General features: G+C 74.1%; 49 protein-coding genes and 1 tRNA gene (2 of these 50 only partly in view). 18 read left to right on the forward strand and 32 right to left on the reverse strand.

The features are described from left to right. The 5 genes from H6X67_RS05155 to H6X67_RS05175 form a co-directional block, all read right to left on the reverse strand. Window positions 1–650, reverse strand: partial view of a proteasome accessory factor PafA2 family protein gene (locus tag H6X67_RS05155; RefSeq protein WP_249435471.1) — the 5' portion only. The gene continues 1,054 nt to the left of window position 1, outside the view; only the first 650 of its 1,704 coding nucleotides appear in the window; it begins with the start codon at window positions 648–650; its stop codon lies off the left edge, out of view. A gap of 80 nt (window positions 651–730) precedes the next feature. Next, complete coding sequence (gene arc, locus H6X67_RS05160; RefSeq protein ID WP_249435465.1) at window positions 731–2,527, reverse strand: proteasome ATPase; 1,797 nt, start codon at window positions 2,525–2,527, stop codon at window positions 731–733. After that, window positions 2,520–3,554 carry a tRNA (adenine-N1)-methyltransferase gene (locus H6X67_RS05165; RefSeq protein ID WP_249369009.1) on the reverse strand — a complete coding sequence of 345 codons (1,035 nt, stop codon included), beginning with the start codon at window positions 3,552–3,554 and terminating at the stop codon, window positions 2,520–2,522. Before H6X67_RS05165 ends, arc begins: the two co-directional genes overlap by 8 nt. A 355-nt stretch (window positions 3,555–3,909) precedes the next feature. Beyond that, window positions 3,910–4,230 carry a DUF6290 family protein gene (locus H6X67_RS05170; protein WP_249368997.1) on the reverse strand — a complete coding sequence of 107 codons (321 nt, stop codon included), beginning with the start codon at window positions 4,228–4,230 and terminating at the stop codon, window positions 3,910–3,912. A 31-nt stretch (window positions 4,231–4,261) separates the two neighbouring features. Next, window positions 4,262–5,380 carry a site-2 protease family protein gene (locus tag H6X67_RS05175; protein ID WP_249368998.1) on the reverse strand — a complete coding sequence of 373 codons (1,119 nt, stop codon included), beginning with the start codon at window positions 5,378–5,380 and terminating at the stop codon, window positions 4,262–4,264. 167 nt (window positions 5,381–5,547) lie between these two features. On the opposite strand from H6X67_RS05175, the gene H6X67_RS05180 reads away from it, so the two are divergent. Continuing rightward, entirely contained in the window at window positions 5,548–6,453 is a 906-nt protein-coding gene (locus tag H6X67_RS05180) for a RecB family exonuclease (protein ID WP_249368999.1), read from the forward strand. 38 nt (window positions 6,454–6,491) lie between these two features. Beyond that, window positions 6,492–7,451 (forward strand): aldo/keto reductase, encoded by a 960-nt coding sequence (locus H6X67_RS05185; RefSeq protein WP_249369000.1) that lies wholly within the window; start codon window positions 6,492–6,494, stop codon window positions 7,449–7,451. 117 nt (window positions 7,452–7,568) lie between these two features. Here H6X67_RS05185 and H6X67_RS05190 read toward each other — a convergent pair whose 3' ends face one another. The 6 genes from H6X67_RS05190 to H6X67_RS05215 all read right to left on the reverse strand — a co-directional run bounded on the left by H6X67_RS05190 (window position 7,569) and on the right by H6X67_RS05215 (window position 12,941). After that, window positions 7,569–7,838 (reverse strand): DNA primase, encoded by a 270-nt coding sequence (locus tag H6X67_RS05190; protein ID WP_249369001.1) that lies wholly within the window; start codon window positions 7,836–7,838, stop codon window positions 7,569–7,571. A gap of 122 nt (window positions 7,839–7,960) precedes the next feature. Then, a complete protein-coding gene (locus H6X67_RS05195; protein WP_249369002.1) occupies window positions 7,961–9,058 on the reverse strand; it encodes an NAD(P)/FAD-dependent oxidoreductase in 1,098 nt (365 codons plus the stop codon). A 147-nt stretch (window positions 9,059–9,205) separates the two neighbouring features. Then, a complete protein-coding gene (locus H6X67_RS05200) occupies window positions 9,206–10,378 on the reverse strand; it encodes a GNAT family N-acetyltransferase (RefSeq protein WP_249369003.1) in 1,173 nt (390 codons plus the stop codon). Window positions 10,379–10,423: 45 nt separating this feature from the next. Then, window positions 10,424–11,701, reverse strand: coding sequence for an MFS transporter (locus tag H6X67_RS05205; RefSeq protein WP_249369004.1), 1,278 nt, complete (start codon window positions 11,699–11,701; stop codon window positions 10,424–10,426). A 133-nt stretch (window positions 11,702–11,834) separates the two neighbouring features. Next, a tRNA-Leu gene (locus H6X67_RS05210) sits at window positions 11,835–11,922 on the reverse strand. A gap of 149 nt (window positions 11,923–12,071) precedes the next feature. Continuing rightward, the gene (locus tag H6X67_RS05215) at window positions 12,072–12,941 is read right to left on the reverse strand and encodes a D-hexose-6-phosphate mutarotase (protein ID WP_249369005.1); all 870 of its coding nucleotides are present in this window, start codon (window positions 12,939–12,941) and stop codon (window positions 12,072–12,074) included. Between the two features lie 116 nt (window positions 12,942–13,057). On the opposite strand from H6X67_RS05215, the gene H6X67_RS05220 reads away from it, so the two are divergent. Then, complete coding sequence (locus tag H6X67_RS05220) at window positions 13,058–13,783, forward strand: HAD hydrolase-like protein (RefSeq protein ID WP_249369006.1); 726 nt, start codon at window positions 13,058–13,060, stop codon at window positions 13,781–13,783. Continuing rightward, entirely contained in the window at window positions 13,780–15,201 is a 1,422-nt protein-coding gene (locus H6X67_RS05225) for an AI-2E family transporter (RefSeq protein ID WP_249369007.1), read from the forward strand. Before H6X67_RS05220 ends, H6X67_RS05225 begins: the two co-directional genes overlap by 4 nt. A 163-nt stretch (window positions 15,202–15,364) precedes the next feature. On the opposite strand, the gene H6X67_RS05230 is transcribed toward H6X67_RS05225, so the two are convergent. Next, entirely contained in the window at window positions 15,365–18,811 is a 3,447-nt protein-coding gene (locus H6X67_RS05230; protein WP_249435466.1) for an error-prone DNA polymerase, read from the reverse strand. A 185-nt stretch (window positions 18,812–18,996) separates the two neighbouring features. Here H6X67_RS05230 and H6X67_RS05235 point away from each other — a divergent pair, with 185 nt between their 5' ends. Beyond that, window positions 18,997–19,614, forward strand: coding sequence for a hypothetical protein (locus H6X67_RS05235; RefSeq protein WP_249369450.1), 618 nt, complete (start codon window positions 18,997–18,999; stop codon window positions 19,612–19,614). An 8-nt stretch (window positions 19,615–19,622) separates the two neighbouring features. Next, window positions 19,623–20,669 carry a helix-turn-helix domain-containing protein gene (locus tag H6X67_RS05240; RefSeq protein WP_249369452.1) on the forward strand — a complete coding sequence of 349 codons (1,047 nt, stop codon included), beginning with the start codon at window positions 19,623–19,625 and terminating at the stop codon, window positions 20,667–20,669. A 160-nt stretch (window positions 20,670–20,829) separates the two neighbouring features. On the opposite strand, the gene H6X67_RS05245 is transcribed toward H6X67_RS05240, so the two are convergent. The 3 genes from H6X67_RS05245 to H6X67_RS05255 all read right to left on the reverse strand — a co-directional run bounded on the left by H6X67_RS05245 (window position 20,830) and on the right by H6X67_RS05255 (window position 22,951). Next, window positions 20,830–21,552, reverse strand: coding sequence for a hypothetical protein (locus H6X67_RS05245; protein ID WP_249369454.1), 723 nt, complete (start codon window positions 21,550–21,552; stop codon window positions 20,830–20,832). Further along, on the reverse strand, window positions 21,549–22,208 hold the full coding sequence (locus H6X67_RS05250; protein ID WP_249369456.1) for a SatD family protein: 660 nt from the start codon (window positions 22,206–22,208) through the stop codon (window positions 21,549–21,551). The genes H6X67_RS05245 and H6X67_RS05250 overlap by 4 nt, the downstream gene beginning before the upstream one ends. A gap of 119 nt (window positions 22,209–22,327) precedes the next feature. Beyond that, complete coding sequence (locus H6X67_RS05255; protein ID WP_249369458.1) at window positions 22,328–22,951, reverse strand: thymidine kinase; 624 nt, start codon at window positions 22,949–22,951, stop codon at window positions 22,328–22,330. Between the two features lie 84 nt (window positions 22,952–23,035). Here H6X67_RS05255 and H6X67_RS05260 point away from each other — a divergent pair, with 84 nt between their 5' ends. Further along, complete coding sequence (locus tag H6X67_RS05260) at window positions 23,036–23,743, forward strand: phosphatase PAP2 family protein (protein ID WP_249369460.1); 708 nt, start codon at window positions 23,036–23,038, stop codon at window positions 23,741–23,743. Here H6X67_RS05260 and H6X67_RS05265 read toward each other — a convergent pair. Then, window positions 23,734–25,464: a Y-family DNA polymerase gene (locus H6X67_RS05265; protein WP_249435467.1), complete on the reverse strand. Its 1,731-nt coding sequence runs from the start codon at window positions 25,462–25,464 to the stop codon at window positions 23,734–23,736. The two genes, H6X67_RS05260 and H6X67_RS05265, sit on opposite strands and share 10 nt — an antisense overlap. Continuing rightward, window positions 25,461–26,537, reverse strand: coding sequence for a DnaE2-dependent mutagenesis accessory factor ImuA' (gene imuA', locus H6X67_RS05270; protein ID WP_249369306.1), 1,077 nt, complete (start codon window positions 26,535–26,537; stop codon window positions 25,461–25,463). Before imuA' ends, H6X67_RS05265 begins: the two co-directional genes overlap by 4 nt. Before the next feature lie 279 nt (window positions 26,538–26,816). On the opposite strand from imuA', the gene H6X67_RS05275 reads away from it, so the two are divergent. Beyond that, on the forward strand, window positions 26,817–27,413 hold the full coding sequence (locus H6X67_RS05275; RefSeq protein ID WP_249369308.1) for a YbhB/YbcL family Raf kinase inhibitor-like protein: 597 nt from the start codon (window positions 26,817–26,819) through the stop codon (window positions 27,411–27,413). A 116-nt stretch (window positions 27,414–27,529) separates the two neighbouring features. Here H6X67_RS05275 and H6X67_RS05280 read toward each other — a convergent pair whose 3' ends face one another. Together H6X67_RS05280 and H6X67_RS05285 are read right to left on the reverse strand one after the other, a co-directional pair. Further along, a complete protein-coding gene (locus tag H6X67_RS05280; RefSeq protein WP_249369304.1) occupies window positions 27,530–27,988 on the reverse strand; it encodes a tRNA (cytidine(34)-2'-O)-methyltransferase in 459 nt (152 codons plus the stop codon). An 80-nt stretch (window positions 27,989–28,068) separates the two neighbouring features. Then, window positions 28,069–29,505 carry a dihydrolipoyl dehydrogenase family protein gene (locus H6X67_RS05285; RefSeq protein ID WP_249369302.1) on the reverse strand — a complete coding sequence of 479 codons (1,437 nt, stop codon included), beginning with the start codon at window positions 29,503–29,505 and terminating at the stop codon, window positions 28,069–28,071. 121 nt (window positions 29,506–29,626) lie between these two features. Here H6X67_RS05285 and H6X67_RS05290 point away from each other — a divergent pair, with 121 nt between their 5' ends. Then, on the forward strand, window positions 29,627–31,357 hold the full coding sequence (locus H6X67_RS05290; RefSeq protein WP_249369300.1) for a variant leucine-rich repeat-containing protein: 1,731 nt from the start codon (window positions 29,627–29,629) through the stop codon (window positions 31,355–31,357). Window positions 31,358–31,517: 160 nt separating this feature from the next. Here H6X67_RS05290 and acnA read toward each other — a convergent pair whose 3' ends face one another. The 3 genes from acnA to H6X67_RS05305 form a co-directional block, all read right to left on the reverse strand. Further along, window positions 31,518–34,208 (reverse strand): aconitate hydratase AcnA, encoded by a 2,691-nt coding sequence (gene acnA, locus H6X67_RS05295; protein WP_249369298.1) that lies wholly within the window; start codon window positions 34,206–34,208, stop codon window positions 31,518–31,520. A gap of 152 nt (window positions 34,209–34,360) precedes the next feature. Next, window positions 34,361–35,767: a class I SAM-dependent RNA methyltransferase gene (locus H6X67_RS05300; RefSeq protein WP_249435468.1), complete on the reverse strand. Its 1,407-nt coding sequence runs from the start codon at window positions 35,765–35,767 to the stop codon at window positions 34,361–34,363. Then, a complete protein-coding gene (locus H6X67_RS05305) occupies window positions 35,764–37,851 on the reverse strand; it encodes an APC family permease (RefSeq protein WP_249367226.1) in 2,088 nt (695 codons plus the stop codon). The genes H6X67_RS05300 and H6X67_RS05305 overlap by 4 nt, the downstream gene beginning before the upstream one ends. Window positions 37,852–37,910: 59 nt before the next feature. Here H6X67_RS05305 and H6X67_RS05310 point away from each other — a divergent pair, with 59 nt between their 5' ends. Together H6X67_RS05310 and H6X67_RS05315 are read left to right on the forward strand one after the other, a co-directional pair. Next, on the forward strand, window positions 37,911–38,576 hold the full coding sequence (locus tag H6X67_RS05310; protein ID WP_249367225.1) for a potassium channel family protein: 666 nt from the start codon (window positions 37,911–37,913) through the stop codon (window positions 38,574–38,576). Window positions 38,577–38,579: 3 nt separating this feature from the next. After that, entirely contained in the window at window positions 38,580–39,296 is a 717-nt protein-coding gene (locus H6X67_RS05315; RefSeq protein WP_249367224.1) for a potassium channel family protein, read from the forward strand. A 61-nt stretch (window positions 39,297–39,357) separates the two neighbouring features. Here H6X67_RS05315 and H6X67_RS05320 read toward each other — a convergent pair whose 3' ends face one another. The 4 genes from H6X67_RS05320 to H6X67_RS05335 form a co-directional block, all read right to left on the reverse strand. Beyond that, window positions 39,358–40,149 (reverse strand): DUF3159 domain-containing protein, encoded by a 792-nt coding sequence (locus H6X67_RS05320; protein ID WP_249367223.1) that lies wholly within the window; start codon window positions 40,147–40,149, stop codon window positions 39,358–39,360. Next, complete coding sequence (locus H6X67_RS05325) at window positions 40,146–40,520, reverse strand: OB-fold nucleic acid binding domain-containing protein (protein WP_249367222.1); 375 nt, start codon at window positions 40,518–40,520, stop codon at window positions 40,146–40,148. The genes H6X67_RS05320 and H6X67_RS05325 overlap by 4 nt, the downstream gene beginning before the upstream one ends. Beyond that, window positions 40,517–41,227: a DUF3710 domain-containing protein gene (locus H6X67_RS05330; protein WP_249435469.1), complete on the reverse strand. Its 711-nt coding sequence runs from the start codon at window positions 41,225–41,227 to the stop codon at window positions 40,517–40,519. The genes H6X67_RS05325 and H6X67_RS05330 overlap by 4 nt, the downstream gene beginning before the upstream one ends. 96 nt (window positions 41,228–41,323) lie before the next feature. Then, window positions 41,324–41,629: a DUF4193 domain-containing protein gene (locus tag H6X67_RS05335; protein ID WP_006549617.1), complete on the reverse strand. Its 306-nt coding sequence runs from the start codon at window positions 41,627–41,629 to the stop codon at window positions 41,324–41,326. A gap of 325 nt (window positions 41,630–41,954) precedes the next feature. Between H6X67_RS05335 and sepH the strand changes: the two genes are divergently transcribed. Beyond that, the gene (sepH, locus tag H6X67_RS05340; protein ID WP_249367220.1) at window positions 41,955–43,142 is read left to right on the forward strand and encodes a septation protein SepH; all 1,188 of its coding nucleotides are present in this window, start codon (window positions 41,955–41,957) and stop codon (window positions 43,140–43,142) included. 14 nt (window positions 43,143–43,156) lie between these two features. On the opposite strand, the gene H6X67_RS05345 is transcribed toward sepH, so the two are convergent. Then, a complete protein-coding gene (locus tag H6X67_RS05345) occupies window positions 43,157–44,452 on the reverse strand; it encodes an alkaline phosphatase family protein (protein ID WP_249367219.1) in 1,296 nt (431 codons plus the stop codon). After that, complete coding sequence (locus H6X67_RS05350) at window positions 44,449–45,033, reverse strand: DUF5998 family protein (RefSeq protein WP_249367218.1); 585 nt, start codon at window positions 45,031–45,033, stop codon at window positions 44,449–44,451. Before H6X67_RS05350 ends, H6X67_RS05345 begins: the two co-directional genes overlap by 4 nt. A 109-nt stretch (window positions 45,034–45,142) precedes the next feature. On the opposite strand from H6X67_RS05350, the gene H6X67_RS05355 reads away from it, so the two are divergent. Continuing rightward, a complete protein-coding gene (locus tag H6X67_RS05355) occupies window positions 45,143–47,668 on the forward strand; it encodes a DNA gyrase/topoisomerase IV subunit A (protein WP_249367217.1) in 2,526 nt (841 codons plus the stop codon). Window positions 47,669–47,709: 41 nt separating this feature from the next. Here H6X67_RS05355 and H6X67_RS05360 read toward each other — a convergent pair whose 3' ends face one another. The 3 genes from H6X67_RS05360 to H6X67_RS05370 all read right to left on the reverse strand — a co-directional run bounded on the left by H6X67_RS05360 (window position 47,710) and on the right by H6X67_RS05370 (window position 51,371). Continuing rightward, on the reverse strand, window positions 47,710–47,973 hold the full coding sequence (locus tag H6X67_RS05360) for a YlcI/YnfO family protein (RefSeq protein ID WP_249367216.1): 264 nt from the start codon (window positions 47,971–47,973) through the stop codon (window positions 47,710–47,712). A gap of 105 nt (window positions 47,974–48,078) precedes the next feature. Continuing rightward, window positions 48,079–49,080, reverse strand: a complete 1,002-nt coding sequence (locus tag H6X67_RS05365) for a GNAT family N-acetyltransferase (protein ID WP_249367236.1) — start codon at window positions 49,078–49,080, stop codon at window positions 48,079–48,081. Between the two features lie 65 nt (window positions 49,081–49,145). Then, entirely contained in the window at window positions 49,146–51,371 is a 2,226-nt protein-coding gene (locus H6X67_RS05370) for a DNA gyrase/topoisomerase IV subunit B (protein ID WP_249367215.1), read from the reverse strand. Between the two features lie 167 nt (window positions 51,372–51,538). On the opposite strand from H6X67_RS05370, the gene H6X67_RS05375 reads away from it, so the two are divergent. Genes H6X67_RS05375 through H6X67_RS05385 form a run of 3 tightly spaced genes read left to right on the forward strand, consistent with a single transcriptional unit; the run spans window position 51,539 to window position 52,748 of the window. Continuing rightward, window positions 51,539–51,802 (forward strand): DUF7455 domain-containing protein, encoded by a 264-nt coding sequence (locus tag H6X67_RS05375; protein WP_396121337.1) that lies wholly within the window; start codon window positions 51,539–51,541, stop codon window positions 51,800–51,802. 26 nt (window positions 51,803–51,828) lie between these two features. Next, entirely contained in the window at window positions 51,829–52,290 is a 462-nt protein-coding gene (locus tag H6X67_RS05380; protein ID WP_249367214.1) for a YbjN domain-containing protein, read from the forward strand. Further along, complete coding sequence (locus tag H6X67_RS05385) at window positions 52,287–52,748, forward strand: type III secretion system chaperone family protein (protein WP_249367213.1); 462 nt, start codon at window positions 52,287–52,289, stop codon at window positions 52,746–52,748. Before H6X67_RS05380 ends, H6X67_RS05385 begins: the two co-directional genes overlap by 4 nt. A gap of 61 nt (window positions 52,749–52,809) precedes the next feature. Here H6X67_RS05385 and H6X67_RS05390 read toward each other — a convergent pair whose 3' ends face one another. After that, window positions 52,810–54,477 (reverse strand): RNA polymerase sigma factor, encoded by a 1,668-nt coding sequence (locus H6X67_RS05390; protein WP_249367212.1) that lies wholly within the window; start codon window positions 54,475–54,477, stop codon window positions 52,810–52,812. A gap of 186 nt (window positions 54,478–54,663) precedes the next feature. Here H6X67_RS05390 and H6X67_RS05395 point away from each other — a divergent pair, with 186 nt between their 5' ends. Both H6X67_RS05395 and H6X67_RS05400 read left to right on the forward strand, forming a co-directional pair. Then, complete coding sequence (locus H6X67_RS05395) at window positions 54,664–55,893, forward strand: polyprenyl synthetase family protein (protein ID WP_249367211.1); 1,230 nt, start codon at window positions 54,664–54,666, stop codon at window positions 55,891–55,893. A gap of 54 nt (window positions 55,894–55,947) precedes the next feature. Beyond that, window positions 55,948–56,413 carry the start of a Stk1 family PASTA domain-containing Ser/Thr kinase gene (locus H6X67_RS05400; protein ID WP_249367210.1) on the forward strand. Its footprint extends 1,547 nt past the window's final position, so only the first 466 of its 2,013 coding nucleotides appear in the window; its start codon is at window positions 55,948–55,950; the stop codon falls past the right edge of the window.

Here is a 56,413-nt window from a genome sequence, read left to right on the forward strand (position 1 = left end):
ACCAGCAGGTCGAAGGGCAGGTCGCGGCGCACGAGGTAGCTCTCGTGGGAGCCGTAGGCGGCCCCCTTGCCGTCGACGTTGTTCTTGTAGAGCACGACCTCCTCGGCCCGCGCGCCGTCGTCGCCCTGGGACAGGGCGGTCATGGCGCGCCGGGCGACGACCTCCCCGGCCCGGTCCCAGGTGAGGGCGTCCAGGGGGGTGAGGACCTCCGGTGAGGAGTACTCGGGGTGGGCGTGGTCGACGTACAGGCGCGCGCCGTTGGCCAGGACCGCCGTCGTGGCGCGCGGCAGGGCGGCCTCGGCGTCGCTGGGGCGGGGGCGGGCGCCCCAGGGGGCGGGTGGCAGGTCCTCGGCGGCCTCGCCGGAGGGCGCCGGGCGCGTGGGGTCGTCGGTGAGCATGGAGGGGTGGGCGCTGGCGCGCTCGAGGTGGCCGCCGCGCAGGTCGGCCAGCGGGTCCTCGCCCTCGTAGTCCCAGCGCACGGCCGGCACCGGGGCGCCGTCGGCACCGGTCAGGCCCGGGCGGGAGACGGTGGCGTAGGCGGCGACGACGCGGGCGGACATGGCGACGGCGTTGGCGTAGGGGTTGCCCGGCTGCAGGACCCCGTACTCGGTCTCGAGGCCGACGGCGCGGTGGACGGGCTCGGTCACCACTGCGCCTCCGGCCGCCTGCACGGGCGCCTCCGGCTGGGTCTTCGCCGTCGTCTCGGTGTGCGGCGCGGTGGACGAGCTGCTCACACCTGCTCCTTCCGGCGGGCCGTGTCGATCCCCAGGCGCCGCACGGCGCGGATGGACTCGCCGCGGTGGGCGACGACGCGCGCCCACCCCTCGGGGTTGGTGGCCCCGGTGATCTCCTCGTTCTGGCGGGCCTCAGTGGCCACGGCCGCGAGCAGGGCCGCGGTGGACAGGCCGCCGGGGCCGCCGGCGAGCTCGTCCTTGACGGCCTGGGTCTTGGCCCGCCGCACGACGGCGGCGAGCATGGCGCCGCTGGCGAGGTCCGCCAGGTACAGGGTGCCGGTGGCGCCGGAGGCGTAGGTGATCTCCAGGACCGCGTTGGCGGGCGTGCGCGCGTACAGGGCCCCGACGGCGGCCCGGCACATGTCCTGGGCGGTGGCCCGGGCGTCGCCGTCGTGGGCGGCGAGCTCGGCGGGGTCCAGCGGGAGGTCGGCGGTCAGGTGGCGCGACATGATCTCGAGGGCGCCGACGGCGTCGGGCCGGTCGATGCGGATCTTCACGTCCAGACGGCCCGGCCGCAGGATGGCGGGGTCGATCATGTCCTCGCGGTTGGAGGCGCCGATGATGACGACGTTGCGCAGGGACTCCACGCCGTCGATCTCGGCGAGCACCTGGGGGACGATCATCGTCTCGACGTCGGAGGACACGCCCGTGCCGCGGGTGCGGAACAGGGCCTCCATCTCGTCGAAGAAGATGACGACGGGACGGTCCTCGGCGGCGACCTTGCGGGCCTGCTCGAAGATCGCGCGGATCTGCCTCTCGGTCTCGCCCACGAACTTGCTCAGCAGCTCGGGTCCCTTGATGTTGAGGAAGGCGGCCGAGCGGCCCGAGGCCGCACCGCCGGCGCTGTCGGCCAGGGAGGTGGCCACGGCCTTGGCGATGAGGGTCTTGCCGCAGCCGGGGGGCCCGTACAGCAGGACTCCCTTGGGGGCGCGCAGCCCGTAGGAGCGGTACAGCCCGGGGTGGCGGAAGGGCAGCTCGAGGGCGTCGCGGATCTCCTCGATCTGGGGGCCGAGGCCTCCGATGTCCTCCCAGGAGACGTCCGGGGTCTCGGCGACGACGAGCTGCTCGACGCTCGTGCGCTCCACGCGCCCGGTGGCGACGTCGGCCCGCAGGTCGGCGGCGAGCGTGTCCCCCGGCTGGAGGGCGGCGGGGTCCAGGTGCCCGGCGAGGGTGAGCACGCGGGTGGCGCCGGAGCCGGTGGTGACCAGGGCGCGCGCTCCGGCCCGTCCGGGGGCCAGGACCTCGTCGAGGATGACGGCCTCTCCGGTGTCGGGGGCGGGCAGGGTGTCGACGACGAGCATCTGGTCGTTGACGGCGACGAGCTGGCCGACGCTGAGGCGGGAGGCCTCGAGGCCGGGGTGCAGGCCCAGGCGCATGGTGCGCCCGCCGAGGGCGACCTCGACCTCTGCGGGGCTCTCGAGGGGCGCAGCGTCGGTGTCAACGCAGGCGTGGGAGGCCGCGTGCCCGGGGTCGGTTGGTGCGGGGGCCCGCGTGTGCCGGGCGGCCTCGGCACACGCGGCCGGCAGGGCGGTGAGCAGGGCGAGGGTGACCGGCGGGAGGGTGACGGCGTCGAGCTGGGTGGCCAGCTCGGTGATCTGCTCGCGCGCCGCGGTCAGGGCCGTGACCAGCCGCTCGTTCTTGGCGGCGAGGCTCACGGCCTCGGCGCGGGCCTCGCGCAGCTGGTGGGAGGTGAAGGAGGGCGAGGGCGTGCCCAGGTCCTGCGGGGCGGCGGGCACCTCGGGTGGGGTGGTGGGCCGGGGACGGGCCGGCTGGTGGTGCTGGGACTCAGGCATCGCCGTCGGGCTCCTCGTCATCCGGGGTGCCGCTGAGGACGGGGGTGGCGTCCAGGGGCTGCTTGGCGAGGCTGTCGCGCAGGACGCGTCGGACCTTGCGGTCCGTGCTCGTGCGCTCCTTGACGTCCTCAGGCAGCCAGTAGCCGCCCTCGTCATAGGCGCCGCGGGCGGGCGGGCGCTTGCGGGTCAGCGGCGTGGAGCCGGCGGCCAGGCGGCGGGCGGTGAGCAGGAAACCCGTGTGGGCGACCATTGTGTGGTCCGGGCGCACGGACAGGCCGTCGACGTTCCAGGTGCGCACCATCGACTCCCAGGAGGCGGGCTCGGTGAACAGCGCAGAGTGCCGCAGCGCCTCGACGGTGCGCGAGAGCTGGGTGGTGGTGGCGACGTAGGCGAGGAGGACGCCTCCGGGCACGAGCACGCGGGCGCTCTCGGCGATGTTCTCCCAGGGCGCGAGCATGTCCAGGACGACGCGGTCGACGCTCGCGCCGGCGACGCGGGCGGCGGTGACCTCGGCGAAGTCCCCGGTGCGCAGCTCCCAGGCGGGGTGGTGGCGGCCGAACCAGGAGTCGACGTTGGAGGCGGCGATCTGGGCGAAGTCGGTGCGTCGCTCGATGGACAGCAGGTGGCCGCTCTCCCCGATGGCGGACAGGAGGTTCATCGTCAGGGCGCCGGAGCCGACGCCGGCCTCGAGCACGCGGGCGCCGGGGAAGATGTCGCCCAGCGCGATGACCTGGCCGGAGTCCTTGGCGTAGACGACCTGGGCGCCGCGGGGCATGGACAGGACGTAGTCGGCCAGCAGGGGGCGCAGGAGGAGGAGCTCGTGGCCGGAGGCGGTGGTCAGGACGGTTCCCTCGTCGAGGCCGACGACGTCGCGGTGGTGGAAGGAGCCTCGACCGGACTGGAAGTAGCCGCGGGGGTCGAGCTGGAAGGTGTGCCTGGCGCCCTTGACGTCCGTGACCTGGACGCGCTCGCCGTAGCGGAAGGGGCCGCGTCTCCCGGCCTGGCCCAGGACGTCCTGGGTGAGCATGCGCGGGGGCAGCGTGGGCATGGCCTGCTTGGGTGAGGTCGGGTCCTGCTCGTCGTAGCGCGCGGGCGCTGTGGGGACGACCACCGTGTCCTGGGCGGGGTCGTAGGCGGGGGACGGCGCCTCGTGGCCGGTCTGCTGCTCTTCACTCATCGCAGGGCAGTGTAGTGAGCGGGACCTGGGCCCTGCTGCGGTGTCCACGGTGGAAGGGGCGGGCCCCAGTCCGGGCGCGCTCCGGTAGAGTCCTCCAGTTCCCCTAGAAGCCCGATCCCCAGGAGGCCTGCGTGGCGCTCACACGCCCGGTCCAGCCGGTGCCCGACGACGTCGCCGCCCTTCTCGAGAAACGTGGCTTGCGTGGTCACTCGACGACGACGGACTCCAGCACGTCGAGGTCGGCGCGTACGCGGCGCAGCAGCGCCCGCGCGTCCGTGCCCTCCTCAAGGGCCGACAGGAGAATGGTCCTGGCGAAGGCGGAGAGCGTGGTACCGCGCCGCTGCGCCGCCTGACGCAGCCGCTCAAGCTCGTCATCGTTCATGCGCACCTGCAGCGTCTGAGTGCGCGCGCTGCCGTGCGTGACGACGACGTGAGCGGGTAAGGGTGAGTCCTCCGCCATGAAGCGCTCGGTCTCGAGGGCCCGTTCACTCTCACGGGCCAGGGCGGCAACGGTCTCAGCTGTCATGGGCATCAGTATCAGCCTCCTGAAAGAGCACTCACCGGGCGCCGGTGGGCACCGCCCCGAGGACCGTGCCGCCCTCGACGACGAGCAGCCAGCGCGAGAGGCTGCGGGCCGCCTGGAGCGCGGCAGCGGCCTGCTCCCCCGTCAGCTGGCTGGTAACGGCGCGCGCGGGCAGGGCCGTGCACACCTGGCCGGCGGTGGCGGCGTGCTCGTCCAGCAACCCGAGCTCATCCAGGCCAACGGCGTCAACGGTGCCGAGGAGTCGGACGCCGTCGGAGACGAGCACGAGCCGGGCGCCGTCGGACAGGATGGCACGCACCCGGCTCACGGGTGCTGCAGCATTGACGGTGGCGACGGGCTGAAGGAGGCGGCGCAGGTCGAGGCGCGCTGCGGCACGGCTCCGGCGCCCCAGCCCCAGGACCCTCCAGCAGGTGGAGGCGATGGGCCAGGCCACGAGGACGACGAGCATGAGGTTGAAGGCCTCCGGCTGGCGGTGCAGGAGCACCAGGGGGCGCAGCACCCAGTACCAGGCGATGAGGGCGACGACGCCGAGCCCGCCCCAGGCGGCGGCCCGCAGACCCAGACGACGGCGTCCGCTCACCTGCTCCACCAGCGCGGCCAGGGCGTGCCCGCCGTCGAGCGGAAGCCCGGGCAGGGCGTTGAAGACCGCCAGGGCGAGGTTGACCCAGGTCAGGGCCCACAGGGTGAAGGAGATCCCCAGGGGCAGGTCGAGGGACCGCTGGGCCCAACCGCACAGGGCCCACAGCACGAGGTTGGTCGCCGGCCCCGCCAGGGAGGTCAGCGCGTCCTTCCAGGGCCGCCAGCCGGTGGCGGCGCCGAAGGTCGTGCGCCCGCCCCACAGGTGCAGCTGGTACAGGACCGGACGGCGGCCCAGGAGGGTGCCGGTCAGCCCGTGCGCGAGCTCGTGGAGCAGGACGCTCACGGCCACGCCCATGACGGTGAGGACGACGACGCCGATGACGGTGCCCCAGCCGAGCGCACCGAGGCTGGACTGGACCAGCGGCAGCCAGGAGCCGGCGAGGAGCAGTCCCAGCAGCAGGGAGGTGGGGGCGACGACGACGGGGGCCCCGCCGACCGTGCCGAGGACCCATCCCCGGGCGCTGGTTCGTGCGGGTCGCTGCGTGGAGGTCATGACGGGGAGCCTAATGGTGACACGGGCGGGACAGCCGCACCGGTCTGCCCGGGCCCCGCACCGGGCGAGCAAGGACGGGCGTGCGCCGGGCTCCACAGCAGCGCGGGGTGAGGCCGCGCACGCCCGGGCTGGGGAGCCGTGCCAGCGCGTCAGGATAGGTTCGTGGTGTGAGCACGACGAGCGAGACGACGAGCGACAGGCCCCGGGCCACCGGCCCCGGTGCCCGCAGACCCACGGCCCGCGGCCCGAGGCGCACCGCCCTGTCGCCGTCGCGGGCGAAGGACTTCCTGCAGTGCCCGCTCATGTTCCGTCTGCGCACGGTGGACCACCTGCCCGAGCCCGGCTCCCTGGCCACGCACAAGGGCACGCTCGTGCACGCGGTGCTGGAGCGGCTCTACGACCTGCCCGCGCCCGAGCGCCGCCCGGAGGCGGCCCTGGGCATGCTGCCCGCGCAGTGGCAGGCCCACAGGGAGAGGAACCCTGTGGTCATGGACCTCTTCGAGTCCCCCGAGCAGGTCGAGCCGTGGCTGGAGGAGGCGCGGGCTCTCCTGCGCTCCTACTTCACGATGGAGAACCCCACACGGCTGGAGCCCGCCGAGCGCGAGCTCTTCGTCGAAGTCGAGACCGAGGGGGGCCTGCTGCTGCGGGGCTTCGTCGACCGCCTGGACGTCGCCCCAGACGGGGCGATGCGCGTGGTCGACTACAAGACCGGCCGCTCCCCCGCGCCGCGCTTCCAGGAGGAGGCGCTGTTCCAGATGCGCTTCTACGCGCTCGTGCTGCTGCGCCTGCGCGGCCAGGCGCCCCGGCGCCTCCAGCTGCTCTACCTGCGCGACGGGCGCACCCTCACCCACGACCCGCGCCCGGGCGAGCTCGACTCGGCGCAGACACGCCTGGAGCGCATCTGGGACGAGGTCGAGGACTGCGCCTCACGGGGCGAGTTCGCGCCGCAGCGCTCACGACTGTGCGACTGGTGCGCCTTCCAGTCCTCCTGCCCGCTCTTCGGGGGCACGACCCCGCCCCTGCCCGAGGAGGGCGTCGCGCAGCTGCTCACGGCGCGCCGCCCGGCCGCCTGATCGGCCGGGGAGCGCCGCCACTCGCCTACGGTGGGCCCATGGAGCATCGCAGACTGGGCCGTACCGGCCTGAGGGTCTCGTCGGTCGGCCTGGGCACGATGACCTGGGGGCGGGACACGGACGAGATCGAGGCCCGTGACCAGCTCGACGTCTTCCTCGACGCGGGCGGCACGCTCCTGGACACGGCCGCCTCCTACTGCGAGGGCCTGAGTGAGGAGGTCATCGGCTCGCTCCTGCGCGAGCACGTCGACCGCCAGGACGTCGTGCTCGTGTCGAAGGCCGGCGTGCGCACCTGGCGCACCGGGGACCGGCCCGCGGCCGCGGACGCCTCGCGCGGCACCCTGCTGGACACGCTCGACGCCTCCCTGCGCCGTCTGGGCACCGACCACCTCGACCTGTGGCTCGTGCAGGTGCCGGACGCCACCACCCCGATGGAGGAGACGGTGGACGCCCTGCGCCTGGCGGTGTCCTCGGGCCGTGCCCGTTACGTGGGCGTGTCGAACCACCCGGCCTGGGCCAGCGTGCACGCGGCGGACCTGCTGCGCGAGCACACGGGTCCCGGCATGGCGGCGGTGGAGGTCGAGCACTCGCTGCTGGCGCGCGGCGCCGAGCGCGAGATCCTGCCCGCGGCCGGAGCCCTGGGCTTCGGGGTCATCGGCTACGCCCCGCTGGGGCGCGGGGTCCTGTCCGGCAAGTACCGGGCGACGGTCCCGGCGGACTCGCGCGGAGCCTCACCGCACCTGCGCTCCTACGTGGCCCCCTACCTCCAGCCCGGACGCGAGGGCGTGGTCGAGGCCGTGGCGACGGCGGCGGCGGGCCTGGACCGCAAGCCCGTGGAGGTGGCACTGGCCTGGGCCCGCGAGGCCCCGGGGGTCGCCTCGACCGTCGTCGGGGCCCGCACGCCCGCCCAGCTGCAGGGGGCGCTGGCGTCCGAGGACCTGGTGCTTCCCGCGCAGATCCGCCACGCGCTCGACGACGTCACCGCCCTGCCTGCCTGACCTGTCCCAGGCGGTCAGCGGCGTGCCCGCGGGGCGGGCGGCCCCGCCGCGCCGGGTGACAGCTGAGGGGCCCGCACCGATGGTGCGGACCCCTCAGGTCAGGACGGGCGCGTGGGCTCAGTCCTCGTCGTCGTAGTCCTCGTCCTCATCATCGTCGTAGTCGGCGTCGTCGTAGTCGTCGTCCTCGTCGGCGTCGACGATGTCGAAGGGCAGCTCGATGCCGTGGGCCGTGAAGAGGGCGTCGTCGTATGTGAAGAAGGCGTCCTGGAGGGTGTTCTCCGCGGCGACGACCGCGGGTGAGAGCTCATCGCCTGCGGCTGCGGCGTCCAGGTGCGCCTCGAAGGCGGCGATGAGTCGGTTGAGCGCGGACCGCGGGTCATTCGTCATGCCGTCAGAATACCGGCACGAGCGCCGCCCGCGTCCAGACCAGGGGTCCGGGCACGGGCGGCGGGGCACCGGGGCCGGGCGCACACCCCGACGGCGCTCAGCCGTCAGCGCGCCCAGCGGGCTCACTCCTCGAGCCCGAGCTCCTTGGTGATGTAGCCCAGGAACAGGTCCTCGCCCTTGAAGCGGGCGGTCTCCTCGGGGCCGACGACGACACGCACGCCGTCGCGCAGGACCTGGGAGGCGCCGCCGTCGGGGCCCAGCGGCAGCACGACGAGCTCGGGCTGGGGCTGGTAGGTGGCCGTGGCCTCACCGCCGGCGATGAGGGAGCGAATGTTCTCGGCCACGACCTTGGCGTGGGCGCGGGCGGCGTCAGCGCGCTTGGACTCGCGCACGTCGGTGATGTCGCCGACGGCCCACACGCCCGGGTGGTCGACGACGCGCAGGTGGTCGTCCACGCGGATCGTGCCGTTGTAGTGGCGGATGTCGTCGTAGTCGTCGCCGAGGAAGCCCGTGGCGGCGGACGAGCCCCAGGCGCGGAACCACATGTCCGCCTCGAGACGACGCCCCCCGGTGGTGGGCACGCGGAACGGGGAGAGCACGCCCGGGTCCACCGGGGGCAGGGCGGCGAGCGTCTGGCCGGTGAGGACCTCGACCCCGCGCTGCTCGAGCTGGAAGCGGATGGCCTGGCGCAGCTCGGGCTTGTAGTCCTTGGCAGCGAGGATGTCCTCGGCGGCCTCGAGGAGGATGACCTCGACGTCGGGGAAGGCGGAGGTGATCTCGCCGACGAGCTCGATGCCGACGTCGCCGCCGCCGACGACGAGGACACGGCCGGCCTGCTCGAGGTTGGTGTGCATGCGCTCGATGCGGGCCTTGGCGACCACGGAGGAGGACTCCAGGTGCTTTGCCGGGAAGGGGTAGACGGTGCCGGTGGCCAGGACGAGGTGGTCGGCCTCGATGGGGCCGACTCCCCCGGAGACCTCAACGGTGGTGCCCTTGACGGCCAGGGCGGTGCCGTGGACGACGCGGCCGCGGGTCAGCAGGCGGTCGTAGGGCATGAAGATCTTCTCGGCCCACTCGCGGTCCACGGCGGCGCGCAGGGCGGCGGCGTGGTTGACGAAGGTGTCCTTCTGCTCGACGAGGGTGACCTCGGCGACGTCGTCGAGGGCCTTGGCGACGGTGATTCCGCCGTAGCCGCCTCCGACGATGGTGACGCGAACCATGGTGTTCCTTCCAGTCCTGGGCTGAGATCGTGGTCCTGGTGGCGCGCACGCCGCGCGTGCGGGCAGGGCCGGTCCGGGCGACAGTGTAGCCGGGACCTTCTTCCTATACAGCGTCCCGGGTGCCCCGGTTCGCGGGGTCCCGTCGGCTCAGTCCCCCAGGCCGAGCACCCCGGCGACGTCCGGCTGGAAGAAGCCGGGGCCCTTGAGGACCTTGCCGTCCTCACGGTAGATCGGCCGGCCGTCCTCACCGAGCTTGGACATGTTCGAGCGCTGGACCTCGGTGAGCACGGCCGCCAGGTCGATGCCGGTCTCCAGGGCCATGCCGTAGATGACGTAGACGAGGTCCGCCAGGGCGTCGGCCGCCTCGACGGTGTCGCGGGTGCCGTCGTCGGCGGCCACGGCCCGCGCGTAGGCCTGCTCGACCTCGCGGCGGGCGCAGCGGCCGTAGACCGCGCCGGTGAGCTCGGCGAACTCCTCGGCGATGAGGCTCATGCGCATGCCCAGGCTCGGGCGGTCCAGGCTCGGCCCGTCGGTGCGGATCGGCAGGCCGTAGACCCGGTGGAAGCGGCGCACGAGGGCCTCAGGGTCGTCCCCCTCGCGCCGTCCCACGCCGTCCTGGGCGACGAGCGGGGTCGCGTCGCCCTGGGTGTTGGCCGAGCCGTGGCCCCGGCCGGTGGGCTCGGGCGAGACCGGGGCCGGGCCGTCCCAGGGGGCCTGGGGCTCGCGCGGGTCCGTGGGCAGGAGGGTGGCGCGCAGGGAGTCGACGAGCTCGCCACCCTGCGCGAGGGCGGCGCGGGTGCGCCCGTCGGAGACGAAGCCGAGGCGCCAGGCCACGCGCCAGGAGGCCCAGTTGGGCACGCCGTCGTGGATGTCGCAGGCCCAGCCGAGCGCCTTGACCGGGAAGGGGCCGATGGGGTCGAGGACGACGTCGATGAGGGCGCGCACGGCCCGCAGGATCGTGCCGCGCCCGCGCGCCTCGGGAGCGAGCCAGTAGCCGACCTCTCCGCGGCCGCCGCCGTCGCGCCGGACGTCGACCATGCCGACGAGCACGCTGCTGCCGCCGTCGGCCGGGACCTCGCGCACAGCGAGGGTGGCGCCGGTGCTGCTGGCCCAGCCGGGCTCGACGGCCGTCTCGATGAAGGCGACGGCGTCCTCGCGCCGGTAGGGCGAGGGGACCATGGTCCAGGCCTGGATGGCGGGGTCCTGGCAGATCTCGGTGACACGGTCGACGTCGGCGGCGGTGGGGGTGCTCAGGAGGAGCTCGGGCAGGGTGTTGCCGTCGTGGGTGGCGGCCGGCACGCGGATCTCGAAGGGCTGCATGGCTTCCGATGCTAGTCCAGCCCGGTGGGCGCCCGGCCGTGCGCCTCAGGCGGTCGGCAGCGTGCTCTCCCGCCTGCCACGGCGCAGAACGGGCCAGCTCAGGGCCAGGATGAGCCCACCGGACAGGCCGTAGACAAGAGCCACCCAGGTGCCGTGGGCGTCAGCGAACCAGCCGACGACCGGCGGGGCCACGAGCATGATGACCCGGGCGAGCCAGGAGACGATCGTCAGTCCCAGCCCCGGCCTGAGGCCGGGGATGTCGTCCGCGGCGGCGTAGGCCACGGGAACGGCCACAGAGCAGCCCGCCCCGGCCACCACCATGCCCAGCAGCGTGCCCGCCACCGAGCCGGTCACCAGGGCGATGCTCATCCCGGCGGCGACCAGGGCGCCTCCGCCGGCGATGACGACGCGCGAGCCCAGCCGGTCGATGACCGCGTCCCCCACCAGCCGTCCGACGATCATCGTCGTCTGGAGGGCCACCAGGCCCATGCCGCGCAGCGAGGGGTGGACGCCCTGCTCGGTCAGGAGCAGTGAGGACCAGCTGGCGGCGACGTCCTCGGGGAACATGGCGGCGGCGCACATGATGCCCAGCACGAGCGTGACGCAGGCGGTCATGAGCCTGCCGAGTACTGCGTCGGCCCTGGGGGCCGCCCCGCTGCCCCTGCCGCCGTCCGCGCTGTTGGCAGGCCCTGCGATGTCGGCCGGGACCGGGCTGCCCGCACGCTGGTCGTCACGGTCCGGTCCCTTGATCGTCATGGGCAGGGCCGCCAGGCAGACGGTGGCGAGCAGCGCCAGGGTCAGCAGCATGTGCACGCGCACCGGCACACCCCACCCGGCCAGTGCCTGCCCCATGGTGGCGCCCGTGACGGCGCCCAGGCTCCAGGCGGCGTGGAAGGAGGTGATGATCGAGCTGCCCCACCGCCGCTCGACACGCAGTCCGTGGGCGTTCTGAGCGACGTCGACGATGGCGTCGGAGCCGCCGATCCACGCCAGGCTCAGGGCGAGGCCCAGCCAGGTGTCGGTGACGCCCGCGCCCACCAGGCCCAGGCCCAGGCCCACCATCCCCAGGCTGGCGACCCGGGCGGAGGTGAAGCGGTCCACGAGCCAGGAGGCGGCCAGCCCGGCCACCAGGGCGCCCACCGAGCTGAACATGATGGCTTGGCCGAAGGCGGCCTTGGTGATGCCCAGGTGCTCGAGGACCTCGGGGTAGCGCGGGACGAGGTTGGAGAACCCGAGGCCGTTGGCGAAGAAGGTGAGGTAGACGGCGACGCGGGCGCGCACCAGGGCGGGTGGGTGCCGGCGGGCAGCAGTGCCAACGGTCACGGGGAAGCCGCCTTGTCATCGGGAGAGACCTGCCCGCCGGAATCTACCAGGTGGCTGTCGTCGAGTCGGTACGGGGTCGGGGTGCTGCCATGACGAAGGCCCCGACCATGCTGGTCGGGGCCTTCGCGCCGGGTGTCCGAGGGGGGACTTGAACCCCCACGCCCGTTTAATAAGGCACTAGCACCTCAAGCTAGCGCGTCTACCTATTCCGCCACTCGGACATTGTCTCCGCCACCGCCGGGTCCTCAACCCCGCTGGCGACGGAGAGAAACTTAGCACGGTCCCCGCTGAGCCGGGCAAATCGGCTGCCGGTGCGGTGCGTCACAGGAACCCGGGCCCGCGCCGCACCGGGGAGCCTCACCAGCGTGCCTCAGCCGAGCGGCTCGACGACGACGCGCGTGCCGACGGACAGGGCCTGACCGGGTGCGAGCACGGCCTCGTTGCCCTTGATGACCGCGTTCTCCACGCACACGAAGGTGGGCCACTCGTCGTCGGCGAGGTCCGTCATGGCCCCGATGGTCTCGCTCCCGGGGTTCCAGACGACCGCGTTGGGCGTGTCCTGTCCGGCGATGAGGAGGCGGCGGCCCTTGGCCGGGTCGTTGACCGTGATCGTGTGGCCCGTGGCGGGCACGTCGTAGACGCGGTCCGTCAGCCCGCGCAGGACCACCGTGCCGGGCAGGTGCTGGCCCGGGCCCTCGGCACGCGTCCAGAACACGCGGTCCTCAAGGCCGTCGATGGTGACCGCGGTGACGTCGCCGACGCTGTAGTAGGTGTGCAGCGCCATCTCGACGGTCCTCGGGGCGCCGCCGCTGTTGCGCGCCGACAGCGACAGGGTGAGCTCCTCGCCCACCCCGACCTCGTAGAGCCAGCTGAGCCCGTCGGCCTCGAGACCGAGCAGGGCGTCGACCCCGCCGTCGGGACGGGAGGTGACACTGCGCAGCTGCCACTGGGCCAGTCGGACCGTGCCGTGCATGGGCTGCTTGTCCTCCTGGGGCCCGGTGGAGAACCAGGGGGCGCACAGCGGCACCCCACCGCGGATCGCGCGGACCCCGTCGAAGACGGCGTCGCGCGAGAGGAAGAGGACCTCGCTGCCTCCGCGCGGGCGCCAGGAGGCCAGGTGCGCGCCGTGGAGGTAGATCTCGGCGGAGCCGGCCGGGGCGTCGATGAGAAGACGGGGCTGGCCCCCTCGTCCGGCGCTGAGGGCGGCGGTGCGGGGAAGGGACACGTTCGTGTGGTGCACGGTGCTTCCTTGTCGTCGGGTGCCGGGGCACGCGCCCCGCGGCAGGTGGTCGGGGGCCCGGGACCACCCTAGTAGTCTGTGACGCGTATCCGAGGCTCAAGCAGGAGGAGACGCGCGTGGACGCCCTGAGACCACCCGGGCCCCTGCCGACGCCGGTGACGGCCGTGCTCCTGGACCTGGACGGCACGCTCATCGACTCCGGCCCCACGATCCTCGACGCCTTCAGCCGCACACTGACCGACCTGGGCCTGCCCGTGGGCAGCCGCGAGGAGCTGGGCGTGTTCATCGGCCCGCCCCTGCACGAGGGCTTCCGCCTGCACGCGGGCCTGGAGGGTGAGGCCGTGGACGAGGCAGTGCGCGTCTACCGCTCCCACTACACCGGGCACATGCACGAGGCCCCGGTCTACGACGGCGTGCCCGGGCTGCTCGACGACCTCGCCGCCGCGGGCGTGCCCACCTGCCTTGCGACCTCGAAGCGGGAGGACCTCGCGGTGAGGATCCTTGAGCGCAATGGGCTCGTCTCCCGCCTGACAGCCACGGCGGGCGCGGACCTGGCGGACCGGGGAGGGCGCAAGGCCGAGGTCATCGCCACCGCGCGACGGCGCCTTGCCGAGGCTGGGGCGGACACCTCGCGCCTGGTGCACGTGGGTGACCGCGCGCACGACGTCGAGGGCGCCCACGAGGCCGGGGTGGAGTGCGTCGGGGTCCTGTGGGGCTACGGGGACGCCGCGGAGCTGGCCGAGGCCGAGTGGCTCGTCGGCTCCCCCGCACAGCTGCGCCACCTGCTCGCCCGGCTGACCGGCCTGCCCCTGGGTGAGGCCTCCCCGGAGGCGGGGCAGTGAGCGCCGGGCCCCGGGAGGGCGTCGGCGGGGCCTCCGCCGAGGGAGGTCCTGCTGCGCAGCCGGCGGCCTCCGGCTCCGTGCCCCCTGTGCCCGCTCCCGCACGGCCGGGGAACGGTCTTCCCCACCTGCTGCGTCGTGCCCGGCGCACCCTCAGGGCCCAGATCGACCGGGCGGAGCAGCGCCGTGAGGAGCGCCGTCAGGTCGTGCTGCGGCTCGAGCCGGGCACGGTCATCGCCCCGGCCTCCATGGCCGTCGCCCAGCCGGAGCCTTCCCCCGACCGCCCCGTCGAGGAGCCCGACGGCGCCGAGCCCCGAACCTCGCCACTGGACTCGCTGCCCTCCTGGCTCGTGCGCGGTGGCATCGGCGCCTGGCTCCTGCTGGGCATCCTCATCGTCGTCAGCCTCGCGGTCTTCGCGACCTCGCAGATTGTGCCGGTCTTCATCGGGATCTTCATCGCGCTCGTCGTGACCTCCCTGCTTGAGCCGGTCGTCGACCTGCTGGCGCGGGTGATGCCCCGCTACCCGGCGACCTTCCTGGCCCTGCTGGGCGCGCTCGGCGTCGTCGCGGGCCTGGTCACCTACGTCGTCACCTCGGTGACGAACCAGTGGTCCTCGCTGGCCCGGCAGTTCTCCAGCGGTGTCACGACGATCCTCGACTTCCTGGAGAACGGGCCCCTGCCGCTGCACCTGACCCAGCAGGAGCTCGTCAACCAGTTCCACTCGTGGCTCGAGAAGGGCCAGCGCTACGTGGAGTCGAACGCGCCGACGCTGGCCAGTGAGGTCCTGTCCAACGCGGGCACGGTCGTGGAGGTGTTCACGGTCCTGGCCCTGGCCCTGTTCTGCACGATCTTCTTCCTGGCCTCCGGCGGGCGCATGTGGCGCTGGTTCCTCAACGAGATGCCGACGGCGATGCGCCCGCGGGTGCACCGGGCCGCCGGGGCCGGCTGGTACACCTTCGCCGGCTACGCGCGCGGCACGATGATCGTGGCGCTGACGGACGCGATGATGGCGGGCGCTTTCCTGCAGGTCATCGGGATCCCGCTCGCGGCGCCCCTGGCGGTGCTCGTGTTCATCGGGGCCTTCATCCCCATCGTGGGAGCCCCGGCCGCCATGATCGTGGCGATGATCGTGGCGCTGGCCTCCAAGGGGCTCGTCATGGCGATCGTCGTGGGCCTGGGAGTGGCGGGGATCGGCCAGATCGAGGGGCACATCCTCCAGCCGCTCATCATGGGCCGGCAGGTGTCCCTGCACCCGGTGGTCGTCATCATCGCGGTGGCCGTGGGGACCTACGCGGCCGGGCTGCTGGGCGCGATCGTCGCGGTCCCGGTGGTGAGCGTGGCGTGGTCGGTGTACTCGGTGCTGCACACGAAGGACGCGCCGGTTCAGGGCGAGCTGCCTCGTTTCCAGGCGCCGCGCTAGGTTCCGCCTCTCCCCGTCCCTCGACCTCCTCGGTTTGCGCTCGAAACCACGGGGATCTCCCAGGGAGTTCGGACGCAAACCGAGGAGGTCGGCGGCACAAAGGCGCACCGGGGCCATAAGTACGCATCCCCGCCACGTCACGGGCCCACCCACCACAACCGGCTCAGGCCCAGTCCCGGCTGCCGGTGGCAGGGACGCCTCCCAGGGCCTCGAGGCGGTCGGCCCGCAGGGCGGTGACGCCTTCGGCGCTCTCGACGGTGCCGGTGACGACGACGGCCACGGCCCTGTGCCCGACGCCGCGGTAGCGCCTCCACATGCCGGCGCTGCAGATGACGTTGAGCAGTCCGGTCTCGTCCTCGATGTTGAGGAAGATGGTGCCTGCTGCGGTGTGGGGACGCTGGCGGTGCGTGATGACGCCCGCCGCCCGCACCCGGTCGCCGTGGAGGGCGGTGCCGCCTCGGGTGAGCGCGTCGGCGCTCAGGACGCCGTCGGCCTGCAGCAGGGGGCGCAGGAAGGCCAGGGGGTGGGTGGAGGTGGACACGCCGGTCAGGCGCAGGTCGGCGACGTGCTCCTCGTAGGCGCTCATGCCCCTCAGCTGCGGGGCCCGGGCGCCGGGCGTGGTCCCGGGAAGGGTGGGCTGGTACCAGGCGGCGGGCGGCTCGGTGCCGGGGCCCGGGGCGTCGGTCCCGAACCGCCGGGCCGGACGCGCGGCGTGCCGGGTCCCGTGCTCGCCGGCCAGGGCACCGGCGGCCCACAGGGCCTCGCGGCGGCCGGCCCCGAGGCTGGTGAGGGCCCCGGCGGCGGCCAGGTTCTCCAGGCGTGCGCGGCTGAGCCTCACACGGCGGGCGAGGTCGGCGACGTCCCGGTAGGGTCCGTGGGCCTCGCGCTCGCTGACGATCTCCTGAGCGGCGCCCTCACCGATGCCCTTGACGGGCGCCAGGCCCAGGCGCACCGCAAGGTCCGGGTGGACGTCGAGGGGGCTGAGGGCGGAGGGGGCGGGGCCGGCGGGGCGGATGGCGCCGTCGGGAACCCGCTCCACGCCGGCCTGGACGCCGGAGCGGTTGACGTCAGCGGGCTCGACGCGCACCCCGTGACGGCGGGCGTCGCCGACGAGGGTCTGCGGCGACCAGAAGCCCATGGGCTGGGCGGCGAGGACCCCGGCATAGAAGTCCTCGGGGCGGCGGACCTTGAGCCAGGCGGAGGCGTAGACGAGGTAGGCGAAGGAGAAGGCGTGGGACTCGGGGAAGCCGAAGTCGGCGAAGGCGCACAGCTTGTCGTAGACGGCCTCGGCGGTGGGGGCGTCCACACCCCGCCGGACCATGCCCTCCACAAGCCGGGAGCGCAGCGCCTCCATGCGCGCGTGGGAGCGTTTGGAGCCCATGGCCTGGCGCAGGGCGTCAGCCTCGGCGGGGGTGAATCCGGCGGTGTCGACGGCGATCTGCATGAGCTGCTCCTGGAAGAGCGGCACGCCGAGGGTCTTGGCGAGGGCCGGCTCGAGCAGGGGGTGCAGGTAGGTGACGGGCTCCTGCCCCAGCCGGCGGCGGATGTAGGGGTTGACGGCGTCGCCCTGGATGGGGCCGGGGCGGATGAGGGCCACCTCGACGACGATGTCGTAGAAGGTCGAGGGGCGCAGGCGCGGCAGGGTCGCCATCTGGGCGCGGGACTCGACCTGAAAGACACCGACGGTGTCCGCGGCGCTCAGGAGGCGGTAGACGGCGGGGTCCTCCTCGGGCAGGGTGTGCAGGCCCCAGGGGCGGCCGGTCTGAGCGGGGCGCACGGTGCCGTCGGCCTCACGGGTGAGCTCGGGGACCGTCTCGCTGCGCTCGGCGAGCGTGGTGAAGGCCAGGCGCAGGGCGGTGAGCATGCCCAGGCCGAGGAGGTCGAACTTGACCAGGCCGGCGGCGGCGCAGTCGTCCTTGTCCCACTGCAGGACGGTGCGCCCCTCCCGGGCGGCCCAGCGCACGGGGCAGACCTCGGTGACGGGTTGGGCGGCGAGCACCATGCCGCCGGAGTGGATGCCGAGGTGACGGGGCAGGAGCAGCAGGCGCTCGGCGACGTCGAGGACCTGCTCGGGCGGCTCGTCGTCCAGGGGCTGGGCAGCGGTGTCGCGCACCCGGGACCAGTGGTGCCCGAGGGACCGGGTCCAGGCGTCGATCACCCCAGGTGGGTGGCCCAGGGCGCGGGCGGCGTCGCGCACGGCGGAGCGGGGCCGGTAGGAGATGACGTTGGCGACCTGGGCGGCGCAGTCGCGCCCGTAACGGGCGTAGACGTGCTGGATGACCTCCTCGCGGCGGCAGGCCTCGATGTCGAGGTCGATGTCCGGGTAGCCGGACCGGCCGGGCGACAGGAAGCGCTCGAAGAGCATCCGGTGGCGCACGGCGTCGACGGCGGTGATGCCCAGTGCGTAGCAGACGGCGGAGTTGGCGGCGCTGCCCCGGCCCTGGCAGAGGATGCCGGCCTTCTCGCAGAAGTCGACGACGCTGCGCACGATGAGGAAGTAGCCGGGGAAGCCCAGGGACTCGATGACGTCGAGCTCGTGGGACAGGACCCTCCAGGCCTGCGGGTCCTGCTCCTCGGTGCCGTAGCGCTGCCGGGCGCCCCGGTGGGTGAGCTCGCGCAGCCAGGTGGCGGGGGTGTGCCCGTCGGGGACCTCGGGTGCGGGCAGGTCGGGGGCGACGAGAGACAGGTCGAAGGCGAGGTCGGCGGCGACCTCGGCGGTGGCGTCGACGGCGTGCGGGGCGCGCCGGTGCAGGCGGGCCATGTCGGCGGGGCCGCGCAGCCAGCGGCCGAGGGCCGGAAGGTGGCTGCGGGCACCCTCGAGGTCGGTGCGCAGGCGGGTGGCGGTGAGGACGTCGGCGAGGCGGGCGTCGGCGGGGCGGGCGCAGCGCACGGCGCCGGTGGCGAGCAGCGGGAGCCTGTGCGCGGTGGCAAGGCGGGTGAGGGCGTCGGTCAGGACCGCGTCGGTGGGGCCGCCGTCGAGGGTGATCTCGACGGCGACGCCCTCGGCGCCGAAGAGGTCGGTGAGGCGGCCGAGGGCGGCGTCGGCGGCGCGGTGGTCCCAGGTGGCGGGGTCCCGGGGGTTGCCCAGGGCGCGGCGCAGGGGCCCGTTGGCGGTGCCGGTGAGGACGAGGACGGGTGGGGTGGAGCCTGCCCCGTGGCGTGGACCGGGTCCCTCGCCCTGCGGGCCGCCCGTCAGGGGCGCGCTGCCCTCTCTCAGGGCGGTGGCGAGGTCGGCCAGGTGGTGGGCGGGCTCGGTGCGGTGCCCGGCAGCGAGATTGTGGTGGGAGACGACGGCGGACAGGCGCCGGTAGCCCAGGGGGCTGCGGGCGAGGACCGGCAGGTGGGAGCCGTCCGCGAGGGTGAGCTCGGTGCCGTGGACCGTGGGCAGTGCGTGCCTGCGCCCAGCCTCGGCGTGCTTGACGATGCCGGGCATGCCGTCGTGGTCGGTGAGGGCCAGGGCCTCGAGGCTGAGCTCGGCGGCGGCCGCGGCGAGGTCCTCGGGCTCGTTGGCGCCGTCGAGGAAGGAGTAGGCGGAGTGGGCGTGCAGCTCGGCGTATCGGTGCGTGCGGGTGAGGAGCGCACCCCCACCCTTCCCAACCGTCTCGAACATGCGTACAGGATAGGGGGTGGGGGCGACACGTTAATCCCCGCGACTTTCCCGGTCCGGCACAGAGGAACCCGGCGGTGCGCACGTCCGCCAGCCAAGCCAGTACCCGCACCGCCGACATGCGGCCGCCCGCGGCGACTGGCGACACCCGAACGGCACCACCATCACAAGATGGTATATTTTCCGGTATGAATGACGCACTGTTTCCGACGGCCGAGGAGGTCACTGACGACCTCGCCGACGTGACCCCCCTCTTCGGTGCGGCCTACTCGGAGATGACGAAGGAGTACGCGCGGCTGCGAAGGGAGGAGGCCGGACTGATCACTCGACTCTCCAAGCGGACAGTGGCCGGGATCCTGCACAACCTGCTGTGGTCCTCGTTCAGCGCTCGGGTCGCCGCCCTCCCCCGGGTGATGGCGATTGACGAGGAGCCGGTGCACCAGGTGGGCATCGGCCTGCGCTACAGGGTCCGGATCAAGCGTCATCGGCCGGACGAGAGGATCGCGTTCTACCCGACGCGGGCAGCGATGGAGTTCTGGGCGTCAGCACAGGGGACATTCTCCGGGCTCAGAGGTTGCTCGCTTGCCTTCGGGTACGTGTGGGACCCGGACCTGCGGGCGCCGGTCGACGCCGCGATCTCCCTTCAGGACGGGCGTGACGGCGCGGTCTGGATGATCCGCCTTGCGCCGGACGAGGACGCTGTCCACGGGTTCTCGTTCGAGCACGTGCCGCCATCCCTGCCAGGCCTGGACCTCAGCGCGGTGCTGTGGGAGGCCGCCGGTGACGAGGGGCGGGATCTCGCATGAGGGGCTCCATGATCGGGGAGGTCCTGCTGGTGCTGCGCCAGGCACGGGGCCTCACCCAGGCTGAGGTGGCTGGGCGTGTGGGCATCACCCAGGCGGCGCTCTCCCGCTACGAGGCGGATCTCCGCGTGCCGGACGAGGAGACGACGTCTGCCCTCGCGGATGTCCTCGGGGTGACGCAGGACTTCCTCACACATGACTTCCGCATGAGGGGCGCCGTGGCCGCGGACGCCCATATGCGCAGGAGGGCGACGGCGCGCCCATCGGACTGGAGGCGGGTGGAGGCAGGGCTGAACGAGCTGCGCATGCACTCGTCGTACCTGCTCACCCGTGTCCCGATGGATCCCGACCTGCACGTACCGTCGCTGGACCCGTTCGAGGTCTCCCCTGCGGAGGCCGCTCGTCGGGTGCGGGCGCTGTGGAGGATGCCGATCGGCCCGGTGCGCCGCCTGGTCCGGTGGGTGGAGGCCGCCGGCGTGGTCGTGGTGGAGCAGAGGATGCCGTCTCAGCGGATTGACGGCATGTCCCAGTGGTCAGGTGATCACGCGGTCATCGTGCTCAACGCGGACATGCCGAGGGACCGGCGCCGGTGGACCGTCGCGCATGAGCTCGGGCACCTCGTCCTGCACGACTCCTACGTGGAGCCGGATGTGGAGGACCAGGCGAACGAGTTCGCCGCCGAGCTCCTGATGCCGGCCGAGGTGATCCGTCCGCAGCTGAAGGACGTGAGCCTTGGCGCTCTTGTGGACCTCAAGGCGGAGTGGGGCTGCTCGATGCGGGCGGTCTTCGAGCGCGCCCTGGACCTGGGTACGGCTGAGCGCTCCGAGCGGGATCGCTTCTACCGTCGTTTGCGGGAGAAGGGCTGGAAGGTCACCGAGCCTGGCAGTGACACGCTCCCGCCCGAGGTGCCGGAGCTCGCAGCCTCGGTGGGCCAACGGATGCTCGATGCGGGCCTCACGCGCGATGAGGTCGCGGAGATCATCGGGATAGCCCCCGGGGCCGAGAGCCCGTTCCTTCCCAAGCCCGCACCAGCCACGCACCTGAGGCGGGTCATATGAGCACCCCCATCACTGCCAGCTCCATGCGAGACTCGTGATGCCCGAAGCCGCCGGCCAGCCGTGGGACCACTGAGCAGCGGAGGACCGCCCGCACGGCTGAGCGCTCCCGGGGTGCTCACCTGGGCCGCGGACCACGGCACCCCGGGAGCCCGCGCCCTCCTCAGCCGATGCCGAGGGCGCGCAGGAGGAGGTAGGCCCCGGCGGCCAGGAGCCAGGAGGTGAAGGAGCCGACGAGGAACTCCTCGGCCTTGGCCCCGCCGTGCGCTCCCGTCCCCGCGTCCCGGCTGATCTCGGGGAAGCGGATGACCCCCTTGGCGGCGACGACGGCGGCCACGGCGGCGGGCGCGTCCGAGAAGGCGAGGACGAGCACGAGCAGGCGCTCGAGGGCGCCGATCCAGCGTCCCCCGCGCAGGAGGGCGCCACCGTCCTCGCCGGGACCAGGGGCGCCAGCGGCTGCGCCGCCCTCGCGGACGAGTGAGAGCAGGGCGGCCACGACGTCGTTGGCGGGCCCGCCCATGAGCAGGCCGGCGCCGACGACGGCGAGGACCCTCTCCCACGTCGTCGGCGCGGGTGCGAGCAGGACCAGGGGCGTCAGCGAGAGCGCGAGGGCGGCCGCGAGCACCGCCGCCCGGGCGAGCAGGCCCCGACCGCCGGGCAGGACCCGGGGCCAGGCGAGCCAGAGGGCCGGGGAGAGCAGAGCGGGCAGGAGGCCCGGTACCCCCAGGTCGAGCACCGCGAGGCCGAGCAGGGCCACCAGAGCCGTGACGGCGGCGCCCCCGCCCCACAACAGGGCGGTCGGTGCGCCGGAGGCGGGGCCTCGCCGTCGGACGCACGAGTCCAGGGCCGCGGCGAGCCCTGCGGACAGGAGCAGGAGAGCGCTCACGCCCCCACCTCCTTCCGCCTGGCCCCGACGGCCGTCTCGAGGAGGCGCTGGGCCTCGAGGAGCCCGGCGCCGCTGCCCCTGACGACGGAGGAGACGGCGGACTGGCTCACACCCTCCTGGGCGGCGGCCTCCACCTGGGTGGCCCCACCCAGGAGGGCGGCGAGCATGCGCCGGGGCCGCTCCTGGAGCCGGGCGACCGCCTGGTCCCTGAGCACGAGCATCGCGTTGAGCACGGCCGAGCCCTCGGCGTCGTCGAGGACGGCGCGGGTGCGCACGAAGCCGGTGCGCTGCTGCGCCTCGTGGGCGGCGTCAACGGCCTCGCGGGCCCGCCACCAGGCGGGTCCGTCCTGGATGGGGGCGGCCGCGCCGTCGGAGCCGTCGGAGACGGTGCGGGCCTCGCCCTGACCGATGCCGAAGCGCAGCTCAAGGCCCTGGGGCAGGAGGAGCTGAGCGCGCAGGGTGAGCAGGAGCGCGCCGCGCAGCGTGGGCGCGAGGGCCTGGAACTCGTCACCGACGGTGGCGTAGGGCTCCCGGAGAAGGTCGAGCCCCTGGGAGGCGCGCGCCAGGACGTCGAGGAGGGCCCTCTGCGCACCGGGCCGGTCGGCGAGGCTCCTGGAGCCGACGATGTCGGCGAGGATCGCGTACGAGACAGTCATACTCAAGAAGTATACTTATATCCGTCGAAAAAGAAGGACATCTCTTGATTGCCTCTCAGGCCATCCTCTTGTACACCCACGGGTACAGCTCTTCCTCTTGAGCTCGGGGCCACTGGGCCTCACTCGCCCGCGAGCGCCCCGCCCGCTGCGAGGTAGCACTTGCCGCACAAGGACTCGTAGGTGACGTCCTGCCCGTCGATGGCGATCTGGTCGCCGTCGAAGACGAAGCGCTCCCCCACCTTGCGGGCGTTGAAGATCGCCTTGCGCCCGCACCGGCAGATCGTCTTGAGCTCCTCCAGGGAGTGGGCGATCTCCAGCAGGCGGCGCGAGCCTGGGAAGGACACGGTGCGGAAGTCCGTGCGGATGCCGTAGGCGAGGACGGGCACATCGTCGATGAGCACGAGAGCCATGAGCTGGTCCACCTGGAGGGGCGTGAGGAACTGGGCCTCGTCCACGAGGACGCAGTCCACCGCCTCGCGCACGCTCACGGCCTCATCCGAGGCCCGCCGCCCCAGCGCTCGCTCGCGCACGAGGGCGCGCAGGTCGTCACTGGCGGAGACGAGCAGGTCCACCCTGCGCACCATGCCCAGGCGTGAGACGACCGTGTCGTCGCCCTTGGTGTCGACGCCCGCCTTGACGAGCAGGACGCTCTGCCCGCGCTCCTCGTAGTTGTAGGCGGTCTGCAGCAAGCCGGTCGTCTTGCCCGAGTTCATCGCGCCGTAGCGGAAGTAGAGCTTGGCCATCGTGCGCGCCTCTCCTCGGGGACCGGGCGGCGCCGCAGCAGGGCGCCCTCCGGGATGCTACCGGCCCCCGCTACTGTCTCCCCCATGCCTGCGACACCCTCGACCTCCGCCGGACCCTTCCCGCACCGCCGGCTCGTGCCCGCGCTCCTGGCGGCAGGGGCCGTCGGGCTGGTGCTGTTCGCCGCGGTCGCCCTCCAGGTGGTCACGGGCAGCGCGCTGTCGGTCTATGACCCGACGGCGACGGCGCACGCCGTGGGCCTGCGGCGCCCGTGGCTCACGCAGGTCGCCTGGGTGGTGACGCACCTGGGCGGGACGACGGGCCTGACGCTGCTGACCCTTCTGTGCTGCGCGGTGCTGGCAGTGCGCGGCCGCCGGCTCCAGGCGGGGGTGCTGGCGGCGACGATGGCGGGCTCGGCCGTGCTCACCATGCTGCTCAAGCTCGCCTTCGGCCGCGAGCGCCCCTCGGTCTCCCTGCTGCTCGGTCAGCCGTCCTCCTCCTTCGCCTTCCCCTCGGGGCACTCCTTCAACACGGCGGTGCTCGTCGGGGCCCTCGCCGGGGTCGTGCTGCTGTCCGGCGCACCCCGGGCCCGCAAGGCGGTGGCGGTCCTGGCGGCCGTGGTGGCCGCCCTCCTCGTGGGGCTGTCGCGGGTGTACCTGGCCTACCACTGGACGACGGACGTGCTCGCCGGCTGGTCGCTGGCCGTGGCGTGGCTGTCGCTGGTGGCGGTGACGGTGCTGACGGCGCGCGGGCGCCGGGAGGCCCGGGCAGAGCGGGGCCGGACTCAGGAGTAGAGGCCCTCGAGCCACCAGCCTGAGCGACGCACGAGCAGCAGGGCGGGCCCGTCCTGCGGGACGAGCTGCAGGTAGGCGCGGCGCGAGGCCCCTGCGGGCCGCCACCACCCCTCGTCCACGGGCCACGGACCGGCCCAGGAGCGCACCCGCAGCCGCCCCGTGGGCCCGGGCCCTCCGGTCACCAGGACCTGCCAGGGCGTGCGCGTGAGCTGCCCCTGGGCGTCGACAAGGACCTCGCCGTCCTGGGCGTCGAGCAGGACCGCCGGCGCCGGCTCGGCCAGGACGAGTGAGGGCGACGGCGAGGGCAGGGCCCCCACCCAGGTCGCCCGGCCGTCGTCGGCCACCGCGCCCCGTCCCGGCTCCGCACGGGCAGGACTGCCGGGGCCGCGCTGGTCCCAGGGCACGAGCCGTGCCCGCGAGCGCGGGTCCCAGCCCTCGTCCAGGACGGGCGTGCTCACGCTGCCAGCCCCCAGCAGGGACTCGACGCGCTCGGCGGCACGCGCGGCACGGCGTCGCCCCCTCTCCCCCGGGGAGGCCCACAGACCCGTCTGGGAGGTGGCGGCGGAGGAGGTCTCGAGGGCGAGCAGGCGCAGACGGACGAGGGCGCGGGCCGGGCGGGCTCCCGGGCGCGAGGCGAGCCAGCCCTCGATCTGCCAGCGCACCCTGTCGGTGAGGTCGGCGGGGCTGGGGACGGTCTCGAGGGCCCAGGAGCGCGACAGGAGGCGGCCGTCCTCGCACTCGGCCTCGACGAGGAGCCTGCCTGCGGCCAGGCCGTGGGCCACGAGGGAGAAGGAGAGCCTCTCGGCGAGGGTCCGGGAGGCGAAGGCGGCGGCGTCGGCGCACTCCACGGGCGGGTCGAGCGCGAGGGCGGCCTCGAGGTCCGCGGTGGGGCGTGGGCAGGAGGGGACCTGCCACGCCTCGCCTGTGGCGAGTCGGTGCGCCCGCTCGCCTGCGGGGCCGAAACGGGCGGTGACGTCCGCGCGGGGCAGGGCGGTCAGGTCCCCGAGAGTGCGCACCCCGAGGCGTGCCAGCGCCTCAAGGACGGGCTCGGTGCTCGCCCGCTCACGCTCGGTGGGCAGGGCGGCCAGGACGCGGCGCAGGTCCCATGGCGAGAGGAAGGGTGCGGACTGCCCCTCGGGGACGAGGACCCCGTTGCGGGCGGCGAGGACGGCGGCCAGGAGGGAGTCGGCGCCTCCGACCAGGCACTCGACGCCGACGTCCCGGGCGACGGCCTCGACGAGCGCGGCCGCGACCTCCTCCTCGCCTCCGAGCCAGCGGGCGGGGCCGCGGGCGCCGGACAGGGCGAGGCCGGGGCGGGCGACAACGGGCTCGGCCAGGACGGTGCTCAGGGCGTCCATGACGGGCTCGAAGGCGCGGGCCTCGCGCGCAGGGTCCGGCGCCAGGACGATGAGCTCCGGGCACAGGCAGCGGGCCAGGCGCAGCCTCATGCCGCGGCGCACCCCGGCGGCGCGGGCGGGGGCGGAGGCGGCCTGGACGCCGTGGGCACCGACGACGGCGACGGGCTCGAGGGCGGGGTCCGGCGGGGCGGTGCGCCCGGCGCGGGGGCCGGCGCCTACGTCCCGGTGGCGCTGCTCGAGGGTGAGGGCGACGACGGGCCAGTCGGGGACCCAGAGGGCGAGCAGCCGGGGCACGGAGGGGACGGGGCCCGTGGCGGCGGGCCGGGCGGCGGGCCGCCCAGGGACCTGGTGCGTCCCGCTCACGGCAGGCCTCCGGGCAGGACGGTGAGCGCGGGGACCGTCCGGTGGGTCTCCTGGAGGACCCGGCCCGTCAGGACGACCACCCCGTGGGGGCCGCAGCGCAGGAGGCTGGCGGCCGGACCCCGCTGCGGCTCGGTGAGCTCCCAGTCGAGGTGACGCAGGTAGCCCGCGGGCGCCTCCACCGGCGCCATTGCGTCCTCAGGCGCGAGTGAGCGCGCGGGAGGAGGGGCGGGCGGGTCCCCCTGCCCAGGGCTGTGGGTCATCGGGCGCAGCGGCAGGACGCGCGCACCCCCGGCCTGCGGGACGTCGTCGGGCTCCCGACCCGCCTGGCCCGCGTCCTCGAGGCGGGTGCCCACGCCCCGGGGGCGGGCCCACAGGAGGCGCGCCCCCTCCCAGGGCTCGTCGAGCAGGACGAGGCAGCCCCGCTCGCGGGCGCGGGCGGTGACGGTCCGCTGCTGCCGCGCGGTGAGCAGCCGGGCGGTCCCGTCCGTGAGCAGGACGACGTCGAGGCCATCGACCAGGGCGGTGACGACGGCGGGCAGGGCGGCCGAGGCGAGGTCCCGGGCCGGCACGACGAGGACGCGCGAGAGGTCGAGGCCGGCCTCCGCGGCGGCGCACCAGCCCAGGTCCTCGCCTCCGACGACGGCGCACCAGCCCCGAGCGCCCTGGCGGCGGGCGGCGGCCGCGAGCAGGAGGGTCATGGAGCCTGTGAGGGACAGGGCGCCGGTGGCGTCGGGGCTGACGGCCTCCCAGGGCCCCGGGCTCTCGGGGACGCGCTCGAGGGTCCCGGGAGCCGGGGAGGGAAGGACGGGCAGGGCAGTGGCAGTGGCAGCGGCAAGAGTGCCGGGCGCGGGCCGCGAGGCGCCCACCGCAGCAGCGGTCCGAGGCCCAGCGGGCAGCGGGGCGCGCAGGCCGGTGCGGGCCTCGGCCTGCGCGAGGGCGGCGCGGGCCGCGGCCAGGCGCGACGGCCCTCCGGGGACGCCGGCCCCGGGGACGTCCGCGCGGAGCAGCACGTCAGCCCGGGCGGGCACGGCCGTCTCCGCCACCTCAGCTGCCGCGATCTCCCGCACCTGCACCCCTCCCTCCTCTCACCACCCGGCACACACAGGTCGAACAGGTGTTCGACCCTGCACCAGGGTAGCGCCGAGCAAGGACACGTGGCACCGCCAGAGGTCCCCCTCACGTCCTCGAGCAGGGCCTGCGCACACGACCGCGTCGCCCGGCCACAGGCCCACGCCCCACGGGTCCTCCGGGGCGGCGCCGTCGTCAACCGGCCGCAGCCGCTCACCGCCGTCTACAGTGGTGCACCTCACCAGATGAGCACCACAGGCCGTACCCGCACCCAGGAGACGAACGTGACCGCCGACGTCAGCCGCCCACGCAGCCCCTTCCCCTACGACCTGCTCCCCCAGGCCCCCGCCTTCACCCTGGCCTCCGACGACGTCACCGAGGGCGAGCGCATGGAGGACCGGTTCACCGCCGTCCACGACAACATCTCCCCCGAGCTGCACTGGAGCGGGGCGCCGGAGGGCACGAGGTCCTTCGTCGTGTCCTGCTTCGACCCCGACGCCCCGAGCCCCTCGGGCTTCTGGCACTGGACCGTCCTGGACCTGGACGCCTCCACCACAGCCCTGCCCCGTGGGGCGGGCGAGTCCGACCTGCTCCTGGACGGCGCCGCCGTGCACGTGCGCAACGACGCCGGCACGCACGCCTGGTACGGCCCCTACCCGCCCGACGGCGACGGTGAGCACCGCTACGTCTTCGCGGTGCACGCCCTCGATGTCGACACCCTCGGCCTGGACGACGAGGCCTCAGCGGCCGCCGTCGCCTGCCAGGTCTCCTTCCACACCCTGGGCCGCGCCCTGCTCACCGCCACGTACTCGATGCCCGGGCCACGGACCCCGCTCGCCCGCGCAGCGCTCGACCCGGCCACCGGCGCGGGCGAGCGGTAGCCGCCTCACGCCAAGGCCCCTGCGGGGACCGGACAGGAGCCTCCGACCCCGCCGAGGAGCCGTACGGGACCGGCGAGGTCCCACCCCTCGGCCCGCTCAGGTAACCGCTCGGGTGCTCAGTGCCCGCCGGGGAAGCCGAGGCTGTGCCAGGCGTGGTACAGGCCGATGGCGGCGGAGTTGGCGAGGTTGAGGGAGCGGTTGCCCTCGACCATGGGGATGCGCACGAGCGCGTCCACCCGCGGGTGATCCATGATCTCCTGCGGCAGCCCCGTGGGCTCCGGGCCGAAGAGGAGGGCGTCGTCGCCGCGCCAGTCGACCTCGGTGTAGAGCGTGTCCGTGTGAGCCGTGAAGGCGAGGATCCTGCCCGGCACCTGCTCCAGGCACTCCTGCCAGGTGGCGTGCACGCGGGTGAGGGCGAGGTCGTGGTAGTCCAGGCCCGCCCGGCGCAGCCTCGCGTCATCCATCTCGAAGAGCGGGTCCACCAGGTGCAGCATCGAGCCCGTGTTGGCCGACAGGCGGATCGCCGCCCCGGAGTTGCCGGGGATCCGGGGCTCGAAGAAGATCACGTGCAGCACGGCGCACATCCTGCCACGGCACTGCCCGCTCCCCGTCCTCAGCCGGCCGGTCCCGCGCGCGGGCGGGCCCGGGCCCGCCCTCAGCCGAGGGTGTCGAGGACGATGTTGAGCCCCTCCGCCATCGTCGGGTGGGTGATGACGGCGTCGCGCAGCTGACGCCAGGTCAGGTGCCCGAGCATCGCCATCTGCACGCTGGTGACGACCTCGCTGGCACCGTCGCCGATGACGGCGGCGCCCAGGACCTCCTCGGTCCGGGCGTCGACGACCACCTTGTAGAAGCCCTCGGTGCGGCCCGTGGTCCTGGCGCGGGGCACGGCCGCGGTGGGCGTCGTGGCGACGAGGACCTCGTGCCCGGCCCGGCGGGCCTCGGCCTCGGTCATCCCGACGTGACCGAGCTCCGGGGTGGTGAACACGGCCCAGGGCACCAGGCGTCCGGCCGTCGTCGCCTCCCGGCCGTCCAGGAGGTCGCGCAGCACCCGGAAGTCGTTCCAGGAGGCGTGGGTGAACTGCGGGGAGCCGGCGACGTCGCCCGCGGCGTACACCCCGGGCGCGGTGGTCTCGAGGCGCTCGTTGACGCGCACGAACCCCTGGTCGGTGAGCTCGACGCCCGCGGCCTCGAGCCCGAGCCCCTGCGTGACGGGGGCGCGCCCCAGGGCGAGGAGCAGGTGGCTGCCGCTGACCCGGCGCCCGTCCTCGGTGACGACGACGGTGCGCTCGCCGTCCCGGCTCACGCCCTGGGCGCGGGCGCCGGTGAGCACGGTGACTCCCAGCGCCTCCAGGCCACGTGCGACCTCGGCGGCGACGTCGGCGTCCTCACGGTCCAGGACGTGCTCACCGGAGTGGATGAGGGTGACGCTCACGCCGAGCATCCCCATGAGCGAGGCCATCTCCACGCCGATGACGCCACCGCCCAGGACGAGCAGGTGCTCGGGCAGCTCCGGCAGGGTGAGCAGGTCCTCGCTGGTCCAGCAGGGCACGCTCTCCAGGCCCGGGACCGCGGGGACGGCGGGCGTGGTCCCGGTGTTGATGAGGACCGTCGCACCGCGCACGCGGCGGGTGCGTCCGTCGTCCAGGGCGACCTCCACCGTGCGCTCGCCCGTGAAGCGGGCGGTGCCGCGCAGCAGCTCCAGGCCCGAGCCGGGGAACAGGACGTTCTCGTGGGCGGCGACCATCCCACCGACCACCGCCTCCTTGCGCTCGCGCAGGGCGTCCAGGTCCGTGCGCGCCCGGGCCAGCAGCCCGGTGGCGTCGGAGCCGTCCGGCTCGGCCAGGCGCACGCCGCTGGAGGCTGCTCCCTGGACCTCTCGCAGGACCCGGGCCGCGGAGATGAGCGTCTTGGTGGGGATGCAGGCGACGTTGACGCAGGTGCCCCCGATCTTGTCGCGCTCGACCATGACGACCCGCTCACCCTTCTTGGCGCGCAGCATGGCCAGTGACTTGCCGGCCTTTCCTCCGCCGACGACGAGCAGGTCGACGTCCTGGACAGCATCCTGGGGCGCGGTGGGCGCAGTGGGCACAGTGTTCTCCTGAGGGTCTGGGGCAGTGGTGGTCACCTGGCACAGGGGCCAACACGGCGAGGGCCGGGGGCATTCCGGCCGGCTCTCGACGCGTGGGCGCGGATCTTCCTAGCATCGGCCCATGAGCACTCCCCCACTGCCTCCCTCCTCCGACGCCCAGGCCGGCCCGGACCCCGACCTCCTGGCCGCGCTGTCCGCCAGCACGCCGCCCCTGGAGCTGCAGCGGATCGCCGCCGAGCGCCCGGACCTGCACGCCCTCCTGGCCGCCAACCCGGCCACCTACCCCGAGCTGTTGGAGTGGCTGCGCGCCTCTGAGGACCCGGCGGTCCTGGCCTCTCTCGTCAACCGTGCGCCCGCTCAGCCCACCGCCGCACCCGCGGCCGCAGCCCCGACGGCGCCGGCCGAGGCGCCGGCACCGCTGCCACCGGCGGAGCCCACGGCGGGCTCCGCACCCGTGGCCGGCTCAGCCCCCACCGTCGTCTCCGCACCGGTGGCCGTCTCAGCGCCTTCTGCGGCCTACCCGCAGCCCGCCCCGGCGCCGGCCACCCACCCCTCCCAGTCCCCTGCGACCGGGGCACCGGCCAGCCCGGCCGCCCCGGCGCCGCCGCGCAGGCGCGCCGTGTGGGTCATCGGCGCCGCCGTCGTCGTGGTCGTGGTCCTGGCCGCTGCCGGTCTCGGCGTGCGGGCGCTGCTGGGCCGGGGCGGCGCCCCGTCCTCGGCGACCGCCACCGTCCAGGAGGTCTCCGCCGGCTGGGCCGAGGGCAGCCACAAGCTCTGGAAGCTCGATGTCGACGAGGAGGCGGTGATCGACGTCAACGGCGACCAGATGGTCGTCGGCACCCGCAACAGCAGCTATGAGCTCACCCGTGTGACCGCTTACGACGTCTCCGGCTCCGAGCCCGAGGAGCAGTGGGAGATGAGGGTCGACCAGGAGTACGGGTACGTCAGGTACTGGGGGAACTGGGTCCACCTCGGCGGCAGCCAGCTGCTCAGGGCCTCCGACGGCACCCTGGCGGAGGCCGGCTGGGACGAGGACGACTTCCCCACCCTCATCGGCGCCTACGCCCTGACCTGCGACGAGCACGACCACTGCGCCGGCTGGTCCGCCTCCGACCCCACCGCGCCCCTGTGGGAGCAGGACATCACCGGCTCCGTCTACTGGATGGAGGCCGCCTACCACGGCTGGGCGGTGCACGACGGCTCACTGGTCACCCTCGCCGCCCGGGACACCGTCGTCCGGCTCGAGGACGGCGCTCTCACCGACCTCAAGATCAACGACGAGGAGAGCGTCATCCCTCTGACCGACGGCTGGCTCGTCGTCAACTACGTCGATGAGGAGTACCGGGTCCTGTCCCCCTCGGGTGAGCAGGTCGACTCCTTCGAGGGCGCCTGGCCCGGCTACGACGAGGAGACGTACCTGCGCCTGTTCGAGTCGCCCCGCCCCACGGCCGCGCAGATGCGCGCCCTCGTCGTCGACGGGGACCTGTCCTGGGCGACCGTGACGTCCCGCAACGACCCGGACGAGAAGGACGACTGCTCCCTCACCCTGACCATCGGCGAGCGGGCCCTCGTTCCGGCCCGGGAGGACGGCCAGTGCGTCTACGGCACTGAGAGCTCCTGGTACGCCCTGTCCTCCGACGGCTCCCTGCTCATGCACGTCGAGGGCAGCCCCGCCCAGACGAGCGTGTCGGTGTCGCTGTCGGGGATGTGGTCCGTGGCCGACGGCGAGCCTGTGGCCTTCGCGGGCTCCGACCCGGGCGAGCAGCTCATGTGGCTGGTCGACCCCGGGCTCGTCATCACCTTCGACCGGGAGGACGGGCAGGTCACCGCCTACGCACCCGGCAAGAAGTGAGGGTGCTCGGTGTCCCGGCAGCGTCCCCGGGCCACCCAGCGGCGTACGCGTGACGGCGGGCCCTGACCGGGCTGATCCGGTCAGGGCCCGCCGTCGTCACGCCGTGCCGCGCGCTGCCGCACGGCGGGCGCTCAGCCGGTAGGCGCCCGCCGCTCGCCCCTCACTGCCCGCGGGCGAGGTGGCGCAGCACGTACTGCAGGATGCCCCCGTGGCGGAAGTAGTCCGCCTCCCCGGGCGTGTCGATGCGCACGACGGCGTCGAAGGCCACCTGGCTGCCGTCGTCCTTGACCGCGGTGACCCGCACCGTGGAGGGCGTGAGGCCCCTGTTGAGGGCCGTCAGCCCCTCGATGGAGAAGGTCTCGGTGCCGTCCAGGCCCAGGGTCGCCGTCGTCTGCCCCGCCGGCAGCTGGAGCGGGACCACGCCCATGCCGATGAGGTTGGAGCGGTGGATGCGCTCGAAGGACTCGCAGATGACGGCCTTGACCCCCAGCAGGGCCGTGCCCTTGGCCGCCCAGTCGCGCGAGGAGCCGGAGCCGTACTCCTTGCCGCCCAGCACCACGAGCGGCACGCCCGCCGCCTGGTAGGCCTGGGAGGCGTCGAAGATCGTCTCCTGCTCGCCGGTGAGGAAGTTCCTCGTGTAACCGCCCTCAACGCCGTCGAGGAGCTGGTTGCGCAGACGGATGTTGGCGAAGGTCCCGCGGATCATCACCTCGTGGTTGCCGCGCCGCGAGCCGTAGGAGTTGAAGTCCTTGCGCGCCACGCCGTGCTCGGCCAGGTAGCGGCCCGCCGGGGAGTCCGCCTTGATGGCGCCCGCCGGGGAGATGTGGTCCGTGGTCACCGAGTCGCCCAGCAGCGCGAGCACGCGGGCGCCGGTGACGTCCTCGACCGGGGTCAGCTCCATCGTCAGGCCCTCGAAGAAGGGGGCCTTGCGCACGTAGGTGGAGCCCTCGTCCCAGGCGAAGGTCTCGCCCTCGGGCGTGTCCAGGCCCTGCCAGCGCTCGTCGCCGGCGAAGACGTCGGCGTAGCCGCAGGCGTACATCTCGCGGTCGATGGTGGCGTCGATGGTGGCCTGCACCTCGGCCGGGTCGGGCCAGATGTCGGCGAGGAGGACGTCCGTGCCGTCCGGGTCCTGGCCCAGCGGCTCGGTGGCGAAGTCAAAGTCCATCGTGCCGGCCAGCGCGTAGGCGATGACCAGCGGCGGGGAGGCCAGGTAGTTCATCTTGACGTCGGGGTTGATACGGCCCTCGAAGTTGCGGTTGCCGGAGAGCACGGAGACGACGGCGAGGTCCGCGTCGTTGACGGCGGCCGAGACCTCGGCGGGCAGGGGCCCGGAGTTGCCGATGCAGGTGGCGCAGCCGTAGCCGACGACGTTGAAGCCCAGCGCGTTGAGGGCGGGCCACAGGCCGGCCTTCTCGTAGTACTCGGTGACCACCTGGCTGCCCGGAGCCGTCGAGGTCTTGACCCACGGCTTGGACCTCAGGCCCCGGGCGACGGCGTTGCGGGCCAGCAGGCCGGCCGCGACCATGACCGAGGGGTTGGAGGTGTTGGTGCAGGAGGTGATCGAGGCGATGGCGACGTGCCCGTGGTCGAGCCCTGTGACGGTGCCGTCGGCCAGCGTCAGCGGGGTCGGCTTGGACGTCTCGGAGGCGTAGGCCGGCAGCGCCCGGCGGAAGGCCTCCTTGGCCTCGCTGAGCACGATGCGGTCCTGGGGGCGCTTGGGGCCCGCGATGGAGGGCACGACCGTGGACAGGTCGAGCTCGAGGTACTCGGAGTAGACGGGCTCGCGCGAGGGGTCGTGCCACAGGCCCTGGGCCCGGGCGTAGGCCTCGACCAGGCGGATGGACTTCTCGGTGCGCCCGGTCAGGCGCAGGTAGTCCAGGGTGACGTCGTCGATGGGGAAGATCGCGGCGGTGGAGCCGAACTCGGGGCTCATGTTGCCGATGGTGGCGCGGTTGGCCAGCGGCACGGCCGCCACGCCCTCGCCGTAGAACTCGACGAACTTGCCGACCACCCCGTGGCGGCGCAGCATCTCGGTGATGGTGAGCACGACGTCGGTGGCGGTGGCGCCGGCGGGGATGGCGCCGGTGAGGCGGAAGCCGACGACGCGCGGGATGAGCATGGACACCGGCTGGCCGAGCATGGCGGCCTCGGCCTCGATGCCGCCGACGCCCCAGCCGAGCACGCCCAGGCCGTTGACCATCGTCGTGTGGGAGTCCGTGCCCACGCAGGTGTCCGGGTAGGCCTGGGTGAGCGTCGCGCCGTCGGGTCCGGCCACCTGCCGGGTGAAGACGGTGCGGGCGAGGTACTCGATGTTGACCTGGTGGACGATGCCGGTGCCCGGCGGGACGACGCGGAAGCTGTCCAGCGCGCCCTGGCCCCAGCGCAGGAACTGGTAGCGCTCGGCGTTGCGCTCGTACTCGCGCTCCTTGTTGGTCTCCAGCGAGCTGGACAGGCCGAAGGAGTCGATCTGGACGGAGTGGTCGATGACCATCTCGGCGGGGGCGAGGGGGTTGATGACCGCGGGGTCCCCGCCGAGCTGGGCGACGGCCTCGCGCATGGTGGCGAGGTCGACGATGCAGGGCACGCCGGTGAAGTCCTGCATGACGACGCGCGCGGGAGTGAACTGGATCTCCGTGTCCGGCTCGGCCGTGGGGTCCCACTGGGCCAGGGCGCGCACGTGCTCCGCGGTGACGTTGGCCCCGTCCTCGGTGCGCAGCAGGTTCTCGGCGAGGACCTTGAGGGCGTAGGGCAGGCGCTCCAGGCCCTCGACGGCGTCGAGGCGGAAGATCTCGTAGGCGGTGCCGTCCACGTCGAGCGTGGCGCGGGAGTGGAAGGTGTCGAGGCTCGTCAACGTCGCTCCTAGCGGTCAGAAGTCGTCAGTGCTCCGCCCACACCGTAGACGACGCCCCGTCACGGGACGGGAACATCGCGCGCCACCGGGCGGGCGGCAGGAGCGCGCCCGGCGCGTTTACGTCACGCCCGGGTTGCCCAACGGCGCCCGGCTCAGGAGCGGTCGAGGACCGCGACGGTCTCGAAGTGGTGGGTGTGCGGGAACATGTCCAGCGCCCGCACCCCGCCGACCGTGTAGCCCGAGCGCAGCAGGGAGCCCAGGTCGCGGGCCAGGGCGGCCGGGTCGCAGGCGACGAGCACCACCCGGCGCGGGCCGAGGGCCGCGATGGCGTCGATGACCTCCCGGCCTGCGCCCTGGCGGGGCGGGTCGAGGACGACGACGTCGGGCGCCGCGGAGTCCAGGCGCCCGAGCTCGTCCACCGCCCGGGCGCTCACGCGCCCGGTGCGCAGGCTCACCGCGTCGTGGCCGTGCAGGGTGCGCCGGGCGTCCCCGACGGCCTGGGCGGAGCCCTCCAGGCTGACGACGCGGGCCCCGGCGACGGCCAGCGGCAGGGTGAGCAGGCCGGCACCGGAGTACAGCTCGAGGACGCTGGTCCCGGCCGCCCGGCCCGCGGCCGGCGAGGAGCCGCCGCCCGAGGGCGAGCCGGTGACGACGGCGCGCACGACGGCGTCGACCAGGGCGGCCGGCGCGTCCTCGTGGACCTGCCAGAAGCCGTCGGCGTGCACGCTGTAGCGCAGCTCGCCCATGCCCAGGCCGGAGGCGTCCACCACCTCGTCGACGCGGCGGCGGCTGGTGGCGCGCCCCTCGGCGGTGAGGACCTGGCCGTCGATGAGGACCAGTGGCTCGCCCGCGGAGGGGGCCACGGCCTCCAGGCGGCTGCCGGGCCGGGCGTGCCTGCGCCACAGGGCGCGCTCGGTCAGGCCCAGGTCGCGGATGGCCGCCACGGCCAGCGGCAGGCGGCCGGGGTCCAGGACGGTGGAGGAGCGGAAGGCGTGCATGCCGAAGCGGCCCCGCTCGTCGGCCGTCAGGGCCAGGCGGGTGCGGGTGCCGGTCCCGGCCAGGGCGCGGGTGCGGGCGTCTGGCGAGGCCTCGGCGCGGGCCTCGGAGGGCAGGGGCTCGACACTGACAGCGGTGCCGCCTGCCGCCTCGGTGACGGCCCGGGCGACGTCCTCACCGCCGATGCGGCGCAGGCAGTCGGCGAGCACCCACCGCTTCCAGGTGCGCTGGGCGGCCAGCGCCACGTGGGAGAGCTCTCCCCCGCCCACCCCGCCGGCACCGGCCTGGGGCCACGCGGGCTCCACCCGGTCCGGGGAGGCGGAGATGACCTCGACGGCGTCGGCGCGCCAGATCTTGGCGGTCTTCTGGGTCAGGACCGCACGGACCCGCTCGCCGGGCAGGGCGTGGCGCACGAAGATGACGCGCCCGGAGGGGTCGTCGGTGGTGCGGGCGACGCAGTGCCCGCCGTGGGCGGGGGCGCCGACGTCGAGCACGACCTCCTCGTGGGCGGTGGGGCGGGCGGCCCCGGGGCGGGGGCTCCTGCGTGCGGGGCGGGTGGTCATCGGGCCTCCTGGCTGTCCTGCTCACGCTGGCCGTGCGGGTTGTGCTGGCGGTCGGCTGCGGCGTCGCGCGCGGCCTGGTCGGCGTCGATGATGCCGGTCGGGGAGGTCTGGCGCACCCCTCGGTGGATGAGCCGCTCTCCCGGCAGGCCGAGCTGCCAGGGGACGGAGGCGACGACGACGCCGGGGGTGAACAGCAGGGCCGTCTTGAGCCTGAGGGCGGTCTGGTTGTGCAGGGCCTGCTGCCACCAGTGGCGCACGAGGTACTCGGGCAGGAAGACGACGACGAGGTCGCGGGGGGACTCGCGGCGCACGCTGCGCACGTAGGAGACGATCGGCCGGGTGATGTCGCGGAAGGGCGAGTCCAGGACCGTCAGCGCCACGGGCAGCTCGGCGTCCTCCCATGCCTCCAGGAGGGCGTCGGCGCCGCCGTCGCCGGTGTCGACGGTGACGGCCTCGATGGAGGTCGGGTGCGTGGACTGGGCGTAGGTCAGGGCGCGCAGGGTCGGCTGGTGCAGGCGCGAGGCCAGGACGATGGCGTGCACGTGGGCGGGCAGGACGCGCGCGTCGTGCAGGTCGGCGACGGCGATCTCCTGGGTGACCCGGCGGTAGTGGCGGCGCACGGCGGTCATGACGAGGTAGATGACGGCCATGATCGTCAGCGTGATCCAGGCTCCGCGCGTGAGCTTGGTGGCCAGCACGATAAGCAGGACGAGGCCGGTGCCGGCCAGGCCGATGAGGTTGACGACGCGCGAGCGGCGCATGCGGGCGCGCTCGCGCGCGTCGGTGGCGGTGGCCAGCGCACGGGTCCAGTGGCGCACCATGCCCACCTGGGACAGCGTGAAGGAGATGAACACGCCGACGATGTAGAGCTGGATGAGACGGTTGGTGCTGGCCCCGAAGCCGACGATGAAGGCGGTGGCCCCCAGCCACAGGACGAGGATGCCGTTGGAGTAGGCCAGGCGGTCGCCGCGCTGGGAGAGCTGGCGGGGCAGGAACTCGTCGCGGGCCAGGACGCTGGCGAGCACCGGGAAGCCGTTGAAGGCCGTGTTGGCCGCCAGGACGAGGATGAGCCCGGTGACGGTGGTGACGAGGTAGAACATCGGGGTGAAGCCGGCGAAGACGGTGGCGGCGATCTGGCCGATGACGGGGTCCTGGTGGTAGCCCTCGCCCAGCGGGGCGCCGTGGTTGAGCAGCTGCGTGGCGGGGTCCTCGACCATGCGCACGCCGGTGGCTCCCGCCAGGTGGATGATGCTCAGCAGCATGGCGGCGGCGATGGCGCCCAGGAGCAGCAGCGTGGTGGCCGCGTTCCTGGACTTGGGGCGCCGGAAGGAGGGCACCCCGTTGGAGATGGCCTCGACGCCGGTGAGGGCGGCGCAGCCGGAGGAGAAGGCCCGCAGGACGAGGAAGGCGCCGGCCAGGCCGGTCAGCCCGTGCTCCCAGCCGCCCTGGGCGACCACCTCGTAGGCGGCGCTGGGGGCCCGGCCCAGGGTGCCGGTGGCCTCCTGGACGAGGCCGGCCACGGCCATGGCCCCGATGGCCGCCATGTAGAGGTAGGTGGGGATGGCGAAGGCACTGCCCGACTCACGTGAGCCGCGCAGGTTGAGCAGGGCCAGCAGGGTGACGACGCCGACGGCGACCTCCACCTTGTAGGGGGCCAGGGCGGGCACGGCCGCCGCGAGGTAGCCGGCGCCGGAGGAGACGGACACGGCGACGGTCAGGACGTAGTCCACGAGGAGGGAGGAGGCGACGAGCAGCCCGGCCCGGGGGCCGAGGTTGGTGGTGACGACCTCGTAGTCGCCACCGCCGGAGGGGTAGGCGTGGACGGTCTGGCGGTAGGAGGCGACCACGACGACGAGGACGGCGACGACGGCCAGGGCGATCCACGGCGACAGGGCCGTGGCGGCCACGCCGGCGACGGCGAGGGTGACGAGCACCTCGTCGGGGGCGTAGCCGACCGAGGACAGGGCGTCGGAGGCGAACACCGGCAGGGCGATCCGCTTGGGCAGAAGTGTCTCGCCGAGGGCCTTGCTGGGCACCGGGCGCCCGACGAGGACACGCTTGAGGCGGTCTGCGAAGTCACGCATGGAGCAGGAGCCTACGTCCGCTGCCCGGCGCGGGCCACACGGGGAGTACCGTTCCGCTCGTGCACTTCGTCATCATGGGCTGCGGCCGCGTGGGAGCCACTATGGCGACCCAGCTGGACCGCAGGGGCCACTCGGTGGCCGTCATCGACCAGAACCCGGACGCGTTCCGGCGCCTGCCCTCGGGCTTCCAGGGCCGTAAGGTCAAGGGCATCGGCTTCGACCGTGACGCCCTTGAGCAGGCCGGCATCGACGAGGCCTACGCCTTCGCCGCCGTGTCCTCGGGGGACAACTCGAACATCGTCGCGGCCCGTGTGGCCCGCGAGACCTTCGGGGTCGAGCACGTCGTCGCGCGCATCTACGACGCGCGCCGTGCGGACGTCTACGAGCGTCTGGGCATCCCGACGGTCGCGACCGTGCGCGAGACGGCCGAGCAGATGATGCGCCGGGTCCTGCCCGGTGTGACCGTGAGGGAGGCGGAGGACCCCTCGGGGGCCGTCGCCCTCGTGCAGCCGGACGTGTCGTCCGCCTGGGTGGGCACGAGCGTCGCGGTCCTGGAGGAGCGCCTCGAGGTGCGTGTGGCGTGGGTCTCGCGCGCCTCCTCCGCGCTCGTGCCGACGGCGTCGACGATCCTGCAGGAGCACGACCGCCTCCACGTGGTGGTGCCCGCGGACCGTCTGCCCGCGGTGCAGCGAGCCCTGTCCCGTCTCCCTGTGCAGGAGGCCTGAGCCATGAAGGTCCTCATCGCCGGTGCCGGCTCCGTCGGCCGCTCCATCGCCCACGAGCTCATCTCCCACGGCCACGAGGTCACGCTCGTGGACCGCTCCCCTGAGGCCATGCGCGTGGCCTCGGTGGCGGACGCCGAGTGGCTGCTGGCGGACGCCTGCGACGTCGACGCCCTGGCGCAGGCCGGCGCGGGTGACGCCGACGTCGTGGTCTCCGCCACCGGTGACGACAAGGCGAACCTCGTCGTCTCGCTGCTGGCCAAGACGGAGTACGGCGTGCCGAGGACGGTGGCGCGCGTGAACAACCCGAAGAACGAGTGGCTGTTCGATGAGACCTGGGGCGTGGACGTGTCCGTGTCCACCCCGCGCATCATGACGGCCCTGGTGGAGGAGGCGGTGAGCGTCGGCTCGCTCGTGTCGGTCTTCCGCTTCCACCAGTCGGGCGCGCACATGCACGAGCTGACCCTGCCGGACGACTCGCCCGTCATCGGTGAGCTCGTCAGCCAGGTGCCGCTGCCCCCGCACACGGTGCTGTCGGCGATCCTGCGCGACTACCGGCCGATCACGCCGGACGCGGACGAGCGCTTCGAGCGCGGCGACGAGCTGCTGTTCCTCACGGCGAAGGAGGGTGAGAGCGCCCTGGCGGAGATCCCGTTGATCTTCACCGCCCAGGACGAGCCGGTCCCCCAGGGCGCTGAGGAGCAGGCGCCGGCTCTCGGCTGAGGGCCGGACCGGGCCCGCGGCTCCTGCCGCTGGCTCGCCCTGCTGGGCGGGGCCGGCGGGCTCAGGGGCGGTGGGCGGGCCTGACGAGCAGCCAGACGAACCACAGGGTGACGGCGAACAGCGGCACCCCCAGGACGAGGCGCGCGACACCCAGGGCGCTGACGGCCTCCTGGCCCGCGAGGTAGAGCGGGACCTCCACGACCAGGCGCAGGGCGAACATCGCGCTGAGCACGACGGTGCCGAGCGCGTAGCGTCGGCGGTCCGCGGCCCGACCGGGGTCCGTGCGCCAGGCGGACCAGCCGGGTGGGGCGGCCTGCCCGTCCGGCGCGCCACCGGGCGCCGCGCCGTCGGCACCACCGGTGAGGGTCCCCGTGCCGGGGGCGTCCTCCGGCTCAGGGGGCTGCTGGGCGCTGGCGCGCCACAGCTCCATGAGCACGCCCACCAGCGGCCACCGCACCGCGAGGGAGGCGAGGCAGCCGGTGAGCCACACGGTGTTGATGAGCAGGCCGGTGGCGTAGAAGTTCGACGCCTGGCCACTGCGCCAGGCCCACACGGCGCTGACAAGGGCGAGGACGGCACCGCCCAGGGCCTGGGTCAGTGGCTGGCGCTGGGCCAGGCGCGCCGCGGTGGCCAGCGCGCTCAGGGCGAGTGAGGCCGCCACGGCCGCCACGAGCGCCGTCGGGCGCAGGGCCATGACGACGACGAAGACGAGTGTCGGCAGGACGGACTCCGTCACGCCCCGCCAGCCGCCCACCGCGGCGGCGGCGTCGAAGCGCTCGCCGCTGATCGCGCCGAGGCCGGTGCGCGCTCCGGCGGGGTGCTTGCCGGTGCTGTCCTGTGAGGTGCCGGTCACCGGTCCTCCCCCAGGAGCTCGTAGGCGGGGTTGTAGATCGTGGGGCGCGTGCGGCCGGCGGCCACCACGCCCTCGGCGCGCAGGTGGACGCCTGGGCGGATGCCGGCGATCGAGCGGCGCCCGATCCACACCAGGTCGATGCTGCCGGTGCCGTCGTAGAGCTGGCCGGTGAGCACGGGCTTGGCGGTCGCGGGCCCGTAGGTGACGGCCCTGAGGACGCCTGAGACGGTGGTGCGGGTGCGGGGCACGACCTGGCCGACGGGCGTCGTGCCCCGGCGTGCGGCGGTGCGGGCCTCGTCGTCGGCGTCGATCTGCTCCCGGCTGGGGCTCAGGGCCGCCACCGCCTGGGACAGCCGGGACAGCAGTCTCATCGGACCTCGGCGATGGTCGGGCCGGGCTCAATCGGGTCGAGGCCGGGCAGGTCGTGCGCGGCGGGGGCCGGGGCGGCGCCGGGCACGTGCAGGGGCAGGACCTCGCGGGGCGGGCGGGCCTGGCCGTCACGGACGACGACGACGCCGTCGAGGACCTCGCGCAGGGCGGCAGCGGCCTCGTCATCGGTGGCGGCACGCCCCTGCAGGACGCCGCGCAGGAACCAGCGGGAGCCGTCGACGCCGATGAAGCGGACGGGGACGCTGGCCCTGTCCCCCTCGGGGCTGGGCACGGGCACCTGTGCCAGCAGCTCGGTGCCGTGGGGTCCTTGGACCACCTTGAGGCTGGCCTTGGCGCGGGTGAGCTCGGCGGTGATGTCGGCGCGCAGCTCCTCCCAGATGCCGGCGGTGCGGGGGGCGGCGAAGGCGCGCAGCTCGAGGGTGGATCCGCCCAGGGCGAGGACGACGGCGACGGGGGCGGCGCCCTCGCGGGGCGGGTCCAGGCGCATCTGCATGCCGTCGACGGCGGGCACGCGCAGGGAGCCGAGGTCGATGCGGGGGGCGTCGGGCGCGTCGGCGACGTCCCACGGGCCCGTGGCGCTCTGAGGCTGCTCGTCGGTCCCGGCGGCCTCGTCGGCCTCCGCCGCGGTGTCCTCCTCGTGCGAGTCGGCGGTGCGCACGTCGTCGCGCCGGCGGGAGAACAGGCCCATGGGAGCTCCTCTGGTGGGACCGGTCGGTCCCAGGTTCTGTGGTTGTCAGGGTGCGGCGGTGGCGGTCCCGCTCACGGGGCAGCGCGGGTGCCGGTCTCAGCCGGCGCAGTCGGTGCACACGGGCAGGCCCGTGGCGTCGTCGACGTAGGCGAGCTGGCTGCGGTGGTGGACGAGGAAGCACTCGGAGCAGGTGAACTCGTCCTCGAGCTGGGGCACCACGTGGACGCTGAGCTCCTCACGGGACAGGTCCGCACCCGGAAGCTCGAAGCCCTCGGCGACCTCGTTCTCGTCCTCCTCGATGGCCTCCGAGGAGTGGTCCTTCTGCCGGGCGGTGAGCTCCTCGATAGAGTCGGCCTCGGGCTCGTCGTCGTTCTTGCGCGGGGCGTCGTAGTCAGTCGCCATGGCTCGTCACTCTCTCCTCGTGGACGGCGGTCGCTGCGGCTTGAGCGGCACTGGGCCGCCGGGGTTCCGTCCCGCCCGTGGGGACGAGCCGGAACGCCCCTGTGGGCAGGGCACGCGCACCATAGCACCACCGCACCGGTGTCGGAACACCCTGTCGTGACACGGACGTGACACGGTCGTGAGCCCTCGCGCGCACCGGCTCACACGGCTCACCGGGCCCGCCTCCCGGGCGGTCGGGCCCTGAGGTGGCAGTCTGGGCGCGCAGGGCACCGGTGGCACCCGGAGCCCTGCGGGACCGCTGAAGGGCACTGAGGAGGCCGACCCCATGATCGAGCTCGAGCTGCTGGGCGCCGACGGCGACCGCGTCGTCATGACGGACCGGGACGGGCAGCGGTACGCGATCATCGTCGACGACGCCCTGCGCGCTGCCGTGCGCCGGGCCCGCCCGGCGGCGCTGGCCCCTGCGCCCGAGCCTCCCGCGCCCGGCACGGTCGTGCGCCCGCGCGACCTTCAGGCCCTCATGCGTGCGGGCGCCTCCGCCGAGGAGGTCGCCCAGGCCGCCGGGATGGACGTCGAGCACGTGCGCCGCTTCGAGGGCCCGGTGGTCGCCGAGCGCGCCTGGGCCGTGTCCCAGGCGCAGACCTGCCGCATCGGCTGGGAGAAGGACTCCCCCGTGCTGGGCGAGCTCGTCGTCGACCGTCTGGCCACGCGCGGGGTGGAGCCCTCCAGCCTGCAGTGGGACGCGCTGCGCGAGGGCCGTGAGCCGTGGCAGGTGGTCCTCACCTTCGTGCAGGGCGCTGAGGAGAAGCAGGCCCGGTGGGAGCTCGACCTCGCCGCCCGCTCGGTGTCCGCGATGGACGACGAGTCGCGCTGGCTCACCGAGGCGGCTGCCGCCCCGCGGATGGCGGAGGTCTTCGACCAGGACTCCTCGGCCGTGCGGGCCGCCTCCCGCCCGCGGGCGGCGGCACCGGTGGCGGAGGAGCCGGGCCGGGCGGATGAGTCCCCGCACGCCCCCGGGCACGACCGTCCCGCCCCGGAGTCCTCCTCTGAGCCGGGTGCCCCGGCGCCGGCCGGTGGCCAGGCGGGTCCTGCGGCCTCTCCGACGGAGGCCCTGCTGGCGGACCTCGCCTCGAGCCGCGGCCGGCGCGCCGAGGTCGTCTCACCGGTTGAGGACGAGGAGGAGGCCGGGGCGGCCGGGCCCGTCACCTCGCCCTACGGGCACGCCCAGGTGGTCTCCATGCAGGAGCGTCGCCGGGCCCTGACCGGCAACCACCCGGCGGGCTCCCGCCTGCCCCGTGCGGGGTCCACTGCCTCCGCTGCCTCGCCGGTGTCGGCGTCCTCACCCGGGTCCGCGCCCGCCGAGCCCGAGACGGTCTCCGAGACCTCCGGGGAGGGGGCGAGGCAGGACGCCCTGCCGGACATGCCCGCGACGCCGGAGCCCAGGCCGAGGCGGCGGGCCCGCCGCTCGGTGCCCTCCTGGGACGAGATCGTCTTCGGCTCCAAGCCGGAGTGAGGCGCCCGGCCCGCTCAGGCGCGGGTGACGAGCAGGGGGATGGTCGTCTCCTGCGCGGTGAGTGAGCCGTGCACCCCGGGCATGGCGATGGCCTCGGGAGAGTGCACGCGCGGGTCCACGAGCACCCAGGATCCGGCCATCGCGACCACGACGTCGCCCACGACCGAGTGGGCCCGCTCGCTCAGCGGCCCGAGCAGCGTGTGGGCCTCGTCGCGCGTGCCCACCCACAGGGCCCTGTCCCCCAGCCGCTCGCGCCACCGGGCGGCGGTCTCGGCGGCGACGGCGGGGGCCGCTGCGGTGACGTGCAGGTGCGTGAAACGGGGCTCCCCGGCGACCGCGACGACGTCACGCGCCAGCACCGGGTCCGCTGACAGGTCCACACGGTGGTCGGCGTCGGTGTCCACCATGCCGTGGTCGGCGGTGAGCAGGACGCGGGTGCCGCGCGGGACGCGGCGCACCAGCTCGCTGAGCACGGCGTCGAGCCGCTCGAGCTGGGTGAGCCACTGGGCTGAGCGCCAGCCGTGGGCGTGGCCGGCGTGGTCGAGCTCGCCGACGTACAGGTAGACCAGCGGCACGCCCTGGGCGAGGGCGCGCACGGCGAGGCCGGGCCGGTCCTCCATGCGGTCGGCCCCCCGGTGGGCGGCGCCGCGCAGGCCGGCCAGGGTGAGCCCGGAGCCGGCGAAGCGGGCGGGGCCGATGGTGACGGCGAGCGGTGCGCTCTGGCCGTCGGTGCGCCGGGGCCTGCCGGGGTCGCGCTCGAGGCGCTCGAAGACGGTGGGCACGTCCTGCCAGGCGCGGGGGTCGAGGCCGTGCCCCTCCCAGCTGATGAGGCTCAGCTGGTCCTCGCGGCAGGGCCGGCGCCCGGCCAGGCGCTCGCGTGCCGCCAGGGGGCTGAGGACGCTGTAGCCGACCATGCCGGTGGTGCCGGGCAGGGCACCGGTGCCCAGCGTGCTGAGGGCCGCGGCGGTGGTGGAGGGCAGGCAGGTGCGGGCCTCGGGGCCGGGTGCGCCGGCGTCGGCCTCGGCGCCGGACAGCCAGGAGCGCAGTGTGGGGGCGTGGCCCTTGCGGGCGCGCAGGTTCTCCAGCCCGAGGCCGTCGACGAGGACGACGACGGTGCCTCCGCCCGCGCGGGGGCCGCGGTCGTCGTCGGGAAGGATCCCCCAGGCCGCGGCGGTGGCAGCGGCCTCCTCCTGGCTCAGGGCGCCCGCCGCGGTGGGCCGGCGCAGGCGCAGACCGGCGCTGACGGCGGCCGCGCCCAGTACCTGGCGCAGGTGGGACGTGCCGTCCTGGCCGGGCCCGGCGGTGCTCACACCAGGCCCTGGGAGTGCAGGGACGAGCGCGCGGTGGCGCGCGACAGCGCGATGGCGAAGGCCTCGGCGCGGGCGAGGGCCTGGTCCCCCTCGACGCCGAGGGCGACGCGCACGACGATGTCGTCCGGCATGGACACACCGGTCAGGCCGTGGTCCGCCTGGCAGTCGGGGTCCGGGCAGGTGGCGGGCTCCAGGTCGATGCGGCGCACGGCGCCCCAGGACAGGGCGATGGTCATCTCGGTGAGCCGGCCGCCGTCGGCGGCGGGCATGCTCACGCCGTGGGTGAGGGCCACGGAGGAGATGCGTCCGACGGGCACGGCCTCGCTGGTGGCGACGGCCGCGGGTGAGCCGTCCTCGCGCAGGGCGTCGTCGACGTGGATGATGACGAGCCGTCCGGGCGTGAGCGCCAGGACCGTGAGGTGGCGGTGGACGGCCTCGTCGAAGGTGGTCTCCGCCTGGACGAGGCTCGCGACGGGCTCCTCGCCGGCGAGCGCGGTGCGCAGCGTGCCGAGCACGAGCTCGGGGTAGTAGCCGGCGCGAGTGACCTCGTCCGTCAGGGTTGTCATCTCGGGCTGGGTCATGGGAGCGATCATGCCACCCGCCCTCGACACGAACGAGCGCACGCCGTCGTCCTGCTCACGCCCGGGTGTCGCTGTGCGGCAGGCCGCGCCCGGCCGGGACAATGCGCACATGCCGATGCCCACCCAGACGCCTCCCCCGGTTGACGGCGAGATCGTGGAGATGGACCTCTCCACGGAGATGAGGACGTCCTTCCTCGAGTACGCCTACTCCGTCATCTACGCGCGTGCCCTGCCGGACGCCCGCGACGGCCTCAAGCCCGTCCAGCGCCGCATCCTGTTCCAGATGGACCGCATGGGCCTGCGCCCGGACCGCCCGCACGTGAAGTCCTCGCGCGTCGTCGGCGACGTCATGGGCCGCCTGCACCCCCACGGGGACGTCGCCATCTACGAGGCCCTGGTGCGCCTGGCCCAGCCCTTCACCATGCGCCTGCCGCTGGTCGACGGCCACGGCAACTTCGGCTCCCTCGACGACGGCCCCGCCGCCCCCCGCTACACCGAGGCGCGCCTGGCCGCCCCGGCGCTCGCGCTGACCGCCGACATCGACGAGGACACGGTCGACTTCAGCCCCAACTACGACTACACCCTCACCGAGCCCGAGGTCCTGCCCGCCGCCTTCCCCAACCTGCTCGTCAACGGCGCCTCCGGCATCGCCGTCGGCATGGCGACGAACATGGCGCCGCACAACCTCGTGGAGGTCGTCGGCGCGGCCCGCCACCTGCTCGAGCACCCCGAGGCGAGCCTCGAGGACCTCATGGCCTTCGTGCCCGGGCCGGACCTGCCCGCCGGCGGCATGATCGTGGGCCTGGACGGCATCCGGGAGGCCTACCGCACGGGGCGCGGCAAGTTCCTCACCCGCGCCACCGCGCGCATCGAGAACATCACGCCGCGCAAGAAGGGCATCGTCGTCACCGAGCTGCCCTACCTCGTGGGCCCGGAGAAGGTCATCGCCCGCATCAAGGAGACGGTCGCCTCCAAGAAGCTCCAGGGCATCACCGACGTCGCGGACCTCACCGACCGCAAGAACGGCACCCGCCTGGTCATCAGCGTCAAGAACGGTTACAACCCCGAGGCCGTCCTCGCCCAGCTGTACAAGCACACGCCGCTGGAGGACTCCTTCGGCATCAACAACGTGTGCCTCGTGGACGGCCAGCCGCGCACCCTGGGACTGCGCGAGCTGCTCAAGGTCTTCGTGCGCCACCGCCTCACGGTCGTCGAGCGGCGCACGCGCTTCCGCCTGGCCCGGCGGCGTGAGCGCCAGCACCTGGTCGAGGGCCTGCTCATCGCCATCCTCGACATCGACGAGGTCATCCAGGTCGTCCGCTCCAGCGAGGACGCGGCCACGGCCCGCACCCGGCTCATGCAGGTCTTCGACCTGTCCGAGGCCCAGGCCTCCTACATCCTCGAGCTGCAGCTGCGGCGCCTGACGAGGTTCTCGGTCATCGAGCTGGAGAAAGAGCGCGACGCGCTCGCGAAGGAGATCGCCGAGCTGGAGGCGGTCCTGGCCGACGAGGCCCTGCTGCGCGGGGTGGTCTCGCGCGAGCTGGCCCTGGTTGCTGAGCAGTACGGCACGCCGCGGCGCACCGTGCTGCTCGAGGCCGCGGGCGCCGGGGCCGGGGCGCTCACGGGCGGCAGTGGAGCGCCCGGCGGGGCGGGAGCCTCCAGCGCCATGAGCGAGGCGATCGCCGCCAGCGCCCTGGTGGGCGCCGGCGACGTGCCCCTCACCGTCCCCGACGACCCCTGCCGGGTGCTGCTGTCCGCCACGGGCCTGGTGGCCCGGGTCAGCGGCGCCGAGCCGGTCTCCCGCTCGGGGGCCCGCCAGCGCCACGACGCGCTCACGAGCCAGGTGGCGACGACGGCGCGCGGGCGGGTCGGCGCCGTGACGGACACCGGCAGACTCGTCCTCATGGACGTGCTCGCCACCCCCGAGGTGCCGCGCCTGGAGGGCGCGCCCTCCGTCGCCGGCGGCCAGCCCTCCCACCTGCTCGTGGACCTCGAGGCCGGGGAGCGGGTCGTGGGGCTCGTGCCCGTGGGCGAGGGCGCCTCGGTGCCGGTCGTGCTGGCCACGGCCCAGGGGGTCATCAAGCGCGTCAAGCCCGGTGACGAGCCGGTGCGCGGCGACTCCTGGGAGGTCATCAGCCTGTCCGACAGCGACCGGGTGGTCTTCGCGGGCACGGCCGCGGACACGGACATGCTCGTGCTCATCACCTCCGACGCCCAGCTGCTGCGCTTCGAGGCGTCGAGGGTGCGCCCGCAGGGGCGCGGCGCCGGCGGCATGGCGGGCATCAGCCTGCGTGAGGGGGCGACGGTCCTGTCCGGGGCCGCGGTCCCGGAGCCGCTGCTGGCCGAGGCCGTCGTCGTCACGGTCGCGGACGCCACCGAGGCGCTGCCGGGGATGGGCTCCGGCTCGGTCAAGGTCACGCCCCTGGACCGCTACCCGGCCAAGGGCCGCGCCACCGGTGGTGTGCGCGCCCAGCGCTTCCTGCGCGGTGAGGACCGGCTGGTGCTCGCCTGGGTGGGGGTCGGCCCGGCGCGGGCGGTCGGCTCCGGGGGCCAGGAGGTGGCGCTGCCCGAGGTGGATGAGCGCCGCGACGCCTCCGGCACGCCGCTGGCCGCCCCGGTCGCCGGCATCGGCTGAGGTCGCTGGTGATGTACGCGCTGCGCTCGGGAACGCCTCGGCTACGCGGACAGCAGGCTCTGTGACAGGGCCTGGCGCGCGTACTCACTCACCGTCATCCCCTTGGCCCTCGCCGCCCTCTCGACGAGCTCCCACAGGCCCGCAGGCACGCGCAGGCTGTGCGTCTCCATGGGGCCGCTCGCGCGCCACGGCACCTGGGCGCGTGTCAGCTCAGCCCCCGCCAGCCCGGCCTCCGCCTGAGCGGCCCAACGCTCGACGTCGTCGTCGTCGAAGACCCGGCCGTTCTCAGCAATGCACGTGGTCATCGAGCCCTCCTTTCTCGCTCACCCGCGAGGTCGGACTTGAGGACACGAGCTCGCGTCCTAAGGTGCGATCTCGCGAAGGACAAGGCCAGGTAGGAGGCAGAGACCTCAGACGTCGAGGGAGTACAGGACCGAGCCGCGCGTGGGCGTGTAGCCGAGCTCGCGGTACAGGTCCACGGCCCCCGTCGGGTTGTCCGAGTCCACACCCGTCGCCGCGAACTGCATGCCGTCACGCGCGTAGGCCCTCATGGCGGCCACCAGCAGGGCCTCGCCCACCTGCCGGCCGCGGTACTCGGCCCTCACGCCGAGCATGTCCGTGTAGCCCTCGCGCCAGCCCAGCGCCTCCCAGTCCTGCTCGTAGCGCCCCGAGCGCAGGTAGCCGGCCACCCGGGCCCGGTCCCCCGAGCGGTCCACCGTCACGAAGCTCCAGGCGGGCGCGAAGTACGCCCGGCCGGAGGCCCACTCCTCCGCGCTCATGGGCGTCTGGCCGGTGGAGTCGGACAGGGCCTCGTTGTGGGCGCGGCGGGCCGCGTCGTCGAGCTCCTCGCTCCACGGCTCGACCGTGAGGAACCCGTCGAGGTCGACGTCGGGCACCGGCACGGACAGGTCGCGGCGCAGCTCGCGGTACCAGCGCCGCGGCTCGAAGCTGAGCTCGGCCAGGTGCTGCATCATCCGCTCATCGCCCTCGAGGACGGTCGTCACCACGTGCGCCGCGACCCCGGCCTGGCTCGAGCCGGCCGCCGCGGCACGCTCGACGCCGATGAGGTGGCGGGCCCTCTCGACCTGCCAGTGCAGCAGGGCCCCGCCGATGCCACGACGGCGCCACAGCGGGTCCACGATGCCGACGATGGAGGCGTACACCTCCGCCGCCGGGCGCAGCCGCACGAGCCCGAAGGCGCGCATGACGCCCTCGGCGTCGCGCCCGGCGACCCCCGAGTAGGTGGGGTCGACGAAGTACTCGGCCGTCTCCTGCGCCGTCGTGCGGTAGGGAGGGTTGTCCACCGCCTCCGCCCGGTGCAGCAGCTCCGCCAGGTCCTGGTTGTCCGCGGGACCGAGCGGCAGCCAGGCCAGGTCCCGAGGCAGCGCGGAGCGCGGGCCGGGGCGCATCATGCCCCACAGCCCGTTGGCGCCGGCGTGCCGGGTGGATCCGTAGACGGCCACTGGTCCCTCCTGTCTCAGGCGTCGATGCGCTCGCGGTCGATGTCGTGCGCCCCCTCGATGATGAAGTCGCGCCGCGGCTCCACGCTCTGGCCCATGAGGAGCTCGAAGACGTTCTCCGCGGCCAGCAGCTCGGCCTCGTCACCCAGGGTGATACGACGCAGGGTACGGTGCTCGGGCTCCATCGTCGTCTCCGCGAGCTGGTGGGCGTCCATCTCGCCCAGGCCCTTGTAGCGCTGGGGCTCCTTGAAGGAGCGGCCCTGCTTCTCGAGCCTGCGCAGGGTGCGCACGAGCTCGTCGTCGGAGTAGGTGTAGATGATCTCCTTCTTGCGCCGCCCCTGCGCCGAGACCTCGATGCGGTGCAGCGGCGGGACGGCCGCGTAGACCCTCCCGGCCTCGATCATGGGGCGCATGTAGCGGAAGAAGAGGGTGAGCAGGAGGGTGCGGATGTGGGCGCCGTCGACGTCGGCGTCCGTCATGAGGATGACCTTGCCGTAGCGGGCCGCGTCCAGGTCGAAGGTGCGCCCGGAGCCGGCGCCGACCACCTGGATGATGGCCGAGCACTCGGCGTTGCGCAGCATGTCCGCCTGGGAGGCCTTCTGGACGTTGAGGATCTTGCCGCGGATGGGCAGCAGCGCCTGGAACTCGGAGTTGCGGGCGTTCTTGGCGGTGCCCAGCGCGGAGTCGCCCTCGACGATGAACAGCTCGGAGGCCGAGACGTCGTCGCTGCGGCAGTCGGCGAGCTTGGCGGGCAGGGTCGAGGTCTCCAGGGCCGTCTTGCGGCGCGTGAGCTCCTTGTGCATGCGGGCGCTGACACGCGCGCGCATCTCCCCGACGATCTTCTCCTGCAGGGCCCGCGACTGGGTCTTGAGGTCGCGCTTGGAGGAGCTCAGCAGGGCACCGAGCTCGGTCTCGACGACCTTCGCGACGATCTGGCGCACGGGCGCGGTGCCCAGCACCTCCTTGGTCTGCCCCTCGAACTGGGGCTCGGGCACGCGCACCGTCACCACGGCGGTCAGGCCCGCGAGGATGTCGTCCTTCTCGATGCGCGCGTCACGGGCGGTGACCTTGAGGGCGCGGGCGTTGGTGTCGATCTGCTTGCGCAGGACCTTGGTGACGGCCTGCTCGAAGCCGGTCAGGTGCGTGCCGCCCATGGGGGTGGCGATGATGTTGACGAAGGAGCGCTCGAGCGTGTCGTAGCCGATGCCCCAGCGCAGGGCGACGTCGACGGCGCAGGTGCGCTCGACCTCGACGGGGCGCAGGTGGCCCGAGCGCTTGTCGAGCTGCTGGACGGTCTCGGTGTAGGTGCCCTGGCCGGTGAGGCGGAAGGTGTCGGTGACGGAGGCGTCGGTGGCGAGGAAGTCGACGAAGTCGCGGGTGCCGCCCTTGGCGAGGAAGGTCTCGACGCCGTCGTCCCCGCTGGTACCGAACAGGTCCCCGGCCTCCTCGGTGGCGCCGCGGGCGCCGGTCCGCTGGGCGAGCCCGTCGGTGCCGGAGCCCGACGACGGCGTGCGCTCGGCCCGTGCGGCCTCCTCGGCGGGGCGCTCGTCGGCCAGGGTCAGGGTCAGGCCCGGCACGAGGAAGCTGGTCTGGCGCAGGCGCGCGCGCAGAGCGGAGGCGTCGTACTCGGTGGGGCGGGGGAAGATCTGCGGGTCGGCCCAGTAGCGCACCCGGGTCCCGGTGACGCCGCGGCGGACCTTGCCGACCACGCGCAGCCCGGAGGCCTCGGTGAACTCGGTGAAGGGGGCCTCAGGGGTGGGGGCCCTGCCGCCGTCGTCGAAGACGCCGGGCACGCCGCGGTGGAAGCTCATGGCGTAGGTCCTGCCGCCGCGGTCCACCTCGACATCCATGCGCACGCTCAGGGCGTTGACGACGCTGGCGCCCACGCCGTGCAGGCCGCCCGCGGCTCCGTAGGAGCCGCCGCCGAACTTCCCGCCCGCGTGGAGCTTGGTGTAGACGAGCTCGACGCCGGTCAGGCCCGAGGCGGGCTCGACGTCGACGGGCACGCCGCGGCCGGTGTCGCGGACCTCGATGGAGCCGTCGGCGTGGACGACGACGGCGATGGAGGTGCCGTGGCCCTCGAGGGCCTCGTCGACGGCGTTGTCCACGATCTCCCAGACGCAGTGCATGAGCCCGCGCTGGTCGGTCGAGCCGATGTACATGCCGGGCCGCTTGCGCACGGCCTCGAGCCCCTCGAGGACGGAGAGGTGGCGGGCGGAGTAGGAGTTCGAGCTCTCGGACACGCACGCAACCTATCGGACAGATGTTCGCCGGCCACTTTCCCGCGCGGCCGCAGTGATGTGGTGTTCCTCCACCTTCCCGGGTTCGCCCAGGGCTCAGCGTCTGCGCCGGGGGCGGAAAGCGGCCCGTCGGCTGTCCCCGGGGGCTGCGCCGGTGGTGGAGTGGGGCCATGAGTCAGATGAGTGCCCCCGCCGTCGCCGCCGAGGCGACCGTCCCTGCCGAGTCCGAGGTCGCCGTCGCGGGCACCTGCGAGCGCCCGCTGACGACCGCCGACCGTTGCGACGCCTGCGGCGCGCAGGCCTTCGTCCGCGCGGTCCTGGCCTCGGGCGAGCTGCTGCTGTGCGGCCACCACGCCCGTGCCCACATGCCGGCCCTGGAGCGTCAGGCGCTGTTCATCCAGGACGAGACCGCGGCCCTCGCCCCCGCCCGGTGAGCCCGGTGAGCACAGGCGAGGGCACCGTGCCGTTCTTGGGCGCGGTCCTTGCTGCGCCCGGGGTGCCGGCGCCGCTCACGCGTGAGCGCCTTCTCGTCCTGTGCTCGCAGGCCGGCTGGAGCCACCGTGTGGGACCGGAGGGCGAGCTGCGCGTGAGCCCCGGCCAGGACGAGGTCGCTCTGCACCAGCGCGGTGAGCGGGGCGAGGTCCTGCTCGTGCGCTCCACCTGGCACGTCAACCTGGACGTCGGCGTGCGGGAGACGGTGCGCCGCCTCATCGAGGACCACCACCGGCGCACCCCCTGGCCGCAGGCCCACCTCGACGTCCAGGACCAGGGCCTCCTGCTGGTGCGCACGGCCCAGGCCGTGGACCTCACCGAGGGGGTCACCGATGACCAGCTGCGCGCCCACGTGGCGGACGCCCTGGGTGCAGCGCAGTCCCTCTTCGGTGAGATCGCCGCCCTGCTGGGGCTAGGGGAGGTCTCATGAGCGTGCTGTCGCACGAGCCCGACGGCGGGGCGCGGGTCCCGGGCCCGCTGGACCCCTCGCGCCTGGCCCGGGTGCTCGCCGGAGCCGGCGTCCGTGTGCGGCCCGCTCCTGACGGGGCCCTGGTGGGCCGCTGGGACGGCGTCGTCGTCCGGGTGACGGTCGGCGAGGGCCCGCCCGCCGTGCTCAACGTGGTGGGGCTGCTGCCCAAGTCCTTCCCGTCCTCGGCGCGGCCTAGGCTGCGCGAGGCGGTTGAGGAGCGTCACCGCAGCCACCCGTGGCCCACCTGCTTCCTCACCGAGCTTCCCGGTGAGGGGCCCGACGGCGGGATCCTGCTGGGTGGGGCCTGTGCCCTGGGCACCGGGGCCGGGGTGACGGACGCGCAGGTGCTGCGGCACGTGCGGGCCTCGGTCGTCTCCTTCCAGGAGGCCTTCGCCGAGCTGCGCGACGCCCTGCGCTGAGCGCGTCTGGGGCCCGGGACCACCCGTGGGTGGTCCCGGGCCCCAGACGCTCAGGCGGCGGTCAGTCGAGGTAGTCACGCAGGACCTGGCTGCGCGAGGGGTGTCGCAGCTTGCTCATCGTCTTGGACTCGATCTGGCGGATCCGCTCGCGCGTGACGCCGTAGACCTTGCCGATCTCGTCCAGGGTCTTGGGCTGGCCGTCGGTGAGCCCGAAGCGCATGGACACGACGCCGGCCTCGCGCTCGGAGAGCGTGTCGAGCACCGCGTGCAGCTGCTCCTGCAGGAGCGTGAAGCTCACCGCGTCCGCCGGCACCACGGCCTCGGAGTCCTCGATGAGGTCACCGAACTCGCTGTCGCCGTCCTCACCCAGGGGCGTGTGCAGGCTGATGGGCTCGCGCCCGTACTTCTGGACCTCGATGACCTTCTCGGGCGTCATGTCGAGCTCGACGGCCAGCTCCTCCGGGGTGGGCTCGCGGCCCAGGTCCTGGAGCATCTGGCGCTGGACGCGGGCCAGCTTGTTGATGACCTCGACCATGTGGACGGGGATGCGGATCGTGCGGGCCTGGTCCGCCATGGCTCGGGTGATGGCCTGGCGGATCCACCAGGTCGCGTAGGTGGAGAACTTGAAGCCCTTGGTGTAGTCGAACTTCTCCACGGCCCGGATGAGGCCGAGGTTGCCCTCCTGGATGAGGTCGAGGAAGAGCATCCCGCGGCCCGTGTAGCGCTTGGCCAGGGACACGACCAGCCGCAGGTTCGCCTCGAGCAGGTGGTTCTTGGCCCGCTGGCCGTCGTTGGAGATCCACAGGAGCTCACGGCGGTGCTTGGCCTCGAGCTCGCCGTTGTCGCTGCTCAGCAGGTACTCGGCGTACATGCCGGCCTCGATGCGCTTGGCGAGCTCGACCTCCTGCTCGGCGTTGAGGAGCGCGACCTTGCCGATCTGCTTGAGGTAGTCCTTGACCGGGTCCGCGGTGGCGCCGGCGGTGACGACCTTCTGCGCGGGCTCGTCGGCCTCGTCGGAGTCGGAGACCGTGTAGGAGCCGTCCTTGTCCTTGGAGGAGCGCGAGCGCTTGCCCGCCTTCTTGGCGGCGGCCCTCTCCGCCTCCTCGCGGCGCATGCGCTCGAGCTCACCGGTGAGGGCGGCGATGGAGGGCTCCATCTTGATGCCCTTGATGACCCAGCCGCGGAAGATGAAGCCGTTGCGGGTGAGGAAGTCGCGGGCGACGACGGGCTCCTCCTCGTCGGGCAGGACGAAGCGCGGCACGGGGCCGTGGCCGTAGGGGGCCAGGGTGATGGGGTTCTCGAGCGTGCCGTTGCCGGCGATCTCCAGGCCCTCGACCACGGTGCGCGAGCGCACGTAGAGGGTGGCGCCGGGGGCCAGGCGCACGCCCTTGAGGGAGGCCGTGGTGTTGAAAGGAGCGCGCTTGGAGCCGTCACCGTCCTCCTCGAGGCTCACGTCGAGGTAGTAGTCGCGCAGCTCCGGGGCGGGGCCCTCGTCCTCGCTCTCCTCGTCGCCGTCACCCGAGACGTCGTCGGAGTCCTCGTCCTCCTCGTCCAGGTCCTCGTCGTCGGAGTCGTCCAGGTCGTCGGAGTCCTCCGAGTCCTCGTCGTCCTCCTCGTCGTCGTCCGAGCCGTCGAGGTCGTCGAGGTCGAAGTCCTCGGTCTCCTCGACCTCGTCGATGTCGTCCTTGCGCGAGGAGGCGCGCTTGCGCGAGGCTGTGGAAGTGGCCACGGATGTCCTTTCACGTGGGGTGACGTCTCAGGCGGCGGTGCGCGCAGGGCGCATGCCACCACCGACGCAGCAGGCAACCGCGCCATTGTAGCGTTTATTCCCGGGGGCCCTCGTGCGCCCATAGCCGCGGCCGATCAGCCCCGGGCCGGCCCCGGGCCCGTGCCCGGCGCCCGATACGCTGCGCCCATGAGCGCACCCGCCACCGGCTCCCTCCCCTGCCCCCGTCCCGGCGAGGACTCCCCGGGCCCGGCCGGTGGCGCCGCACCCGGTGCCGGCGAGCGCGTGCGCGCCGCCGTCGACGCCCGCCTGGCCCAGGTCCTCGAGGAGCACCGCGAGCGGTGGCGGGGTCTCGCGCCCGCCTGCGACGAGCTCCTCGACGCCGCCGCGGACCTGCTCAGCGGGGGCAAGCGCACCCGCGCCCTGCTCAGCGCGCTCGGCGCCGCCCTCCTGCTCGACGGCGACGACAGGGAGCGGGCGCTCACCTGCCCCGTGGTCGCGCGCACCGGCGCGGCCCTCGAGCTCTACCAGGCCAGCGCCCTCGTGCACGACGACGTCATCGACTCGGCGCAGACCCGCCGGGGCATGCCGGCCGCGCACCGGCGCCTGGCGGCCCTGCACCGGGACTCCGGCTGGCTCGGGGACCCGGAGGCCTTCGGGCGCCACGGCGCCCTCCTCCTGGGGGACGTGCTGCTGTCCCTGGCGGCCGGGGAGATGAGCGCCCTCGCCGCCGACCGGCCTGCCGGGCCCGGCCCGGACGCCGCCCGCCGCGCCCTGGCCCGCAGCGCCTTCGACGCCATGACGGCGGAGGTCGCCGTCGGCCAGTACCTCGACATCCGCAGCGAGGTCACCCCCCTGTCCGCCCCGGGGGCGGAGCCTGCCGCCTCGGCGCAGGCCATGCACGAGCAGGCCCTCGCCGTCGTGCGCCACAAGTCCGCGCGCTACTCCGTCATGCACCCCGTGCTCATCGGCGCGCTCCTGGCAGGCGTGGAGCCCGGCTCCGCCCTGCACGGGGCGCTGGCGCTGTTCGGGGAGGAGGTCGGTACCGCCTTCCAGCTGCGCGACGACGACCTCGGGGTCTTCGGCGACCCGCGGGTCACCGGCAAGCCCGCGGGTGACGACCTGCGCGAGGGCAAGCGGACCGTCCTGCTGTCCCTGGCCTGGCGGATGACCGACGAGGAGGGCCGCCGCGCCCTGCGGGCCGTCCTGGCCCGGCCCGGGGCCGGGCAGGCCGACCTGGCGGCCGCGGCCCGGGTCATCGAGGACTGCGGCGCGCGCGAGGCCCACGAGGCCGAGGTCGAGGCCCACCTGGCGGCCGGTCTGGCCGCCCTTGACGGCCTGGCGCCGGGCACGCTGCCCGAGGCCTCCTCACGCTCCCTGCGGGAGGCGGCGCTGGCCCTCACGCGCCGGCGCGCCTGAGCGGCCGGGCGCGTTGGTTCCGGTGCGGGGCCCGCCCGCCCGTAGACTGCCCGCGTGGTCACGGATCCCCTCATCGGACGCCTCGTCGACTCTCGTTACGAGATCGTCGACCGGGTGGCCCGTGGTGGCATGGCCACGGTCTACAAGGCGCACGACCGCCGGCTCGAGCGCAGGGTGGCGCTCAAGCTCATGCACCCGCACCTGGCGGACTCCCCCGACTTCGTCTCCCGCTTCCGCCGTGAGGCGCGCGCCGCCGCCCGCCTGAGCAACCCGGGCGTGGTCGCCGTCTACGACCAGGGCAGCCTCGACGGCGTCGCCTACCTCGTCATGGAGCTCGTCGAGGGCCCCAACCTGCGTGACCTCATCACCACCGGGCCGCTGAGCGTCAAGGAGGCGCTGGGGCTCATCGCCCAGGTGCTGCGGCCCCTGGGCGCCGCGCACCGCGCCGGCCTCGTCCACCGTGACGTCAAGCCGGAGAACGTGCTCCTGCCCTCCGACGGCTCGGTCGCCAAGGTCGCCG

Source organism: Actinomyces sp. AC-20-1 (assembly GCF_023369555.1).
Classification (GTDB): domain Bacteria; phylum Actinomycetota; class Actinomycetes; order Actinomycetales; family Actinomycetaceae; genus Actinomyces.

Coding starts and splice junctions, on each gene's coding strand:
- H6X67_RS05305 (WP_249367226.1), bottom strand. CDS start 37,851: ATGCGTGACTTCGCAGACCGCCTCAAGCGTGTCCTCGTCGGGCGCCCG.
- H6X67_RS05255 (WP_249369458.1), bottom strand. CDS start 22,951: ATGGCCAAGCTCTACTTCCGCTACGGCGCGATGAACTCGGGCAAGACG.
- sepH (WP_249367220.1), top strand. CDS start 41,955: ATGATCGAGCTCGAGCTGCTGGGCGCCGACGGCGACCGCGTCGTCATG.
- H6X67_RS05200 (WP_249369003.1), bottom strand. CDS start 10,378: ATGCAGCCCTTCGAGATCCGCGTGCCGGCCGCCACCCACGACGGCAAC.
- H6X67_RS05165 (WP_249369009.1), bottom strand. CDS start 3,554: ATGCTCACCCAGGACGTCCTGGGCCAGGCCGGGAGACGCGGCCCCTTC.
- H6X67_RS05360 (WP_249367216.1), bottom strand. CDS start 47,973: ATGACCACGTGCATTGCTGAGAACGGCCGGGTCTTCGACGACGACGAC.
- H6X67_RS05230 (WP_249435466.1), bottom strand. CDS start 18,811: ATGTTCGAGACGGTTGGGAAGGGTGGGGGTGCGCTCCTCACCCGCACG.
- H6X67_RS05395 (WP_249367211.1), top strand. CDS start 54,664: ATGAGCGCACCCGCCACCGGCTCCCTCCCCTGCCCCCGTCCCGGCGAG.
- H6X67_RS05300 (WP_249435468.1), bottom strand. CDS start 35,767: ATGACCACCCGCCCCGCACGCAGGAGCCCCCGCCCCGGGGCCGCCCGC.
- H6X67_RS05175 (WP_249368998.1), bottom strand. CDS start 5,380: ATGACCTCCACGCAGCGACCCGCACGAACCAGCGCCCGGGGATGGGTC.
- H6X67_RS05185 (WP_249369000.1), top strand. CDS start 6,492: ATGGAGCATCGCAGACTGGGCCGTACCGGCCTGAGGGTCTCGTCGGTC.
- H6X67_RS05235 (WP_249369450.1), top strand. CDS start 18,997: ATGAATGACGCACTGTTTCCGACGGCCGAGGAGGTCACTGACGACCTC.
- H6X67_RS05315 (WP_249367224.1), top strand. CDS start 38,580: ATGAAGGTCCTCATCGCCGGTGCCGGCTCCGTCGGCCGCTCCATCGCC.
- H6X67_RS05350 (WP_249367218.1), bottom strand. CDS start 45,033: ATGACCCAGCCCGAGATGACAACCCTGACGGACGAGGTCACTCGCGCC.
- H6X67_RS05330 (WP_249435469.1), bottom strand. CDS start 41,227: ATGGGCCTGTTCTCCCGCCGGCGCGACGACGTGCGCACCGCCGACTCG.
- H6X67_RS05375 (WP_396121337.1), top strand. CDS start 51,539: ATGAGTCAGATGAGTGCCCCCGCCGTCGCCGCCGAGGCGACCGTCCCT.
- H6X67_RS05325 (WP_249367222.1), bottom strand. CDS start 40,520: ATGAGACTGCTGTCCCGGCTGTCCCAGGCGGTGGCGGCCCTGAGCCCC.
- H6X67_RS05260 (WP_249369460.1), top strand. CDS start 23,036: ATGCCTGCGACACCCTCGACCTCCGCCGGACCCTTCCCGCACCGCCGG.
- H6X67_RS05250 (WP_249369456.1), bottom strand. CDS start 22,208: ATGACTGTCTCGTACGCGATCCTCGCCGACATCGTCGGCTCCAGGAGC.
- H6X67_RS05385 (WP_249367213.1), top strand. CDS start 52,287: ATGAGCGTGCTGTCGCACGAGCCCGACGGCGGGGCGCGGGTCCCGGGC.
- H6X67_RS05335 (WP_006549617.1), bottom strand. CDS start 41,629: ATGGCGACTGACTACGACGCCCCGCGCAAGAACGACGACGAGCCCGAG.
- H6X67_RS05190 (WP_249369001.1), bottom strand. CDS start 7,838: ATGACGAATGACCCGCGGTCCGCGCTCAACCGACTCATCGCCGCCTTC.
- H6X67_RS05365 (WP_249367236.1), bottom strand. CDS start 49,080: ATGATGCGCCCCGGCCCGCGCTCCGCGCTGCCTCGGGACCTGGCCTGG.
- arc (WP_249435465.1), bottom strand. CDS start 2,527: ATGCCTGAGTCCCAGCACCACCAGCCGGCCCGTCCCCGGCCCACCACC.
- H6X67_RS05240 (WP_249369452.1), top strand. CDS start 19,623: ATGATCGGGGAGGTCCTGCTGGTGCTGCGCCAGGCACGGGGCCTCACC.
- H6X67_RS05170 (WP_249368997.1), bottom strand. CDS start 4,230: ATGACAGCTGAGACCGTTGCCGCCCTGGCCCGTGAGAGTGAACGGGCC.
- H6X67_RS05290 (WP_249369300.1), top strand. CDS start 29,627: ATGAGCACTCCCCCACTGCCTCCCTCCTCCGACGCCCAGGCCGGCCCG.
- H6X67_RS05355 (WP_249367217.1), top strand. CDS start 45,143: ATGCCGATGCCCACCCAGACGCCTCCCCCGGTTGACGGCGAGATCGTG.
- H6X67_RS05195 (WP_249369002.1), bottom strand. CDS start 9,058: ATGGTTCGCGTCACCATCGTCGGAGGCGGCTACGGCGGAATCACCGTC.